At 70.6% G+C, this 42251-nt stretch carries 34 protein-coding genes and 4 pseudogenes; 14 read left to right on the top strand and 24 right to left on the bottom strand.

The window, feature by feature from the left end; translation table 11 throughout:
* Positions 1–173 precede the first annotated feature (173 nt).
* The gene (locus HCN56_RS04720; protein WP_167932214.1) at positions 174–320 is read right to left on the bottom strand and encodes a hypothetical protein; all 147 of its coding nucleotides are present in this window, start codon (positions 318–320) and stop codon (positions 174–176) included.
* Between the two features lie 319 nt (positions 321–639).
* Between HCN56_RS04720 and HCN56_RS04715 the strand changes: the two genes are divergently transcribed.
* The 4 genes from HCN56_RS04715 to HCN56_RS04700 all read left to right on the top strand — a co-directional run bounded on the left by HCN56_RS04715 (position 640) and on the right by HCN56_RS04700 (position 3216).
* Positions 640–1458: a helix-turn-helix domain-containing protein gene (locus tag HCN56_RS04715; RefSeq protein WP_167968194.1), complete on the top strand. Its 819-nt coding sequence runs from the start codon at positions 640–642 to the stop codon at positions 1456–1458.
* The gene (locus HCN56_RS04710) at positions 1455–1664 is read left to right on the top strand and encodes a DUF397 domain-containing protein (protein ID WP_167968193.1); all 210 of its coding nucleotides are present in this window, start codon (positions 1455–1457) and stop codon (positions 1662–1664) included. The genes HCN56_RS04715 and HCN56_RS04710 overlap by 4 nt, the downstream gene beginning before the upstream one ends.
* 145 nt (positions 1665–1809) lie before the next feature.
* Positions 1810–2094 (top strand): DUF397 domain-containing protein, encoded by a 285-nt coding sequence (locus HCN56_RS04705; protein ID WP_167968192.1) that lies wholly within the window; start codon positions 1810–1812, stop codon positions 2092–2094.
* A 69-nt stretch (positions 2095–2163) separates the two neighbouring features.
* Positions 2164–3216 (top strand): MerR family transcriptional regulator, encoded by a 1053-nt coding sequence (locus HCN56_RS04700; RefSeq protein ID WP_167968191.1) that lies wholly within the window; start codon positions 2164–2166, stop codon positions 3214–3216.
* Between the two features lie 916 nt (positions 3217–4132).
* Here the strand turns inward: HCN56_RS04700 and HCN56_RS04695 are convergent.
* Both HCN56_RS04695 and HCN56_RS04690 read right to left on the bottom strand, forming a co-directional pair.
* On the bottom strand, positions 4133–4414 hold the full coding sequence (locus HCN56_RS04695) for a S1 domain-containing protein (protein WP_167968190.1): 282 nt from the start codon (positions 4412–4414) through the stop codon (positions 4133–4135).
* A gap of 163 nt (positions 4415–4577) precedes the next feature.
* A complete protein-coding gene (locus tag HCN56_RS04690) occupies positions 4578–4913 on the bottom strand; it encodes a hypothetical protein (RefSeq protein WP_167968189.1) in 336 nt (111 codons plus the stop codon).
* A 278-nt stretch (positions 4914–5191) separates the two neighbouring features.
* Here HCN56_RS04690 and HCN56_RS04685 point away from each other — a divergent pair.
* Positions 5192–5962 (top strand): annotated as a pseudogene (locus HCN56_RS04685) (IS5 family transposase).
* Here HCN56_RS04685 and HCN56_RS04680 read toward each other — a convergent pair.
* The 5 genes and pseudogenes from HCN56_RS04680 to HCN56_RS04660 form a co-directional block, all read right to left on the bottom strand.
* Positions 5941–6249: a hypothetical protein gene (locus tag HCN56_RS04680; protein ID WP_167968188.1), complete on the bottom strand. Its 309-nt coding sequence runs from the start codon at positions 6247–6249 to the stop codon at positions 5941–5943. The pseudogene HCN56_RS04685 and the gene HCN56_RS04680 sit on opposite strands and share 22 nt — an antisense overlap.
* Positions 6246–7014, bottom strand: a pseudogene (locus HCN56_RS04675) (IS5 family transposase). The gene HCN56_RS04680 and the pseudogene HCN56_RS04675 overlap by 4 nt, the downstream one beginning before the upstream one ends.
* A 386-nt stretch (positions 7015–7400) precedes the next feature.
* Positions 7401–7808, bottom strand: a complete 408-nt coding sequence (locus HCN56_RS04670) for a hypothetical protein (protein ID WP_167968187.1) — start codon at positions 7806–7808, stop codon at positions 7401–7403.
* A 10-nt stretch (positions 7809–7818) separates the two neighbouring features.
* Positions 7819–11028, bottom strand: a complete 3210-nt coding sequence (locus tag HCN56_RS04665; RefSeq protein WP_167968186.1) for a polymorphic toxin-type HINT domain-containing protein — start codon at positions 11026–11028, stop codon at positions 7819–7821.
* 376 nt (positions 11029–11404) lie between these two features.
* Complete coding sequence (locus tag HCN56_RS04660) at positions 11405–11839, bottom strand: hypothetical protein (protein WP_209312348.1); 435 nt, start codon at positions 11837–11839, stop codon at positions 11405–11407.
* Between the two features lie 6 nt (positions 11840–11845).
* On the opposite strand from HCN56_RS04660, the pseudogene HCN56_RS04655 reads away from it, so the two are divergent.
* Positions 11846–12196, top strand: a pseudogene (locus tag HCN56_RS04655) (tyrosine-type recombinase/integrase); the annotation flags it as partial.
* Between the two features lie 207 nt (positions 12197–12403).
* Here the strand turns inward: HCN56_RS04655 and HCN56_RS04650 are convergent.
* The 5 genes from HCN56_RS04650 to HCN56_RS04630 form a co-directional block, all read right to left on the bottom strand.
* Positions 12404–12655, bottom strand: coding sequence for a hypothetical protein (locus HCN56_RS04650; RefSeq protein WP_312871050.1), 252 nt, complete (start codon positions 12653–12655; stop codon positions 12404–12406).
* A 32-nt stretch (positions 12656–12687) separates the two neighbouring features.
* On the bottom strand, positions 12688–12966 hold the full coding sequence (locus tag HCN56_RS04645; protein WP_167968183.1) for a hypothetical protein: 279 nt from the start codon (positions 12964–12966) through the stop codon (positions 12688–12690).
* Positions 12947–13234: a hypothetical protein gene (locus HCN56_RS04640; RefSeq protein WP_167932225.1), complete on the bottom strand. Its 288-nt coding sequence runs from the start codon at positions 13232–13234 to the stop codon at positions 12947–12949. The genes HCN56_RS04645 and HCN56_RS04640 overlap by 20 nt, the downstream gene beginning before the upstream one ends.
* Positions 13235–14396: 1162 nt before the next feature.
* Positions 14397–14696 carry a hypothetical protein gene (locus HCN56_RS04635; protein ID WP_167968182.1) on the bottom strand — a complete coding sequence of 100 codons (300 nt, stop codon included), beginning with the start codon at positions 14694–14696 and terminating at the stop codon, positions 14397–14399.
* 352 nt (positions 14697–15048) lie between these two features.
* Positions 15049–15309 carry an Imm32 family immunity protein gene (locus tag HCN56_RS04630; protein ID WP_167968181.1) on the bottom strand — a complete coding sequence of 87 codons (261 nt, stop codon included), beginning with the start codon at positions 15307–15309 and terminating at the stop codon, positions 15049–15051.
* 637 nt (positions 15310–15946) lie between these two features.
* Here HCN56_RS04630 and HCN56_RS04625 point away from each other — a divergent pair.
* Entirely contained in the window at positions 15947–16414 is a 468-nt protein-coding gene (locus tag HCN56_RS04625) for a hypothetical protein (RefSeq protein ID WP_167968180.1), read from the top strand.
* A gap of 219 nt (positions 16415–16633) precedes the next feature.
* Here HCN56_RS04625 and HCN56_RS04620 read toward each other — a convergent pair whose 3' ends face one another.
* A complete protein-coding gene (locus tag HCN56_RS04620) occupies positions 16634–17044 on the bottom strand; it encodes an Imm10 family immunity protein (protein ID WP_312871049.1) in 411 nt (136 codons plus the stop codon).
* 281 nt (positions 17045–17325) lie between these two features.
* Here HCN56_RS04620 and HCN56_RS04615 point away from each other — a divergent pair, with 281 nt between their 5' ends.
* Positions 17326–17616, top strand: a complete 291-nt coding sequence (locus tag HCN56_RS04615) for a hypothetical protein (RefSeq protein ID WP_167968179.1) — start codon at positions 17326–17328, stop codon at positions 17614–17616.
* Between the two features lie 83 nt (positions 17617–17699).
* Here HCN56_RS04615 and HCN56_RS04610 read toward each other — a convergent pair whose 3' ends face one another.
* From HCN56_RS04610 to HCN56_RS04600, 3 genes and pseudogenes are all read right to left on the bottom strand, one after another.
* On the bottom strand, positions 17700–18863 hold the full coding sequence (locus tag HCN56_RS04610; protein WP_167968178.1) for a hypothetical protein: 1164 nt from the start codon (positions 18861–18863) through the stop codon (positions 17700–17702).
* Positions 18864–19103: 240 nt separating this feature from the next.
* Complete coding sequence (locus HCN56_RS04605) at positions 19104–20324, bottom strand: acetyl-CoA C-acetyltransferase (protein WP_167968177.1); 1221 nt, start codon at positions 20322–20324, stop codon at positions 19104–19106.
* Positions 20325–20596: 272 nt separating this feature from the next.
* Positions 20597–21607, bottom strand: a pseudogene (locus HCN56_RS04600) (SGNH/GDSL hydrolase family protein); the annotation flags it as partial.
* A 665-nt stretch (positions 21608–22272) separates the two neighbouring features.
* On the opposite strand from HCN56_RS04600, the gene HCN56_RS04595 reads away from it, so the two are divergent.
* On the top strand, positions 22273–23649 hold the full coding sequence (locus HCN56_RS04595; RefSeq protein ID WP_167968175.1) for a cystathionine beta-synthase: 1377 nt from the start codon (positions 22273–22275) through the stop codon (positions 23647–23649).
* Between the two features lie 363 nt (positions 23650–24012).
* On the opposite strand, the gene HCN56_RS04590 is transcribed toward HCN56_RS04595, so the two are convergent.
* Together HCN56_RS04590 and HCN56_RS04585 are read right to left on the bottom strand one after the other, a co-directional pair.
* A complete protein-coding gene (locus HCN56_RS04590) occupies positions 24013–27378 on the bottom strand; it encodes a glycosyltransferase family 2 protein (protein WP_167968174.1) in 3366 nt (1121 codons plus the stop codon).
* 273 nt (positions 27379–27651) lie between these two features.
* Entirely contained in the window at positions 27652–27915 is a 264-nt protein-coding gene (locus HCN56_RS04585) for a WhiB family transcriptional regulator (protein ID WP_167934566.1), read from the bottom strand.
* A 548-nt stretch (positions 27916–28463) separates the two neighbouring features.
* Between HCN56_RS04585 and HCN56_RS04580 the strand changes: the two genes are divergently transcribed.
* The 3 genes from HCN56_RS04580 to HCN56_RS04570 all read left to right on the top strand — a co-directional run bounded on the left by HCN56_RS04580 (position 28464) and on the right by HCN56_RS04570 (position 31514).
* On the top strand, positions 28464–29087 hold the full coding sequence (locus HCN56_RS04580) for a cysteine dioxygenase (protein ID WP_167968173.1): 624 nt from the start codon (positions 28464–28466) through the stop codon (positions 29085–29087).
* Positions 29088–29100: 13 nt separating this feature from the next.
* Positions 29101–30072, top strand: a complete 972-nt coding sequence (cofD, locus tag HCN56_RS04575; RefSeq protein ID WP_167968172.1) for a 2-phospho-L-lactate transferase — start codon at positions 29101–29103, stop codon at positions 30070–30072.
* Between the two features lie 98 nt (positions 30073–30170).
* Entirely contained in the window at positions 30171–31514 is a 1344-nt protein-coding gene (locus HCN56_RS04570; protein ID WP_376770843.1) for a coenzyme F420-0:L-glutamate ligase, read from the top strand.
* 62 nt (positions 31515–31576) lie between these two features.
* Here the strand turns inward: HCN56_RS04570 and HCN56_RS04565 are convergent, their stop codons facing one another.
* Positions 31577–33139, bottom strand: coding sequence for an LCP family protein (locus HCN56_RS04565; protein ID WP_245245906.1), 1563 nt, complete (start codon positions 33137–33139; stop codon positions 31577–31579).
* 145 nt (positions 33140–33284) lie between these two features.
* Here HCN56_RS04565 and HCN56_RS04560 point away from each other — a divergent pair, with 145 nt between their 5' ends.
* Positions 33285–34349 carry a glycosyltransferase family 2 protein gene (locus HCN56_RS04560; RefSeq protein ID WP_312871048.1) on the top strand — a complete coding sequence of 355 codons (1065 nt, stop codon included), beginning with the start codon at positions 33285–33287 and terminating at the stop codon, positions 34347–34349.
* A gap of 121 nt (positions 34350–34470) precedes the next feature.
* Here the strand turns inward: HCN56_RS04560 and HCN56_RS04555 are convergent, their stop codons facing one another.
* The 4 genes from HCN56_RS04555 to HCN56_RS04540 form a co-directional block, all read right to left on the bottom strand.
* Entirely contained in the window at positions 34471–36378 is a 1908-nt protein-coding gene (locus HCN56_RS04555; protein WP_312871047.1) for an LCP family protein, read from the bottom strand.
* A 74-nt stretch (positions 36379–36452) separates the two neighbouring features.
* The gene (locus tag HCN56_RS04550; RefSeq protein WP_209312347.1) at positions 36453–38210 is read right to left on the bottom strand and encodes an LCP family protein; all 1758 of its coding nucleotides are present in this window, start codon (positions 38208–38210) and stop codon (positions 36453–36455) included.
* 425 nt (positions 38211–38635) lie between these two features.
* Complete coding sequence (locus HCN56_RS04545; protein ID WP_167968168.1) at positions 38636–39820, bottom strand: LCP family protein; 1185 nt, start codon at positions 39818–39820, stop codon at positions 38636–38638.
* A gap of 38 nt (positions 39821–39858) precedes the next feature.
* Entirely contained in the window at positions 39859–40611 is a 753-nt protein-coding gene (locus HCN56_RS04540) for a TIGR03089 family protein (protein ID WP_167968167.1), read from the bottom strand.
* A gap of 138 nt (positions 40612–40749) precedes the next feature.
* On the opposite strand from HCN56_RS04540, the gene HCN56_RS04535 reads away from it, so the two are divergent.
* Positions 40750–42096, top strand: coding sequence for a peptidoglycan recognition protein family protein (locus HCN56_RS04535; RefSeq protein ID WP_167968166.1), 1347 nt, complete (start codon positions 40750–40752; stop codon positions 42094–42096).
* Positions 42097–42251: the final 155 nt, after the last annotated feature.

The following is a 42251-nucleotide window of genomic DNA, read 5'->3' as shown; positions in this document are numbered from 1 at the left end:
GCGGCACACGCGGCCTCGGCGAACGCGCCGCCGCCGAACTCAAGCAACGCTGGCGCGCACTCCAGCACGTCACCCTCAGCCCCAACAGAATCGGAGCCATCACCAAAGCCGCCCTCGTCCTACACGGCTCATGGAAGTAAGGACCGTTGAGAAAACCTCATTGAAGGGGATCTTCATCGTTCGCCCAACTTCCTGAGATGTTCCTCAATGCGCGCCGCGAGTTCCGCACTCCGGGCCAGAAGCTGGGCGAGCGTCGGCAGGTCGGATTCCTCCGCCGGCGGTTCCGGCGGTGGCGGGGATTCCGCTTCGTCGTTGTTCACGCGAGGGCCGCCCGGGGGAGTGCGGTCGCCTCGCGCGAGAGAAACCGCAGGCCAGCGGTGCGCGGCGGCGAGTGGTGCGAAGGATGGGAACTGCGGAAACACGGATGGGGCGACACCGCAGGAGGCCCGGAGGCGCGCATTGTCGCACGCGATTTCCGTGCTTCTCGCCGTTTGTGGCGTGTCATGGATTCGAATCCTCGAATCTGTGCATGTGGGGCGCAGGTGACTGTTTGTGGCTCTAGGGTTGCGCTCGGTTCGGTGGACACGCCAGTGGTTCACCGATGAGCCGCATTCCGTCATGTGAAGGGAGAGGAGGACCATGACCGCCGAACGCATCACCCCGTCTCCGAAGGTTTCCTTGCTGGAGTTCTTCGGGACGGAGCTGCGGCGCCTGCGCACGAAGGCGTCGTGGGCGCAGGGGGAGCTTGCCTCGGCCGCCCACACCACCCAGTCGATGATCTGCAAGATCGAACGGGCCCGGCAGGTGCCGTCGATCGAGATGTCCGAGAGCCTGGACGCCGCGCTGGCCACCGACGGCCACTTCGCCCGCCTGCACCCCCTGGTGCTGGCCTACGCCTACCCCGCCTGGTTCCTGCCGTACGTCGAGATGGAGCGGGAGGCCATCGCGATCCGGAGCTTTGAAAGCCAAGTGATCCCGGGGTTGTTGCAGACGGAGGAGTATGCGCGAGCAATGCTGTCCGCCCTGCGATCAGACATGCTCGACGACCTCGTGACGTCGAGGATCAGCCGTCAGCAGGTCCTTGCCGGGAAGGGAAGGCCGCGAGCGTGGTTCGTCCTCGACGAGCAAGTGTTGCGTCGCCGGTTGGGCGGAGACAACGTCATGCGGGGGCAGCTCGAGCGACTGCTTCAAGAAGGTGAGCAACCGAGGACCGTTATCCAGGTTGTCCCGGAAGTGGTGACGGCGCACACTGGCTTGGCCGGTCCCTTCACGATCCTGAGCTTCACGGAGACGCCCGACGTGCTCTACGCGGACGGTTTCGCTCAAGGACGAATGAGTGCAGACGAGTCTGAGACTCGGGATGCCCTGCATGCATATGATCTCTTGAGGGCTGAAGCTCTGTCGCCCGGCAAGTCGGTCGAACTGATCCGCGAACACATGAGAGGTCTTCAGAGATGAGTGGTGGAACCGGACGTGCCGTGCAGTGGCACAAGTCCACCTACAGCAGCACCAACGGTGGGAACTGCCTGGAGGCCGGGCGTGGCCTGCCGGGTGCGGTCCCGGTGCGTGACTCGAAGCTGTCCGACAGTCCGGTGCTGAGCTTCCCGAGCGCCGGTTGGGGCAAGTTCCTGGCCACGGTCAAGGACGGCCGCTTCTCCGCCTGAGTGCAACGCGTGCGACGTCAGGACCCCGCCGGGTCGGATGAGTGAACCGGCGGGGTTCGCGCTGTTACGGCGGTCTTGCGCACCGTCCGGCCGCCGGTCACCGTGGTGGGTCCAGGGACCCGGCTCGCCCACCCGGAGGTGGCGCATGCACCGCGACCGATTCATCTGGCGGAAGTCCAGCTACAGCGGCACCAATGGTGGCGAGTGTCTGGAGGTCGGCTACGACCCACGCTGCTGCGGCCCGGTCGACTGGCACCGGTCGAGCTACAGCAGCAGCAACGGCGGCGCTTGCCTCGAAGCCGGGCTCGGCCCGGCGACCGTCGTCCCGGTGCGCGACTCCAAGCTGCACGACAGCCCCATCCTGGCCTTTCCGCCCTCCGGCTGGCTGGCCTTCGTGGCCACGGTGAAGGACGCCCACGCCGCGCGCTGAGGCGCCGCGCGTCGTCCCGTTCGCACGAGGGGTTGAGTCTCAAGCGGGTTGAGACCGCAGAGTGGCAGCGTGAACGACGACGCGACGATGTACCCGATCGGAGACGTGGCGCGCCGCACCGGCCTCAGCGTCAGCGCCATCCGCTTCTACGCCGACGCCGGTGTCGTGGAGCCCTCCGGGCTCACGCCCGCCGGCTACCGCCTGTACTCCATCGAGGCCGTGGCCCGCCTGGAGATGGTCCGCACCCTGCGCGACCTCGACACCGGCCTGGACGACATCCGACAGCTCATAGCCGGCCGGACGACCGTCCACGAACTGGCCACCGCGCACCTGGAGGTCCTGGAACGTGAGGCGTCCCGACTGCGCGCCCGCCGCGCGGTGCTCCGGGCCATCGTCCGCCAGCGAGGCAGCGCCGAGCAGATCGCCCTGCTGCACCGCCTCGTCACCATGTCGGACGAGGAGCGAGTGCGGCTGATCGAGGAGTTCTGGGCCGACGTGAGCGACGGCCTCAACGAGAACCCGCGGTTCGTGGCCGAGCTGAACTCGGCGCCGCCCCGACTCCCGGACGAGCCGACCCCGGAGCAGCTGGACGCCTGGATCGAGTTGGCGTCGATGGTCAGCGACCCGGAGGTGCGGCGCGCGATCCGCGACGACCTGAACGACCGCTTCACCGACGGCCCCGGCCAGATGCTGGTCTCCCCGACGGCGCTCGCCTCCTACGAGAGCGCCACCCCGCTCATCGAGGAGGCCGTCGAGGCACACAAGGCCGGCGTGGCCCCGGACTCGCCCCTCGGCCAGGAGCTGGCCGCCCGCTACCTCACCTGGCTCGGCGAGATGTTCGACGCCTCCTTCGAGGACCCGGAGACGCGCGACGAGATCGGCCGCGGGCTGCTGGAGATCGAGCCGACCATCCTCGCCGACCTGGAACAGGCAGCCCAGGGCCCACCCGCCACCGACCCCCAGGAGCGCTACCAGCACCTCGTCCAGGTCATCAGCGGCACCCTGGAATCCAACAATGCCCAACTAGCCGACTACGCCCGAGCCTTCACCTGGCTCTCCACCGCCCTCACCCCCACCACCACCCCACCCGACTATCAACCCCGCCCACCGCGCACCGGTTGACTCCTGGCCTCTCGCCGATCAGGCCCTGGACCTCCACCTGTCGGAGTGCGGGGTGCGGTAGACGCGGAGGTGCGCCCGGCAGCCTCCGTCGGCCTGGAGCAGGAAAGCGGCGCCCCCATCCTTCAGCCGCAGCCCGACGGTCTCGGCGACGAGGAGTCACCTCTGGCCCCGGACTCCCATGCAAAGTTCCGGCGAAACGGGCGATCTTGGTCGTGAACGCGTCAACCCGGGGGCTTCGCCCCATTCTCGGCCTAATCGCACAGCCTGCTCCGAACAGATTGAGAGGCTATTCCTTCGGGATCATCAGAATCCCGCCTGTTGCTAGCGTGAAAATCTGTGCGAAGGCTCTCCGAGTAGTAGGGTCTCGATCGATTCGCTCCAGTAATTTCAGTCTTGCCGGGTCGATATCCATGGTGGCGACGCCGCCAGCGTTCTGGTCATCATTTCGTCGCGAAAAGCAGCAGGCATCGATACGATCGCACGACTCCTCCGCGCTCCTCCCGCGTCAATGGTCGAAGCAAGACGTCGCCTTCCCTGGCTTGGCTCCGAAGCGCATCCGCAGAGGACCATCGGGTTGCCCATCCTTTCTCCTCCGCCTCTTCCTGGATGGTCAACAACAAGTCGAAACCGATCTCGCACACGCGAAAGTCGGGGTCAGTCAATTGAATGAGCGTCATTAGAGCTTGTAGCACGATCCTGTCGAAGTGTGCTGGTCGGCCGTGGCCGGTGTGACGACTCGGCCGTTCGTGATGGTGTCATACCCGGCCGGAGATCGTGGACGACGACGTGTGGGCGCTGATCGAATCGCTCCTGCCGCCTTGGCGAAACGGTCGCCGGGGCCCCAGAAGCCCCGCCGACACTCACCTGACGGGGCTTCTGGTCAGGGGTCTGCGCGGACTTGGTTGAGGACCTTCAACTATTGGCCCGTTGCCCGCCTCAGTCGCTCAGCAAGCGGGATTTGGTTAGGCGGCCTCAAGATGAACTTGTCCTTCTGCTCGTCAAAGTAGTCCAGGTAGCCGCTGACTTGATCGCCAACCTGGTAATTATCCCCAGCGTCGATGTACAGGGCGTCAATGAGCCCAGCGCGAGATAGTCCCAGGTCCACGATTATTCCCCAGCGAAAGACCGCCTCAATTTCACCATCGACCATCTCGCCGACGAGGGCTTGCTCGTATTCGCTGAGCTGTCCGTTTGTCACTGTCCTGCCAAACTTCGTGGGTACTGATCAAGTCGACCGAACGCCGTGTTCGGAATGGCAACCTCCACGCCAGGAACGCCATTATGCGAATGTACGTACTGACTGAAGTGCTAGTCAAAATCAGCTTTAGGGGTTCTGGCTGTGACGACACCGCCGTCATAACTCAGGACGAGAAGGTAACAATTGAGCCATCCTCGGGGTCGATGACCCGAACACCGAAGCTTCGTTCAGGAAATCCAGCGGACAATGCGGCGCGCCAAGTCTTGGCAACGCGTGCAGCAAAGAAATCCTGCGCCCGCCAGTCTTCTTCAGTCTCATTCGAATCGACACTTTGCCAGACTCGTAGTTGGTTCAACGTCGCCTCAATCTTCCGAACGTCGCCGGAGAGGCTATCACGCCAAGCTTTGAAATTCGACTCTTCGTAAGCGCGATCCCATGGCACGCAGCTCTCCACTTCGACGAGGCGCGGCCAGAAAACCCGAGAGAGTGCCACCATCATCCCTAGATCTCCATGAAATTTGACGTAGTCCAGGTAATCAACTCTTTCTCCCCATTCCTCTGTCTAGGACTTGATTCCGGAGTAGTCCATTGGGTCATTCACGGTCAACTCCTCGCGTCGCTCTTGTTGGTAGCCAGGCGCAGTCACGCAGGGAGACTTTGGCAAATGCGGCGGTTAAGGACCTCAGGCGCCCGCCATGTTGCTGCGGGCGCCTGAAACGGTAGACCTAGAGGTTGTCTCACGTGGTGGTGTTGGGAGCTGCGGCATGATGTCTCTTCGTGAGTGTCGATCTGTCGCAGCGGCTGGTTCCTGACGGTCTGTGGGAACTGGTTGCCCCGTTGCTGCCGTCGTTCAACTCTCGTCCGCAGGGCGGTGGGACGGCGCCGCTGGACGAGCGCGCCGTGTTCGCGGCTGTGGTGTACGTGCTGACCAGTGGGTGTGCCTGGCGGTATCTGCCGGAGACGTTCGGGGTGTCGCCCGCTACGGCGCACCGGCGGTTCACCGCGTGGACCGAGGCGGGACTGTGGCGCCGGTTGCACCGGGCGGTCCTGGACGAACTTGGCGCCCGGGGTGAGATCGACTGGACCTCGGCGATCGTGGACGCCGCGTCGGTGCGGGCGGAAAGGGGGGCTCGCTGACCGGGCCGAACCCGGTCGATCGCGGCAAGAAGGGCAACAAGCTGCACGTGTTGTCCGAGGCCCAGGGCCTTCCGCTCGCCGTGGCCGTGTCCGGCGCGAACATGCACGACAGCCTCGCCCTCAAGCCGCTGATCCGCGCGATACCCGCCATCCGCTCCAGGCGCGGACCTCGTCGGCGCCGCCCGGTCAAGCTCCGGGCCGACAAGGCGTACTTCTCTGCTGACCACCTCTCCTGGCTGCGTGAACGGGGACCTGTCCCGCGCATCGCCAGGCCGGGAATCGAGTCCGGTGAACGTCTCGGCCGGCGGCTACCGACGGCTCACCGTTCGATACGAGCGAAAGGACTCCCACCTTCTCGCCTTCCTCGGCCTGGTCGCCACGCTGACCTGCTACACGAAACTCACCACGTGAGACAACCTCTGACTCAATACTCGATCCAGTGCATCGAGGGCCTCCTCGATGTCCAATTTGTCCTCGCGGGACAGTTCTTCAAGATCGCCTCGGTCAAGGGCAACGGCATAGATTTCCTCTAGGGTCCACCAATGTGAGCGAAGCTCCTCGCCAAGTGAGGATGCCTCAAAATGCGAGGAAGTCGAGTCGAGGTCGTTGATCAGGGTTCGAAGCGAAATCTTTCCGGTGCGGTATTTCTGAATCGACTGACGTGCGCCTTCGCGCAGCCACTGAGCCTTTTCCATCATGCTGCTGAGCTGGCCAGATGCAGGGTGAGGACGGCTTGGACGAGGGCGGTGATGCGGGTGGTTGAGCAGCGGAGCTTGCGGAGGAGTCGCCAGGACTTGAGGGTGGCGACGGCCTGTTCGACGAGTGCGCGGATCTTCGCGTGGGACCGGTTCACCGCCTGCTGGCCTGCGGAGAGTGTTTCCCACCGTCCCCAGTACGGGGTGCGGACCGTGCCGCCGGCACCGCGGTATCCCTTGTCGGCCCAGCACGCGACGCCGATCTCGGTGAGGGCGTCGACGATGCCGTGCTCGCGAGCCGCGCGGACGTCGTGGACAGCACCGGGTAGAGCTGGTGAGGCCCACAGCAGCCGGCCGAAGGGATCGGCGAGGACCTGCACGTTCATCCCGTGTCTCTTGTGCTTTCCGGAGTAGAAGGGCCGGTCGGCGGCGATGCGGTCGGTCGGCAGGAGCGTCCCGTCCAGTAGCACGAACGCCTTCGCCGAGGCAGTCCGTGCCGCCTCGGCGAGCCTCGGAGCGAGAGCGGCCAGGACCTCTACGGCCTCGGCGATGTACCGGTAGGCGGTCGTGGTTCCGATGCCGAACCCGGCCGCGAGCTGGGCGTAGGGGCGGGGCGTTGCGGAGGTGGGCGAGGGTGAGCAGGGCCTGGCGCCCCGTGTTCAGGCGTCGCCAGCGGGTTCCGATCACCACCCGGCGTCGGCGGAGCTCGGTCGACAGCAGGCGCAGGGCAGAGCTGGACACGTCCAGCCCGGACGGGTAGACAAGCATGTGAAGCCTCTGGTGGGCGAGGGAATCTTGGTCGTGAACCCGTCTACCAGGGGCTTCACCACGTTGTCAGCCCAACCGCACTACCCGCCAGCCAGGTTGGAATCAGCTCAAGGAGTACTTCTCTGCTGACCACCTCTCCTGGCTGCGTGAACGGGGACTTGTCCCGCGCATCGCCAGGCCGGGAATCGAGTCCGGCGAACGTCTCGGCCGGCACCGCTGGAAGATCGAGAGATCGATCGCCTGGCTCTTCGGCTACCGACGGCTCACCGTCCGATACGAGCGAAAGGGCTCCCACTTTCTCGCCTTCCTCGGCCCGGCCGCCACGCTGACCTGCTACAAGAAACTCACGAAACGCACCACGTGAGACAGTCACGTGAGACAGCCTCTTAATGTGAGCTCTTGTGTTTAATCTCAAGGGTAAGAGATTCACCCGAGCTGACGGTTACCCATGCCTTGGAGAACTCCAGTAGAATTCCGAAATTCTCACCCGTCGAATCAAAGAGGCTTGATGTTGAGGTGATGACGTCGATCCCGGGGCTTCCGATTTCTTCGATTTCGCGGAAAGCCCACGACTCGGCGGGCCAGCACCAGGCAGGCATTTCTGGCCAGTTGCCTTCGTTTACCTTGAGTGTCCAGTCCGTGCCGCAAGACAATACGATAGACTGTTCCGCTTCGCGCAAAAGCTCCAGGCCTTCAAGTGAGGAATCCTCGGTTTCGTCTGCGACGTATGTAATACCGAGCGCGGCTCGGATGCGATGCCCCGTCAGTAGATTCCCGGAGGTGTGCTCGGTCATTTTCAGGGCCTTACGAATTGGGAGTGGCTTGCTGAAGCCATTTGTTCGGGCCCTCCATGGGGAACATGGTGACGAACTGGCCGTCGCTCTTGGTGATGAGGAGGTCGTCTCCTTGGCGATAGAAGAAGTAGTCTTCTCCGCCACCTCTCGTGGGATTATACGGGCCCTGTCGGACCTCGTCGGGTGACGTTCGAACCTCGGCGATCCTGTCGCGGAACCACTTTCGAGAAGATGCGTCGCCGGGGTTCAGGTCATAGTCTTGGGCGTGCTTACCCCATTTTTTGCCAAATTGACCCTCGTTGATAGAAAGGTTGGGGCCGCAATTGCTGTTGTGTGCGAGGACGGGGATTTCGCCGGCCAGCACATAGTACGTGTGGATGCCCTCGATGGTGAGGTTGTGGACGGTCGTGGCCGTGGTGCTGGTGGCGACGGCGGTGACGTCGACGAGGGTGCCGTCGTTGGCGTAGAGCTGGACGCCTGGTTCGAGATCGACGGCGTCTATCCACTGCTGGGTGGTCGCCAGCCAGAGTGGGTGGTTGTCGGTGGCTATGAGCTGCTGCGGGTTGCCGTTGCCGTCCAGGACGCTCACGGTGACGAGTAGCTTGTCGCCGGTGCTGGTCAACTCGGCGGTGACTGTGCGTGCACCGGTTTCGCCGGTTGCGGGGTCGGTGGCGAGTACCTCGTCGCCGACCGCGACATCCTCGATGGCCTTCGTGGTCCCGTCGGCCATGAGAACGCGGGTGCCTGGGACGAAGCTGCTGCATGCCCCTACCAGGCGTCTCGCGCCTGGGAGTGAAGTTCCTATGAATCGGGCAATTCGGGAAGCTGGTATCGCGGCAGCCAGCGTCCAGCCGCACTCCGCCGTGAAGCCGGGGTCCTGCGCACACCCGACCATGTCATCTACGCCTACTACTGATGCGCCGAACTCTAGCGAGTCCTTGCCGAATTCGACGCTCCGATCGAGCCAATCTAGTGCTTTCCTGCCCAAGAAGCCGGGGAGCCAGTCCGGGCAGAACCGTTGCGTCGTGCAAGAATTGGACGTTTGGGATACGCCGGTCCCGGGGCTGTAGGAGGCCTGCGTTGCGGTGGGAGATTGCGCTCGGGTGTTGTTCGCATGGGAACTGCGGGACTTTGAAGATGAGAAACGGCTGATGACAGGGCGGCGGGGAGGAGAGACCTTGCGTTTCGCGGTCCGCATGGCCGATGAGGCGTGTTTGACGACCGTCTTGATGATGGTCTGAACGATGCGGTGTACCCAGCCCACCGGCCCGAAGAAGAACAGCCCCGTGGGGTCGCTGTAGGCGAGCGGGTTGTTGTTCGCGTACGCGTAGCCGTGGACCTGCTGGGGGTCGGTCAGGTCCATGATGGGGTCGGCCGAGATGAAGCGGCCGATGGCGGCGTCGTATTCACGGGCGCCGATGTTGTAGAGCCCCGTGGATACGTCGTCGGTCCCGCCGACGAAGGTGCGAGTCCCCGGCCACAGCTCCTCCGGCACGTCGTCGCGGTACGCCCCGAAGGGGAGGGTGCGCCGATGTGTCGTCTCCAGGCTCTCCGCGTCGATCGCGAGATTGCCCGTGCCGTGGTGGTCGGCCATGACGAAGCTGGTGGTGCCTTCGGAATCGACGACCGCGGTGTGGCCGCCGCCCATCGGAAGGTAGCGCTCGGCGGTGGGCGTGCTGCCGCCGTTGGCGACGGTGACCTCGGTGTGGCCCAGGTAGAGCGTCGTCTCCGTGCCGGTGCGGCCGATCAGCCGCGAGCCGTCCGCGTCGTAGACGTACTCGACTGTCGTGCCGTCCGCGTCCTCCACGGAAGCGACGCGGCCCTCGGGGTTCCACTCCAGTGTCTGGGTCTTGCCCCCGACCTGCCGGGAGACGGTGTTGCCGGACTCGTCGTAGCCGTACTCCTCCAGCGACCGGACGCCCGGCGCCTCCTGGACGACCTCGGTGAGCGTGTGCGGCTGGTCCTCGTCGTAGCTGTAGGTGCGGGTGATGTCCTGCTCGTGCAGGGTCTCCGTCGTGCGGTTCCCGGCCTCGTCGTAGGTGTAGGCGTGATGGTAGGGGGACGGCCCACCGATGTTCGGCGCTCCGCCGTCAGTCGTGCAGTCGGTGCGCGACTGCGCCCATGCCTCGGTCAGTCGGCGCAGGTGGTCGTAGGAGAAGCACTGCACGTCGGCACCGCTGCTGGAGGTGTCCGCGATCGAGAGGACGTTGCCGGCGTCGTCGTACGAGTAGGTCTCGCGCCGGTCGAAACCGGGCTGGTCAGAGCGGTCGACCCGTGTGGTCTGAAGCCGTTGGGTACCTCGCTCGTAGGTGTTGGTGGCCCAGACGGTATCCGCCGCGTCGCGGTGCATCGCGAACTGCACCGGCTTACCGGTGTGGCTGTAGACCGTGGTAGCGGTCAGCCCTCCCTGCTCGAAGGCCCGGATCGGCCGCAGCGTGCCGTTCTCGTAGGTGTAGGAGATGCCGTGGGTCGGAAGACCGCCGGCAGCGGGGTACGTCACACCGCGGACCAGGCCGGCGGGCGTGTGGTCCTGCCTTGTCTCGTAGGTACCGGCGAGTGCCCCTTCCGCTCCCGGGATGATGGTCCTGCTGCGCACAGGCCGGTACCGGGGGTCGTAGGCGACGACTTCGTTGACGTACGCCTCGCCGTCCTCCCAGCGAGTCGCTCTGCTGAGCTGGCCCTTCCCTCTCGGGACGGTGTCGTACTCCCACTGTGCGCGCAGCCGCCCTTCGGCGTTCTCCTCGCGCAGTTCGGTCTGCCGGCCCAGCCCGTCGTAGGTGCGGTGGAGGGTGACGCCGCGGGCGTTGGTGGTGGTCACCAGCTCGCCGCGGTCGGAGTACGTGCTGGTGGTCGTTCCGGTGTCCGGGTCGATCGAGGCGGTCCGCTGCCCCTGCTGGTCGTACCGGTACTCCCACGTCGCGCCCGACGGGGTGGTGACCCCGGCGACCTGGTCGGCGGGTGTGTAGGTGTAGCGCGTCGTGTCGTACTCGCCGGCGGCGCTGCGACCGTGGTGCTGGCGCAGCTCGGTCAGACGGCCCCGTGCATCACTGAGCGACGTCGTGACCGTCGCGCCGTCAGGGGGGACCACCGTGACCCGGTCGCCGAAGTGCGTCGTCTCCGTGGTGGCGAGGACCTTCGCGCCGTCGCTGTTCCCACCCAGGACCTGGGTCCGGATGTCGCGCCCCACTCCGTCGTAGGTGTGGCGCGTCTGGGTCTCCACACTGTCGGCGTCGTCCGGGAGGAACAGCGTGCCGCTCGGGGCCCCGGGCGTGTAGTAGGCGCCGAACGTCCGCGAGACGAGACCGCGTTCGTCGTGGAAGGTGTCGGTGAGCAGGCGGCCCCCGTTCGGCCCGGGTTCCTGCGTCTGCCGCGGGCGCAGCAGTCCGTCGTAGATCGTGTAGCCGGTGTCCCGGGGCTGCGCGGGTAATGACTGAGGCTTTCACGCTCGTACTGGAGATGGTGATCCAGGTTCAGCAACTGCACACCCGGCCGCCCAACCCAAGTCAGCCGTCGGTCACCCTGCGGGTCTGCACGAACCACTCGAACCATAGACCTAGGCAGGAGGTCGGGCCTGGTTCCGTATACACCGTGGACCGTCACGAATTACCGCCAAGCATTCTCGCGAAATCGTCTTCTGTTCCATTCCATGGCACTGCCCACTTGCGTGCGAAGTCACCCTTGCCGACTTCCAGGTTAATATGGGGACCCTTCACCGGATTGTAGTCCATCCTGAACCTCTTGAATTCGCCGTCCACTCGAGTGGTGAATCCCACTACCTTGCCGTAGGTAGTCGGCGCAGATTCGAGACGCCCGATGTACGGCTGCCGAGTAGCTGGATCAACCTCACCCAGGAGATCGGGCGCCTTGTTGCGAGCTTGTTCGAAGATGTCGAATCTCGGCAGGGTTACTTCCTTGCACGCCCCTCCGGAATCGTGCACCAGCACCGGAGTGTCGTCCGCCAGCACATAGTACGTGTGGATGCCCTCGATGGTGAGGTTGTGATCCCTTGCGATGCCGGTGTCGGTGTCCACGACGACGACCGGGAGGCCCCGGACGCCACGTGGCGGCACGACGGACACGTGTTCACCACGGTGCAGGGCAGGCCGATCGACCCGACCGACCTCACCCTTACCCCCACCGCGTTCCTCCGCAAGGCCGGCCTCCGCCGCATCCGCTCCCACGACCTCCACCAATCGACCGCGACCCTGCTCCTGGAGCAGGGCGTCGAACTCGTCATCATCAAGGAACCGTTCGGCCACGCCCACATCGGCGTCACCGCCACCGTCTACGCCCACGTCAGGCTCCGCCTCCAGCGCGACGCCATCGACACCCTCAGTACCGCCCTTCGCCACGCCGCCAACAGCACTGCCGGGCCCGATGAACGGTGACGATCCCTCGCTTGCGCAGTACCCACCCGCTGACGATGCCGTTGCCAATGCCGTTGCCGTCAGACCACGCTGAAGCCCCGCCAGGTGTCACCCGGCGGGGCTTCAGGTTCGCATCTCGTGGCTTCACTCCCGCCGCCGCTTACTGGGGCCCCATCGTCGAGGCGTCGCAACGCATCCGGAGCGGCTCACCTCTCTTACGGGAGAGAATTAGAGTGTATCGATTTCGTTCCCCTGTGAGTCAACGATCGCATAGTCGCCGGGGTAGGGGACCCAAACCCCAACCCCATTAGGCCACGAGACAATCTCAAACGAGGCCACGTTCGATATTGCGGTCCGGAGAAAGACCGCTTCACCGTCACTCAGGGAGAAGGTGGTTCCTACGGGCTCGAAGCACACCTCGATGCTTTCCCCCTGCGCCGCCGAAAACTTCAGGTCTGCGACCTGATCTTCCTTGCTCACCTGACTATCTCCAAGCACGATGATCTCCTGAGTCAGCAACGCGCGCGCCGGTGCAGTCTTTCTACCCTTACCTGCAAGCCCTGCATAGTCCGTGTGGACGCACTCGACGGTGAGATCGTGGCGATGGCGCTGGCGGTCACGGCGGTGACGTCGACGAGGGTGCCGTCGTCCGGGTAGAGCTGGGTGCCTGGCTCCAGATCGACGGCGTCGATCCACTGCTGGGCGGCCGGCAGCCAGAGCGGGTGGTTGTCGGTGGCTATGAGCTGCGGCGAGCCACCGTTGCTTCCCTGATCAGGAGGATGCTTCGTCACCGATGGCGCGAAGCACGTCGGAGAGCCACACGAAGCCGTGTCCCACGACACGGTCGGGATCGGAGAGCATATCTTCCAGGTGGCCCCACGACTCAGAGAGCATACCGATCGTGAGATTCTGCGGTTCGCTGTAGACGTTGTACGCCTGATCCCGCGGAACCGACCAGAAGGCGTCCGCTTCGATGTCCAAAACCTGCTCATCGGTCTGGATCCGCTCCATGAGCAAGTCGATCACATTCTTGAGCTTGTCGACTGGAATCTCGACCATCAGAAAACACTCCCCCTGATTTTGTAAGTTCTCGTGAAGGTCGGCGTCGGCGCAGTGACTTGAATTACCATGGCGATACTAGGGCCGGGGTCCAGCGTCAGACTGCTCCGGGTGCCAGGCGTTCCGCAGCTGAATATCGGCACACCAGCCGCTGGGGCGCGCTGAGTCTTCCGCCCACCGGTACCCCGATTCCTTCCGAGCGTCTCGAGCTCGTGCGATGCCCGAAGGGCGTATACCTTCGTACCCGAATTCGATCCCGCAGCAGTCACAGATCTCGAAGCTCGGAGTATATCCGTCTTCCCCCCCCCCAGGGGGGTTGGTGCTGCAGCAGGCCACAGACTCGACGGTGCAATGTGACCTCTCTGGACATGTAGATCTCTCGCTGTCTTTCGGTTCTGTCAGGCTGCCGAGCCTCAACCTTGTCTGTTGTTGCAGATCGGAAGGTCAAGGCCCTCGCGGCAGCTCGCGTTCGGCTCGCGAGACCAGCTTGCCGTAGGTGAGCCGTCGGCCCGCTATCTCCGATATCAGGAGTTCACGCTGCGTGTCTCTCATGCGCGTACCCAGCGTCCGCTCTGCTTTCCTGAAAGCGGCGACTTGGCTTTCGTCAAGCCGTCGCTCCCATCGGGTGTCGCTGAGGAAGGAGCCTTCCGGGTCGCGCAGCAAGAGCCCACGAGCTGTCTCGATCGTAGCCCGTTCCGGAAAACTGTGATGCAGCTCTGCTGAAGAGATGCGAACCGCGTGAACGCAGTGCCTGAACGAATTCAGCCTCGTTGGTGAGTAGTCTTCGAATCTGTTCCGCAACGGTAACGAATGCCAGCAATCTTCCTTTGGGCTCACCATTAAGGTTGACCTGAACAGGCTGGTCCGGGAAACAGAAGGAGCTCGATCCCGTCGCACGGAGCGAGCAGACCGCATCAACCAGGTATGCGCAGGGGGGTGGACGTAGTCCCACAGGTGACGTCGAGAAAGGGGCGGCCATCGATGGAGACGGAGGCCGATCCCTCGATGCAGCCAGAATCCTTGGCCTTGCTCTGTGTCGACTCGAATGAAATGAAGTTGTTGGAATGCGCTCTGAGGAATGTTTCGACGATGATCATCGGTGGATCAGTGGGGTCCGTTTCGGTCGTCTTTGCCGCTACTGGTTTCGATTGGGTAATGATCTCTACTGGCTCTTTTGTGTGACGTCCAGCGAAAGGGCGTCGCCGGAGCTGACGGTGACCCAGGCAGTGCGGAACTCCAGCAGAGTGCCGATCTCCTCGCCCACGGCATCGAGGAGGCGTGAGGTCGAGGCGATGACATCGAGTCCGGGTTTTCCAATCTCTTCTACTTCCTCGAAAGCCCACGACTCGATCGGGAAACACCATGCGGGCAGGTTGGGCCAGTGGCCCTCGGTTGTTCTGAGGGTCCAGTCCGTTCCGCAAGGGAAGACGATGGAAGGGGGCGTGTCGCACACGAGCTCCAAGGCCTCGAATGTGGCAGATCGGCCGGAGTCGTCCGGGGTGTACCTCACGCCGTACGCGGCGCGCACACGCCTACCCGCCACCGGAGCAGCGGAGCTGTCGCGGCTCGTTGATTCGCCTCTCGCGAGTTTGGGTGTGTTTGCAGAGCCCTGTCGGGATGGAGTAGCGTCTCCAAGTGGTTTCGTGGGTCCATCCGTTTTCGTTCCAGCTTTGCTTTGGGGTGTTTGGTAACGACGGCTGCAGCGGCGAGTCCATGCCCGCAGGTCATCGCCATCGGCTTCTGTGGCGGTTTGGTGCGCATGGATTTCGATGTGTTGTTGCACAGCTCGCCCCGGCCTTGCGTGTGAAGACTTTTCAGCCTGCCATCCTTTCCAGGATCAGATCAACTTCTGATTCGATTTCTTGGTCGGCGGTGAGGTGGACGTGCGTGCCGTTTGTCACTTCTTTTTGTGCGAGCGTCATGAGGTGCCGCGCCAGTGAAGTGAGTCCTGCTCGATTGGCCCTAATGAGCACTTCCGATTGAGTCGCAGAGACGAAGATATCGAATCCCTCATCCCACGAGAAACGCAGGCCTTCGTCGGGTCGGTAGTCGGGTGTGGAAATGACGTGCTCCATCGGGCGAGCCTAGCGTGATTTTCGGTGACTTTGCTGCCCCGAGGCAGGCGCCAACTGCCTTGGGTGCTGGGAGGGGGCGGTAATTGACCTGCGTGCGGTCGAGCTGTCGATGACCTTGAAGCAGGCATACACGACCGACGAACGGAGCCGCCACTGAAATCTTTCCGGCCGGCCTGTCCCCTCGCGGCGTGTGGTGGGTCTGGCAGCGATGTGAGGGCCCGGGTGGACGGGTTCACGATCAGACATCTCTCGCCGCACCAGAGGCTTCGTCCTCGGCCTCGTCCCGAGCGTCCTCAGCCCGTGGCAGAGCCGGGGCTGGACCTCCCTGCGGTGTGCCAGATCATGGCCGGTGCCGACCCCGCCGTGGCGGTTGCCCGACCTGGTCCGTGCAAGCTGGTGCACTGTGATCAGTCCCGCACGCGACCGACGTGTCCCCGCGTGCTGAAAGGGCGTGCAGTGCGGTGCAGAGCGTGAAGGCGGCAGCAGTGGCGTGCCGGTGGCGCTGTATGTTCGAGTCGGTTGGGGCCGTCCTCGAGGTGCGGGGACCCGTCAGCGGCGGGCGCCCGTCGAGGACATCGGGGCTCATCGCGCGAGGTGTGGCGGCTCGGCGGGAAGCATCGACCGGAACGGGGCAGCGGTGAAGTACGTCAGTCTCGATGCGCAGGTCGGCGACCTCACGGGGGTGCTGGACCCACGACGGTACCTTCGTGACCTTCCCTCGTTCGCCAGGGAACTGCCCCCTGGTGCGCGTACCTTCGCCACGGATGCGGCGCACTACGACTTCCACAGCAGTCGATGTGTGAAGGACCTGACGGTCAGCCTTCTCCAGCGGTCCGGCGAGGGGGAGTTGGTGGTCGAGTTCCGGCACAACTGCTGGAAGCACGACCGGGACCTGGTGATTCGCTACACGGGCGTTTCCAGCTTCGCTGTCGATCTGCCCGCCGATGAACGAGGCCGGCACCGTGGGACGGTGATCCTCGACGAGATCCTGCCGCACCAGGAAGGCTGCAGCCATGAGATTGCCTGCTGGGAGGGCTCGCTCACCCTGGTGTGCCGCGACCTCCGGGCGTCGTGGACCCAGGCAACCTGTTCGAACGAATGCTAGGCGGGCCCGCGCTGGGGTCTCTTCTGCTGTCAGCCGCTGACGATCGGGGCGGCGAGGTTCCGCGTATGAGCGGGCCCGAGTCGGCCGCTGTCGTCCGAGTTGGCCCGCGTGACGGTCGACGTAGCACCGCTTGCGGTCGGCGGGGGCCGGAGTGCCGCGCGCAGGGCGTTGTCGTGGGTGATGGACGGGGTCGCGCGGGTCGAGTCGGCAGCGCCGACCTCACTGCTCCCGCAGGCCGGCCAGCTCCGGGCGGAGCGAGGCGCGTCCCCAGTGCAGGACCTCGCGGAGCCTGTCGGCAAGATGGGCCGTGTCGACCGCCGCGGTGCCGAGTTCCAGCGCGACCTCGGAGGGAACGCCCAGCGCTTGCGCGTCCTCCTGGTGGAAGACCAGTGTCAGTGTCGTTCCGCTGAGCACGACGGTTCGCAGGCACCCGTAGACGGTGAAGCCCTGCTCGGTGGAGACACAGTAGGAGTCCATGCCGCCCTGGACGTCCTGCTCGTCGGGTTCGTGTGTGCTGCGTTGGAGCAACAGGGACCTGGCGGCACCCTCCTCGTCGGTCCACTCGATGCCCACGACCAGGACGTGCTCCTCTTCGTCGTCCTCGAAGAAGCCGATCGCGGTGACGCTCACCTGCTGTCTCCCGGGACGGTTGGGGGCGTGACGCGATGGAGTATCGCAGCCGCCGACCGGCGCGCGGTTCGGTGGGTTGCAGCCGGGGTGCAGGGGCGGGCCGTGGAGTTCGGCGAACGCCGCCCTGGCGCGGAGCGCGGTGCGTAGCCTCGGCGGCAGCAGCGCGGCCGTCCGGCAGGGGCGCGGCCCGGAGGCCCGGCGGAGTCGGAGGGGGCGACGTGGTGGCGGAGACGAGTGGCGGGGGCGGAGCCGGGGCCGGAGCCGAGGCCGAGGCGGCACGCGTGAGGTTGCTGGGTGGCGGACACGCCGAGCTGACGCTCGCGATGGTCGCCGTCGCCGCGTTGCGGACGCCGGCCAACACCGATCACGAAGTGGTCGTCGAGGTCGGCGGGCGGAACCTGCCGGTACTGCCGCTGGTGGAGACCGCGCTCGGCCGGCGGCCGGCCAACACGCATTCCGCGGAGGAGGCGCTGCACGCGCTCGGCTTCACCATGTACGTGCGTCGCCGCTACGACAAGGTCAGTGGGCGGCCGGTCGTGCTGGACCGGGCAGCGCGGAAGTCCTCTTCCTGAGACACCCCGGCATGGAGTCGGGCCCCGGTGCGCCGTGGGCGGCGCAGCGGGGGCCGAGGTCGTGGGGACCGGCGGTCGGTCGGTCAGGCGGCGACGATGCGGTCGGCCAGCAGGTAGATGCTCTCCTCGCCGCAGGCGAAGGTCAGCGCGTAGGCGCCGGAGACGCCGGATCCGCCGAGCAGCACGGGCGACTCACCGGCGCGCACCGCCGAGGCGAGGCGCTGCGAGGTCTCGCGGTGGCCGGGGGAGAGGCAGAGGGTGGTGCCGTCCTCGAAGAGGAAGACGTCCAGGGTGCCGAGCGGTCCGGGGCGCACGTCGGCGAGCGGGGTTCCGGCGCGGGCGAGGCGGCCCAGCCGCTCCGTGGTGCGCTCGTACTCCTCGACGGCGGCGTCGTGGCCGGGCTCGCGGGCCTGGCCGGGCAGCTCGACGGGTTCGCCGGAGAGGGAGTAGCCGGGGTGCGAGGGGTGGCGGCGGCGGGCGGCGGCCATCTCCGCGGAGAGCTGGTCGTCCTCGTCGCGGGGTTCCGGCGCCGGCGCGGGCGTCACGTCACCGGTGGCCTGGCGGGGGAGGAAGGGGCGACGGGGCGCGGACTCGCCGTGCTCGCCCTGCCCGCGCTCCTCGCCGGCGCGCCGCTCGCCGGCGGCGGACGACTCGTCCACGCGGCCGGTCGGGGCGTCCCCGGGGCGCTCGGCGGAGTGCTCGGTGTCGAGGAAGTCGGCGTCCTCGCGGCCCGTGCCCTGGCGCGGCACGACCGGGCCGGTGGGGCGGATGCCGAAGGTCGCGTCGTGGGCGTCGTAGCCGTGCTGGTCGTACCCGGCCAGGTCCACGTCCGGGCCCAGTGCGCCGAACTCGGCACCGCCCAGCAGCGACCCGTCGGCACCGGCGTGGTCGCCCTCGGCGAGGTAGCGCTCCAGGAGTGCGTCCAGCAGCATCTCGTCGGCGGACGAGGCGGCGGAGGTGTGGTGGCCCATCGAGGCGTTCTCGGCGTCCCGGGCCTCCTGCTCCGCCCAGAAGGCGCGCGCCTCGGCGAGTTCGCGGTCGCGCTCGTCGGCCAGCGCGTCGGCGACCGCGGCGCGGATCAGCTCCTCGTCCGGTGCGACGCGGGCCGGCGGCAGCAGCGCGGGCGCGAGAAGTGCCCGCAGTGCGGTCACCTCGGCGCGCAGGCCGCGTGCGACCCACAGTGCGGCCGTACATACGGCCAGAGCGAGGCCGGCGGCGAGCATCAGGATGAGGGATATGGCGCTCACAAAGCATCTCCTGGTCGCGGTGTCCCCCTAGTTCCTATCCCACGTTTCCGCACCGGTGCCACGTGGTGCAGAGCGGAACGTCACGAACCGGGAGGGTATTTGGTCCCTCGGCCTCCTTCGCCCGACGCCCCGCACCGCGCTGACCTGCGCGGATGCGGGGCGTCCTGTGCTGGGTCACATCACGGGGCCGCTTCGGTATCGCTGGTGTATACCGAGGGGCGCCAGTGACGCGCGTCACCTCTAGCTCAGGCGTTCCAGGACCATGGCCATGCCCTGGCCGCCACCCACACACATAGTTTCCAGCCCGAACTGCTTGTCGTGCCACCGGAGCGAGTTGATGAGCGTGGTGGTGATCCGCGCACCCGTCATGCCGAAGGGGTGGCCGACGGCAATGGCGCCGCCGTTGACGTTGAGCCGGTCCAGGTCGACCCCGAGGTCGCGGTAGGACGGGATGACCTGGGCGGCGAACGCCTCGTTGATCTCGACCAGGTCGATGTCCCCGATGGTCATCCCGGCGCGGGCCAGCGCCTGGCGGGAGGCATCCACCGGGCCCAGGCCCATGATCTCGGGGGAGAGGGCGGAGACGCCGGTGGAGACGACGCGGGCGAGCGGCGTGATGCCCAGCTCCCTGGCCTTGGTGTCGGACATGATCACCAGGGCGGCGGCACCGTCGTTGAGCGCGCAGCAGTTGCCGGCGGTCACCAGGCCGTCGGGGCGGAAGACGGGCTTCAGCCCCTGCACCGCCTCCAGCGTCACGCCCGCACGGGGGCCGTCGTCCTTGCTGACGACCGTGCCGTCGGGGGTGGTGACCGGGGTGATCTCCCGCTCCCAGAACCCGGCGGCGATCGCCTGCTCGGCGAGGTTCTGCGAGCGGACACCGAACTCGTCCATCTCCTGGCGGGTGACGCCCTTGGCGCGGGCCAGGTTCTCCGCGGTCTGCCCCATGGCCATGTAGACGTCGGGCAGGTCGCCGTCCTCCCGCGGGTCGGTCCACCCCTCGCCGCCCTCCTCGGCGCGGCGGGCGGTGCGCGCCTCGGCGTCGGCGAAGAGCGGGTTGTGGGTGCCGGGCATGCCGTCCGACGAGCCGTGGGCGAACCGCGACACCGTCTCGACACCGGCGGAGACGAAGACGTCGCCCTCCCCGGCGCGGATGGCGTGCAGCGCCATCCGCGTCGTCTGGAGCGAGGAGGAGCAGTAGCGGGTGATCGTGCAGGCCGGCAGGTGGTCCATGCCCAGCTGCACGGCGACGACCCGGCCCAGGTTGTGGCCCTGCTCGCCGCCCGGCAGGCCGCAGCCCAGCATCAGGTCGTCGATGTCGCGCGGGTCGAGCTGCGGGACCTGGTCCAGGGCGGCGCGGACGATCGACGCGGTGAGGTCGTCCGGGCGCAGGTCCTTCAGGGACCCCTTGCGGGCCCGGCCGATCGGGGAGCGGGTGGCGGCGACGATGACGGCTTCGGGCATGACGGGCTCCCAGGGCCGGGGCCGGCGACCTCGCCGGCCGGGCGGTTGGCGGACGAACGGTGGTGCGTGAGGCGGTGGTGCGTGAGGGCGTGCTGCGCGCCACCGCTGCCACCGGAGTCGCTGCCACCGGCGTCGCCGTCACCGAACTCCCCGCCGTCCCCGAACTCGCCACCGTCGGCCCCGCCGCTGGTCGGCCCGCCGTTGCCGCCGGGGTCCGGGCGAGCGCCTTCCTCCGGGCGAGCCGGGGCGTCCGCCTCCGGCCCGTCCGCGCCGGGTTCGCCGGCCCGCTCGGGTTCCGAACCCGCGATGCGCCGCCGCCGGCGGTGCTTGAGCAGCGCCCACGGCGCCCGCGAGGGGGCCGCGTCGTCCGAGGCGACCTCCGTGCCGCCCTCCTTGGCCGCCCGTACCGCGGCGCGCTCCACCGAGAGCACCGACTCGCGACGGGCCGGCTCCACCCGCTCGGGCTCCGGCCACACCCCCATCGCCGCGCACACCGTCGGCAGCAGCGCCATGGCCGCGGTCGCGTACCCCTCCGCCGACGGGTGGTAGCGGTCCGGGCCGAACATCTCGCGGGGGTTGGCGGCGAACTCCGGGCCGAGCAGGTCGCCGAGAGAGACCGTCCGGCCGCCGAGCTCCACCACGGCGATGGTCTGCGCCGCCGCCAGCTGCCGACTGAGCCGCCGCGCCACCCAGCGCAGCGGCTGGGCGACCGGCTCGATGGTCCCGAGATCCGGGCAGGTCGCCACCACCACACGCGCCCCGGCCGACCGCAGGCGGGCGACGGCCTCCGAGAGGCACCGCACCGAGGTGGCGGGGGAGAGGCGGCCGGTGACGTCGTTGGCGCCGATCATGATCACGCAGAGGTCGGGGGCCGGCGACACCAGCGGGTCGGCCAGCAGCAGCGAGACCTGGCGATCGAGGTCGGTGGACTCGGCGCCGCTCAGCGCCACGTTGCGGAGCTCCACCGGCTGCTCCGCCACCGCGGCCAGACCGGAGGCGACCAGCGCCGCCGGGGTCTGCGCCGCCCGCTGCACCCCCAGCCCCGCTGCCGTCGAGTCGCCGAGGAACCCCAGGCGCAGCGCCGGACGGCGCCCGCTGCCCAGCGCCGCACCGTACCTGCCGTCGGCGACCGGCGGCGTCTCCTCGCTCACGCCGATCTGCCGCCGGGCCAGCTGGGCCTCGGTGAGCAGCACACCCAGTGCCACCCCACCCACGACGCTGATACCGCCGCCGCCCAACGCCGCGGCCGTCGCGATCCGCCGCGCCACTCGCGCTCCCGCCATGGACGTTCCACCTCCCCGCGGGGCGGGCCACCGTGCCCGCCGCTTCGACCGGGGTGCCGGGCCGCGGTAGCGGCGCGACACCGCCCGGTGTGACTGCTCCCGGTCCGCTGTCCTCGTTCGTCCCGCCGCCACCCCGGTCCGGGTGACGGCGCCCTTGCCGTCCTCGTCCTGCGTCGTCCTGGTGCTGCCTACTGCGTCCTGCCTACTGCCTACTGCCTAGTGCGTCGTGCGTCGTGCCGTGCCCGGCCGCCCTGCCGCCATCGGCACCCGCACCGCCCGGTGGGGCGGGTGAAGGCTCCGGTGTTCGTGCCGATCCTGCCGTGTGCCGTGCCGGTAGCGTGCGCACCACCGCCGTCCGCGCGCGCCGCGCACGGCGGCGCGCCCCGCCCCGCCGTCCGGCAGCAGTGCACGGCACGTCGCCGCCGGTGACCGGGCGTATCTGCGACGTACCCGCACCGGCGTGCTCCACGCTTCCCGCGCCGGGGCGGTCGAGCGGGTGTGCGCAACGCGCGTCCACATGCGGGGCCGCGCCGATAGAGTGCCGGTGGCGACACACAGCCGACAGCCGGTCCGCAGCCGTCGTACCGCGCGGCCCGCGTGACCGACGCACCACCGGAGCCGGCCCCACCGCCGCGACCGACGCCGATCAGGAGTGTGGAGACACAGTGCAGTACTACGAGTCGATGATCGACCTTGTCGGCAACACGCCGCTGGTGAAGCTCAACAGCGTCACCGAGGGCATTGAGGCGACGGTGCTTGCCAAGGTCGAGTACTTCAACCCCGGCGGTTCCGTGAAGGACCGCATCGCGCTGCGGATGATCGAGGCGGCGGAGGCGTCCGGCGCGCTCAAGCCCGGCGGGGTCATCGTGGAACCCACCTCCGGCAACACCGGCGTCGGCCTCGCCATCGTGGCCCAGCGCAAGGGCTACCACTGCGTCTTCGTCTGCCCCGACAAGGTCTCCGCCGACAAGATCAATGTGATGCGCGCCTACGGCGCCGAGGTCGTGGTCTGCCCCACCGCGGTCGACCCCGACCACCCGGACTCCTACTACAACGTCTCGGACCGCCTCGTCCGCGAGACGCCCGGCGCCTGGAAGCCCGACCAGTACAGCAACCCGGACAACCCGCGCTCGCACTACGAGACGACCGGGCCGGAGATCTGGACCCAGACCGAGGGCCGCGTCACCCACTTCGTGGCGGGCGTCGGTACCGGCGGCACCATCTCGGGCACCGGCCGCTACCTCCGCGAGGCCAGCGGCGGGAGGGTCCGGGTCATCGGTGCCGACCCGGAGGGCTCCGTCTACTCGGGCGGCAGCGGCCGCCCGTACCTCGTCGAGGGCGTCGGCGAGGACTTCTGGCCGGACGCCTACGACCGGGGGGTCGCCGACCGCATCGTCGCCGTCTCCGACAAGGACTCCTTCCAGATGACCCGGCGCCTCGCCAAGGAGGAGGGGCTGCTGGTCGGCGGCTCCTGCGGCATGGCGGTCGCCGGCGCCCTGGAGGTCGCCCGCGAGCTGGGCCCGGACGACGTGGTCGTGGTGCTGCTCCCCGACGGCGGGCGCGGTTACCTCAGCAAGATCTTCAACGACGAGTGGATGGCCGACTACGGCTTCCTGGAGGGCGGCGAGCCCGAGACCCGCGTCAGCGACGTGCTGCGCCGCAAGACCGGGGGCATCCCCGAGCTGGTCCACATGCACCCCGACGAGACAGTCGGTGAGGCCATCGAGGTGCTGCGCGAGTACGGCGTCTCGCAGATGCCGATCGTGAAGCCCGGCGCCGGCCACCCGGACGTCATGGCGGCCGAGGTCGTCGGCTCGGTCGTCGAACGCGAGCTGCTGGACGCGCTGTTCGCGCAGCGCGCCACGCTGGACGACGCGCTGGAGAAGCACATGAGCCCGCCGCTGCCGCAGGTCGGCTCCGGTGAGCCCGTCGCCGACCTGATGGTCGCGCTGGAGCAGGCCGACGCGGCGATCGTGCTGGTCGAGGGCAAGCCGACCGGCGTCATCAGCCGACAGGACCTGCTCTCCTTCCTCGCCCAGTAGCCGCGCCGCGGCGCGCCCTGCCCCGGCGCGCCCTGCGCCGGCCCGGGAACCCGGCCGGCGGCACCGCGAACCCGTCGGACCGTCAGGCCCCGCACCGTGCGCCCGCGCAGTGCGGGGCCCGCGCCGTTCCCGGGCCTGCGCCGTTCCCGGCGGGCTGAGGTGCCGGGCGGGCGCCGGCACCGGGCGGACGGACGGGCTGTCGGGGCGCGGCGGTCGGCGCGCGCCGGAGGTCCGGGGTCGGCGCGCGCGACCCCGGCGCGTGGTGCGCGTCACACCGGCTGAGCTGCGGTGACGCAGGTCTCACCCGGCGGGGCGGCCCGCCACGGGAATGATCCAGGCACGACACGGAGAGGCAATCTTCGCTTAACACCCGTCCGGCAGAGTTCTGGGTGTCGGCGTCACGGACTTCCGGAGCGGCTCCCGGACCTCCCATGGACGCCAGAACGGCGGCAGCGACCCGATCGCCGTTCCCGCGGGGACCGTCGTCGTCCCGCCTCCGGCCTCGGCCGGGGTGGTGCTCCCGGCAGCGGCGTCGGCGTCGTCGGGCAGGTCGTCGTCGACTTCGCGGCGGCGGCCGGGCAGCGCGAGGATCACCAGGACCAGCAGGCCGAAGCCCTGCGCCCAGCCCCACAGGGTGTGGAGCGTGCCGTCACTGTGAGAGACGAGCAACCGACCTCCGCCGGCCGGAAGTTCGAACCCCTGGGCCCAGCCGTCGACGGTCACGGGGGTGAGGGGGGCGCCGTCGAGGGTCGCCTGCCAGCCCTCGGAGGCCGTGTCGGCCAGGCGCAGCACGCGGCCCTCGGGGCCGTCGGGAAGGTCGGTGTCGACCTCCACGGGCCCGGCCGGCAGCCGCGCGGGGGCGGTGGAATCGCCCTCGGCGGGCAGCACCATGACACGGGAGAGCTCGCGCTCCACCCGCCACAGGGCGCTGCCGTCCTCCTGGCTGAGCCGCTTCAGGCCGGGGGTGGTGTCGAGAATCCGGTGGAGTTCGTCGGGCGAACCGTCGCGGACCAGCACATACCGGATGGCGTAGCCGCTGAGGCGTTCCGCCTGGTCGGCACCGGAGCCGGCGGCGAGATCGGCGACCATCCCGGAGAGGCCGGTGTCCTCGGCCATGAGCCGCGCGATGTCGGCGTCCCCGAGCCGGGTACCGGCGCCGCGGACCACCGCGTAGTCCAGGGCGGCGGGCGCGCCGTCGGCGGTCTGCTCCTCGCCGGCGAGGACGAGGGTCCGGGCGCGGTCGCCGGTGGAGCTCTCCTCGGCGACGAAGGCCGGAACCTGTACGGGGTTGGCGCGTTCCAGCGGCCCCTCGGCGCCCCGGACCATCCAGCCGGCGGCGGCGAGCGCCGGGCCGACGGCGGCGGCGACGGCGAGCAGCACCGCGACCGGCTGGCGCCATCCGAAGCTCTCCGCGGCGACGCGGTGCCGGGCGCCGTCGGCGCCGAGCGCCGCGGCGGCGATCACCGCGAGGCCGACGACGACCAGCCCGGGGCCGGCCCAGTGGGAGCCGTTGGCCCAGGCCGAGACGGCCAGCGCGGCGAGGGCGGCTCCCCACGCCGCGGTGACCGCGGTGCGGCGCTCCCGGCGCAGCAGGGCGGCGAGACCGGCCAGCAGCAGTCCGAGCATCAGCCAGTCGGCGGGGGTGCCGGGGCCGCCGGGGTTGAGCCCGAGGAGGGCGAGCGGCGAGGCGGGGTCGGCCGCCAGCCGCTGCCCGGCTTCGGTCAGCAGCTCGTCGACACTGGTCAGCGCGGTCAGGGACCACGGGGCCAGCATCACCAGGGGGGTGAGGAGCAGCGCGGCGAACCGGCGCAGCCGGTGCCCGCGCCCGGAACCGGGCCGGACCAGCGCGGCGGCGGCGAGCAGCACGGCGAGCGGCCAGATCACCGGCGTGAAGGCGGTGACGACGGTGAGCAGCAGCGCGCCGGCCCAGGCGGCCCGCCAGGGGCCGCGACTGCCGGGCACCAGCCCGGCGGAGTACACGGCGCACCGGGCGAGCGGCGGCAGCAGGATCGCGAGGACCACGGTGCCGACGCGGCCCGAGGCGATCGCCCCGGTGACGGCCGGCAGGAAGGCGTAGGCGGTCGCGCCCCAGGCGCGCAGCACGCGAGAGGTGACGAGCCGTTTGGAGGCGAGGTAGGCGCTGAGCCCGGCCAGCGGGACGGCGCCGACCATCAGCAGCGTCATCACGAGACCGGTGGAGCCGAGGAACGGCACCGAGAGCAGCGCGAGCAGCGCCAGGTAGGGCGGCGCGGTCCCGGTGTCGCCGATCCCGAGCGGCTGCCAGCTCTCCCGGAAGCGGGCGAGGAGTTCACCGGCCTCCGCGGGGGCCGCCAACAGGGCGCCCCCGAAGAGCGCGCCGCCGCCGACGAGTTCACGCGAGGCGGCGAGCGCGACCAGGCAGAGCAGCAGGAAGAGGACGGGGGCCGGGCGGCGGGCGACCGCGCGGACCCGGGTGAACTGCTCGACCTCCAGGACGTCGGCGTCGTCGCTTCCCGGGCCGGACTCGACCGCGCCGTGCCGGCTGCCGGCGGCCGCGGCCTCGTCGCGCCGGGAGATGGCGCTGACCGCCTGCTCCACCGTCGCCTTGACCGTGGCGCCGGGGGGCGGGAAGAGCGGCCGGAGCGCGGCGTGGTCGAGGTCGGCGGAGGTGGTGGTGCGGCGCTGCGAGCGCGCCTTGAGGATGCGTCCGGGGCGCAGCAGCGCGGAGAGCAGCCCGGCGAACTCGTCGAGGGCGCGGCCGGGAGCCTTGCCGACGAGGTACGCGAGGATGCGGATGGCGGTGCCGACGACGAGGCGCAGCATCACCCAGGGCAGCACCTTGGAGCGGCTGTTGCTGAGGAGCGCGTAGACGGCGGCGGCCTTGTCCACCCGGTGGGGGCTGGCGCCGAGCCGTCCGGCGCTGTCGATGGTGCGCCGCTCCCGGGCGGCGGCCTCGGCGTGCCGCATGACGGCGCTGGGTGCGACGCGGACGTCCATGCCGGCGGAGTGTGCGCGCCAGCAGAGGTCCAGGTCGTCGCGCATGAGGGGCAGGTTGCGGTCGAAGCCGCCGAGCCGCTCGTAGGCGTCGCGGCGGATGAGCATGCCCGCGGTGGAGACGGAGAGGACGCTGCGGTGCTGGTCGTGCTGGCCCTGGTCCTGCTCGCGGCGGTCGAGCCCGGTCCAGCGCCGGCCGCTGCGGGCGATGGTGACGCCGGTCTCCAGGAGTTGCCTGCGGTCGTACCAGCCGCGGAGCTTGGGGCCGATGACGGCCGCCTCCGGGTGGGCCTCGGCGTGCCGGAGCAGCTTGGCGAGGGCGTCGGTGTCCGGCGCGGAGTCGTCGTGGAGCAGCCAGAGCCAGTGGATGGGTTCACCGTGCGGCAGTTCGGGCATGCCGTAGGTGTCGTCGCGCCAGGTGCGCGTCTCGGGGTCCCAGCCGCTGGGGCGCTTGAGGTAGCTGAGGTCGTCCGGGGTGAGGACGGGCGCGGTGCGGACCGCCTCGGCGACGGCGGCACCGAAGCCGGTGCGGCGGGCGAGGTGGAGGACGCGCTCGGGACCGAGTGCGTCGGTGACCAGGTCGGCGGAGCGGTCGGCCGAACCGGTGTCGGCGGCTATGACGTCCTGGACGGGTCGCTGCTGGTTGACCAGCCCGGCGAGCACGTCGGGGAGCCAGCGCTCGCCGTCGTGCGAGACCAGCACGGCGGTGACGACATGCTGCGGTAGCTCTGGATGTGAGGCGGCTGCGGCAGGCATCGAGGTACGGGCCCCGGTTCGGTGGAGGTCGGCGGACAGCCACACACTACCGGGGCTGCGGGGGCCGCCGGTCCGGTCCGCGCACGGTGCGGGGCGTGTGCGCGGGGGTTGGGCCGGCGGGTCCGGCCGCTGCTTCGATGAGGTCCTGCTGAAGCGGGTGCTGCTGGTGACGGGGCCCCGGGCGGGGGCCGGGTATACGGGGTTCGCGGCCGTCGGCCGTGGGGGACGGGTGGATCACGCGGGCACGACGACGCCGGCGCCGCGGTGACCGGTTCAGACGACGGCCTTCTTCAGCCGCCTGCGCTCGCGTTCCGACAGGCCGCCCCAGATCCCGAAGCGTTCGTCGTTGGCAAGCGCGTACTCCAGGCACTCGGAGCGGACTTCACAGGCGAGGCAGACCTTCTTGGCCTCGCGGGTGGAGCCACCCTTCTCGGGAAAGAACGACTCCGGGTCGGTCTGGGCGCACAGTGCGCGCTCCTGCCAGCCCGGCTCTTCGTCGGTGTCCTCGACCAGCAGTTGCTGGAACAGCTCGGTCATCTGCGCCTCGCCTTCCTTGCGTCCCCGTGATGTTGCCGTTACCGATACAGACCGAACGACACGGGTGAAATTACAAGTGCGTCATCCGGGCCCGTCAAGCCGTGTTCTGCCTGCTGCCCGGTGATTCACCCAGCGGCACCACACCCGCGCCGATCGTGATCAATCACCACGAACCTCCGGACACTTCGGGTGTTTCGACCGCCCGCTCCAAGGGGTCCTGGAGTGAGGACGATTCGCACACCCGGCGTGTTCCGGTGGCCCCGGTCGAGCGACCCGGATCACAGTGGAATCACAGGAAGACAACGGCGCCTGTCAGGTCCGATGTTGCGCCACCTGTCCAGTCCCCGGACGCATAAACCTTTCGGCACCGGTGGCAACCGGATGTGGTGAAACAATGCGTCCGAACGCACGGGTCACTTGACAGACCTCCCCCGGAAGCGCTCATCTGAGGCGTCAGCCACGCTGCGTGTCCGACCGGTCACAGGCTTCCGGGCGGGGCTGTCGACGCCCCCACCGACCGTCCGCCCACTCGACACCACGGGTTCCCCATGTACAGCGACAACGAGATCGCCGGTGACACCACCGCGCTGCCGCACCGAATGACGCCGCCCGCCGAACACCCCTGCACCGTCGCGGGGTTCGCCGGACTGCTGCGTTCCGTGGCGGACTGTCCTGAGCAGTGGCGCCCGCTGGTGGGATACGACCCGACCAGCCGCTGGTACCACCGGCTGCGCACCGGTCCCGGCTACGAGCTGTGGCTGCTGAGCTGGCTCCCGGGCCAGGGCAGCGGGCGCCACGACCACGGCGACGCCCACGGCGTGTTCACCGTGCTGGCCGGCGAGCTCACCGAGTTCACCGCCGGCGCGGCGCGGGGGCGCGCGCTGCGGCCGGGGCCGCGGCGGGTGTTCGCGCCGGGGTACGTCCACGAGATGGTCAACACCTCGCTGGAGCCGGCGGTCTCCCTGCACCTTTACCACCCGGGGCTGACCGCGATGCCGATGCACTCCGGGGGCGCGGTGACCGCCGCCGGACGGGCGGCCCACCCCGGGCTCCCGGCGGCGGGGCAGCCGCTCCGGGAGGCCGCGCCGCAGCCCCCGGCGGCCGTCGGCGCCGCCGCGGTCCCGGCTGCCGGCGGCACGCGGACCGCCGGGCGTCCGGGCCGCAGCTGCTGACACACTGGGGCGTATGCAGCGCATCGTGGTTCTGGCCGGCGGCACGGGCGGTGCCCGTTTCCTGCGCGGTCTCAAACTGGCCGCGCCGGAGGCGGAGATCACCGTCATCGGCAACACCGGCGACGACATCCACCTCTTCGGGCTGAAGGTCTGCCCCGACCTCGACACCGTGATGTACACCCTCGGCGGTGGCATCCACGAGGAACAGGGCTGGGGCAGGGCCGAGGAGACCTTCACGGTCAAGGAGGAACTCGCGGCGTACGGCGTGGGACCCGACTGGTTCGGGCTGGGCGACCGGGACATGGCCACCCATGTCGTCCGCACGCAGATGCTCGCCGCCGGCTACCCGCTCAGCGCGGTGACGGAGGCGCTGTGCCGCCGCTGGGAGCCGGGCGTCCGGCTGCTGCCGATGACGGACGACCGCGTGGAGACGCACGTCCTGATCGACGACGGGGACAGCCGTCGCGCCGTCCACTTCCAGGAGTACTGGGTCCGGCTGCGGGCCGAGCCCGAGGCGCACGCCGTGGTGCCGGTCGGCGCGGACACCGCCACGCCGGCGCCCGGCGTGCTGGAAGCCGTCGCCGAGGCCGACGTGGTGCTGTTCCCGCCGTCCAACCCGGTCGTCAGCGTCGGCACCGTCCTGGCCGTCCCCGGCATCCGGGAGGCCATCGCCGCCGCCGGCGTCCCGGTCGTCGGCCTCTCCCCCATCGTCGGCGGCGCCCCCGTGCGCGGCATGGCCGACAAGGTGCTGGCGGCCGTCGGGGTCGAGGCGACCGCGGCGGCGGTCGCCGAGCACTACGGCTCGGGGCTGCTCGACGGCTGGCTGGTGGACACCCGCGACGCCGACGCCGTGGCGGCGGTGGAGAGCCACGGCATCCGCTGCCGGGCCGTGCCGCTGATGATGACCGACCCCGAGGCCACCGCCGCCATGGCGCGGGAGGCACTCGACCTCGCGGCGGCCCTCACCGCGGACGTCGCGCCGTGACGGCCGCCACGCGCCCGGGCGGGGAACCCGCCCAGGCCGCCCCCGTCGCCGCGCCCGCGGGTACGTCGGCAGGCGCCGCACGCTCCGACTCCTTCCGGGTGTGGTCGCTCGCCGGCCTGCCCGAGGTGTCCCCCGGCGACGACCTGGCGAAGCTGATCGCCGAGGCGTGCGCCGCCCCCGGCGGGCAGCCGCTGGCCGACGGCGACATCCTCGTCGTCACCTCCAAGATCGTCAGCAAGGCCGAGGGGCGCGTCCTGCGGGCGGCCGACCGCGAGGCGGCGGTCGACGCCGAGACGGTCCGCGTCGTGGCCCGGCGCGGACCGGCCCGGATCGTGGAGTCACGCCACGGCTTCGTGATGGCGGCGGCCGGCGTGGACGCCTCCAACACCCCGCGCGGCACGGTCCTGCTGCTGCCCGCGGACCCGGACGCGTCGGCGCGGACGATCCGCGACGGGCTGCGCGAGCGGACCGGCGCCGAGGTCGCCGTCGTCGTCAGCGACACCTTCGGACGGCCCTGGCGCGAGGGGCAGACCGACGTGGCCATCGGCGCCGCCGGCCTGCGGGCCCTGGACGACCTGCGGGGCGGCACCGACACCCACGGCAACCCGCTGGGGGTCAGCGTCACCGCCGTCGCGGACGAGCTGGCGGGCGCCGGCGAACTCGTGAAGGGCAAGACCGAGGGGCGGCCCGTCGCCGTCGTCCGCGGGCTCGCCGAGCACCTGCTGACCTCCCCCGGCCCCGCCGACGACCCGGCGGCCGGCCCGACCGACGCCCCGGGGGAGGACCCGGGGGCGCGCCCGCTGGTCCGCGACGCGGCCGCGGACATGTTCCGGCTGGGCACCTCCGAGGCGATCCGCGCCGCCGTCACCCAGCGGCGGACCGTCCGGGAGTTCACCGATGCCCCCGTCGACAGCGCGGCGGTCCGCCGGGCGGTCGCCGCCGCCGTGACCGCGCCCGCCCCGCACCACACGACGCCCTGGCGGTTCGTGCTCCTGGAGTCGGCCGCCGCCCGCACCGGGCTGCTCGACGCCATGCTCGACGCCTGGGTCGCCGACCTGCGTGCCGACGGCCGGGAGGAGGAATGGATCGCGCGTCGGGTCCGCCGGGGCGACGTGCTGCGCCGCGCCCCCTACCTGGTGGTCCCCTGCCTGGTCGCCGACGGCGCCCACCACTACCCGGACGCGCGGCGGTCGGCCGCGGAGCGGGAGATGTTCGTCGTCGCCGCCGGTGCGGCGGTGCAGAACCTGCTGGTGGCGCTCGCCGGCGAGGGGCTGGGGTCGGCGTGGGTGTCGTCCACCCTGTTCTGCCGCGAGACCGTGCGCGGCGCGCTGGACCTGCCGGCGAGCTGGGACCCGATGGGGGCGGTGGCGGTCGGCCACCCGGCGGCCGCGCCGGCGCCGCGTCCGGCCCGGGACGCGGACGCGTTCCTCACCGTGCGCTGAGCGCGCCCGGCGGCACCACCGGTCGCCGGTGGCGCCGCCGGGCCCGGTGGGGGGGGACCCGCTCAGTCGCAGATGATCTGGTCGCCGGTGGCGGCGCCGAAGCCGCCGTCCTTCCACTCCTGGGAGCTCATCGGCCGGCGGCCGTCGCGGACGGGCTGGACCCGGTCGAAGTCCTCGCCGATCGCGACGAGCAACTGGTCCCCGTGGTCGGCGACCTCCCGCAGCTGGGCGTCGGGCAGCGCGGCGCGCAGCGCGGCGGCCTCGGCGCGCTGCTCCGGGCCGTGGGTGATGGTGGTGCGGGACTGGGAGGTGGCGGCGGAGCCGGGGTCGTCCTCCGGGGTGAGGCCGCCGGTGCTGAAGCCGGTGGCGGCCAGCTGCTCGTCGGCGCGGGCCGCGAGCCCCGCCGTGGTGCTGGCGTTCTCCACCCGCACCCGGACCTCCTCCGGCGCCAGCTCGACCGGCACCGCACCGCGCGGGGCACCGGCCCCCTCGCCGCCCTCCTCGTCCTTCCCCCCGTCGCCGGCGGAGCCGTCGGACGCCTCCTCCCCCTCCGGGGGCGGGGCGTCGGCGCCCGCGAGCGGGCGGTCCTCCCGGATCGCGGCGAACAGCCGCTCGGCGCCGTCCTCGTCCCAGGCGACGGTGGAGCCGCCGCCCGGCAGCTTCTTACCGGCGCCGTCCACGGGGACGGAGGTCAGTTCCGCCGAGGAGGCGTCGAAGCCGCCGAGCGCGCGGCTCAGTTCCAGCATCTGGTCGACGCCGAACTCCGGGTCGACCCGGACCGATTCCAGCATCACGTCCGCTGTGCGCCGCAGCTTGGCCGGGTTGAGCAGCACGTCGGTGCTGACCGCCTTGTCCAGGAAGGCGGCGAGGAACTTCTGCTGCCGCTGCATCCGCCCGAAGTCGGCGGAGGGGTCGACCGACCTCGCCCGGACGTACTGGAGCGCCTCGCCCCCGCTGAGCGTGGAGGTGCCGGGCGGGATGTCCAGCCCGGACTTCTCGTCCTTGAGGGGGCGGACGGTGCAGACGTCGACCCCGCCGATCTCGTCCACGCCCCGCATGAAGCTGAGGAAGTTGACCTCCAGGTAGTGGTCGATCCGCACCCCGGTCATCTTCTCGACGGTGCGGACCATCAGGGAGGGGCCGCCGTGGGAGAGGGCGGCGTTCATCTTGTCGGGGTGCGCCGGGTGGCGCTCGCCGCCGCCGGCCTCGAAGGCGTGGGCAGGGAGTTCGGCGTAGGAGTCGCGCGGCAGCGAGACGACGCTCGCCCGCTCCCGGTCCTCCGAGAGGTGGACCAGGATGATGGTGTCCGCGCAGTGGCAGGCCTCGCCGCCGATGCCGAACTTCTTCTTCTCCTCCGCGGTGATGCCCTCCCGGCTGTCGTTGCCGATCAGCAGGAAGTTCAGCCCCTTGGAGGTGTCCGGCCGGTTGCTGAGGTCGTGGAAAGGGTCGACCCGCTCCACCCCGGTGTCGATGGTGGAGACCATGGCGTGGCCGACGCCGCCCGTCAGCAGCACGCCCGCCGCGGCCACGGCGGAGAGCCGCAGCCCCCAGCGCGGCCGTCGGCGCCGGCCCGTCGCTGGGCGGGGGCGCTGGCTGCTCGGGTGCTGCGGGCGGCTGGCGGGCAAGGTCGGAACCTCCGCTTGTCGTACGAACGGGGGCCGGGTCACCCCGCTGGGAGCGTAGGAACGGCCGGGGCGCGGCGCGCGCAGACCCGCCGCACACCACCCGGGTGGGCGAACCACGGTGATCCGTTCGCGGTACCGTGAGCCGGTGACGACACGAGGAGACCGGGGCGGCAGCGACCCCGGTGAGCACGGCCTTCCGGCGGTGTCGGTGATCATGCCGGTGCTGAACGAGGAACGACACCTGCGCCACGCGGTGGAAGCCATCCTGCGGCAGGAGTACGCGGGCGAGATGGAGGTGGTCATCGCGCTCGGGCCGTCCACGGACCGGACCGACGAGATCGCCGCCGACCTGGTCGCCGAGAACGCGGAACGGCCGTGGGGCAGGGTGCAGACGGTGCCCAACCCGACCGGCCGGACCCCGGCCGGGCTGAACGCGGCGATCGGGGCGTCCCGCCACCCGGTGGTGGTGCGCGTCGACGGCCACGGCATGCTCTCCCCCGGCTACATCGCCACGGCGGTGCGGCTGCTGGCGGAGACCGGCGCCGCCAACGTGGGCGGCATCATGCACGCCGAGGGCGAGAACGACTGGGAGCACGCGGTGGCCGCGGCCATGACCTCCCGGATCGGCGTCGGCAACGCCGCCTTCCACACCGGGGGTGCCGCGGGCGAGGCGGAGACCGTCTACCTGGGCGTCTTCCGGCGCGAGGTGCTGGAGCGGCTGGGCGGCTACAACACGGAGTTCATCCGCGCGCAGGACTGGGAGCTCAACTTCCGCATCCGGCAGGACGGCGGGCTGATCTGGTTCTCGCCCGAGCTGCTGGTGTCCTACCGCCCGCGGCCGACGGTCCGGAAGCTGGCCAGGCAGTACCACGACTACGGTCGTTGGCGGCATGTCGTGGCCCGCTACCACCAGGGGTCGATCAACCCGCGGTACCTCGCGCCGCCGGCGGCGGTGCTGGCGATCGCCGCGGGGCTGGCCGGAGCGGTGGTGACGCCGTGGACGCTGGTCGTCCCGGTCGGGTACCTGGCGGCGATCACGGCGGGCTCGCTCCCGGCGGGCCGGGGCCGTTCGCTCGGCGCGCGGGTGCGCATCCCGGTGGCGCTGGCGACCATGCACATGTCGTGGGGCTGGGGCTTCCTGACGAGCCCGCGGTCGCTGGCCCGCCGGGTGCGCGCCTCGCGTCGCGCACCGGCCGGCACGGCCGTCTGAGGCCGGCCCCCGCGGGCAGGACGTACGGCGGCGCCCCCGTCGCACCCCTCACAAGGGGGTGCGGCGGGGGCGCTGTCGTACCCGGGTGCCCGACGCAGCCGCCGGCGGGGCGGGGCGCGGCTCAGTCGGTGGCGTGCAGCGGGTTCACGACCATGCAGGCGCTGTCGTCGTCCGCGGTGATCGCCTCGGCGCTGTCGAGGCGCTCCTCGGGCTCGGAGGGGCCGGCGTCGGGTGCGGCGGGGAACTGGTTCCCCTCGCGCCAGTCGACGCCGATGACCAGCGTGAACGCCTCCGCGGAGGCGGAGGAGCGCAGCGCGCGGTCCGGGAGGCCGAGGGCGGCCGCCACGGCGCGGGCGTCGGCCTCGGCCTGGTCCCCGGTGGGGTGGGTGAGCGAGGTCTCCGCCTGCGAGATGGGCCGCTCGTCGACGTGGGACTGCACGTAGCCGAGGGCGGCCAGCTCGGCCACCACGACGCTCGCCCTGCCGGTGATCGCGGGCAGGGAGACCGAGCCGGTGCCGTTGCGGACGGTGACGGCGACCTCGGCGGGTTCGCGGGCCTGGGCCGCGTCCTCGTCGGCGTCCGTGTCCTCGCCCGCCTCGGCGATGTCGTCCGGGTACTCCTCGTCGAGCGCGATGTCGTTGCGGACCAGCGCGAAGAGCTCCTCGGCGGCGCCGGGCTTGGGCGCGACGTGGGCGGCGGGGTTCTGCGGCGCGGGGACCCACGGCATGGTGATCATGTTGATCCGCTCGCTGGGGACGTCGCGCAGGTCCTCCCCGAGGTCGTACAGCCGGTTGACGCTGCCGAGGTCGGGGTCGACGGTGAGGGCGTTGGTGGCGGCGTTGGCCAGCGCGTTGAGCTTGCCGGGGTCGGTGAGCCGCGCCCCTTCCTTGAGCTCGCGGACCATCGAGGAGAGGTACATGTGCTGGGCCTTGGTGCGGCCCACATCGCTGCCGTCGCCGAAGCCGTGGCGGGTCCGCAGCCACTGGAGGGCCTGTTCGCCCTTGATGACGGTCTCGCCCGCCTCCAGCTTCAGGTGGGACTTGGGGTCGTCGACACCCCGGTCGACGCAGACCGGGACGCCGCCGACGGCGTCGGCCATGCTGACCACCCCGGCGAAGTCCAGCATCATGAAGTGGTCGATCGGGATGCCGGTGAGCTCCTCCCAAGTGGCGACCGAGCAGCCCGGCCCGCCCCGCTGGAGGCTGTGGTTGATGGTGTCGGATTCCACCATGTCGAACTCGCGGCCGGTCGCCGGGTCGGTGCACTTGGGGATGGTGACCCGGGTGTCGCGCGGTATCGATACCACCGTCATGTTGCTGCGGTCGGCGGAGACGTGCAGCAGCATCTGGACGTCCGCGATGGGCGGGCCGCCGACGGTGTCGGCGGCGCCGCCGAGCCGGAGGTTCTCCTCGGAGTCCCGGGCGTCGCTGCCGAGCAGCAGGATGTTGAGGGGGGTCTGGCCGCGGTCGTTGGGCGCGGCCTTGTCGAGCTTGTTGTCGCCGAGGTGCAGGTCGCTCTTGGTGAGGTTGCCGTTGAGGTGCTGCACGTAGTACCAGCCCGCGCCGCCGGCGCCGACCACGGCCAGGGCGAGCGCCGCGGAGCCGGCTATGAGGACACGCGCCCAGCGGGGGCGCCGCTGCCGGCCGGAGGGCGTGGGTCCGTCGCCCCCGTCACCGTCGGCGGCGTCGGTTCCCCCGGTCCCGGTGCCGTCCCCGCCGGCGGAGCCGCCGGTCGCGGGGCGGTCGCCTGCGCTGTCCCCGTCAGCACCGGAGGTGTCGCTCTCCCCGCTTGTCTCGCTCGCACTGCCGTTCCCGGCGGGGAGCGCCGCGGGGCCGGCCGCTCCCTCGGCCTGCTCCGGCCGGTCGGCCCGCTGCGGGGCGTCGTCGCGGTCGCGTCCGGCGCCGCCCGCGGCGGGGGTGTCGTCGTACAGGCTGTCGTCCCACCCGAGGTCCTCGGGTCGGACGACCGCGACGGGCTGCTGCTCGTCGTCCTCGGGTATGGCGTTGCCGTTGCCGTCGGTGCCGCGCACGGCTGCTCCCCGGTCGTCTCTGCGGTTGTCGTCAGGTGGCTGCGGCGGGGCGGCCCGGACCGGATGGCCCGGGGTCACCCGGCGCAGTTGTCGGCGGCGTCGTTGGCCGTCGAGGAATCGAGGTTCTCCGGCTTCTTCGCCGGGGCCTCGATCGGGACGCCCGGGCCGGAGAAGTCGTTGCCGAGGATGAGCGTCATGGCCCGTCCCGGTTCGGCGTTCTCGCGCAGCTTCACCGCGCTGTCGGCCATCCCCATCATGTCGGCAAGCGTAGCTGCCTGCGCGGCCTGGTCGGGGGTGTGCAGCAGCACAGTGGTCTCCTGCGCGTCCGCGTTGCCGCCGAGCGTGGCGAGCACGGCTCCCTTGCCGAGCAGCCAGTCCAGCGTCTGCTGCGCGGCGCCGGGGGTGTCGCCGCCGTTGAACACCTCGGTGCGGATCTCCCCGATGGCGGCGGGCTCCGGCTTGTCGTCGCCGTTCTTCGCGCCCTCGTCCTCCTCGGGCTCCTCCTCCGCGGTGAGGGAGATGTCCTCCTGGATCATCCGGAACAGCGGCTCGGCCTTGGTGCGGTCGAGGACGACGGTGGCCGCGATCTCCTCGGCGGGGTTGTCCTTGACCGGGAGGGTGACGAAGGAGATGTCCTCGACGGGGACCTGGCCGAGGTCGCGGGCGAGCTCGTACAGCTTCTGGACGTCACCGATGGCGCTGTCGACGGTGAGCGCCTTGGTGGCGGCGTCGGCGAGGTCGAGCAGCTTGCCGGGGTCGGTGAGCGTGCCGTTGGAGGTCAGCGAGCGGGCCATCGAGCCGAGGAACTGCTGCTGCAGCTGGATGCGGCTGAGGTCGCTGCTGTGCCCGACGGAGTCACGGGTGCGGACGAAGGCCAGCGCCTCCTCGCCCTCGATGACGTGCGTGCCGGCGGAGAGCTTGAGGTGCGACTTGGGGTCGTCGATGTCCTTGGCGAGGCAGACCTCGACGCCGCCCACGGCGGTGGAGAGGGTCTTGACCGCGTTGAAGTCGAGCAGCATGAAGTGGTTGATCTCCACGCCGGTCAGCTCCTGCACCGTCTTCCAGGTGCAGCCCGGGTCGCGGCCCTGCTGACCGTAGCTCTCGTTGAAGCGGACGCCCTGGCTGCCGGGGATGGTCTCGGTGACGCCGTCGCGGGTCACCTCGCACTCGGGGATGTCCACTATCAGGTCGCGCGGGATGGACAGCGCGGTCGCGTGCTCGCGGTCCTGCGAGAAATGCAGCAGGACGGTGGTCTCGGCGTGGCCGAGGCTGTCGCGGTCGCCGTAGCCGTCGTTGCCGTCGCCGGTCCGCTGGTCGGAGCCGACCAGCAGGATGTTCACCGGGGCGTCGCTCGTCGCGGGGTTGTCGTAGGGGACGTCGACCTTGGTGATGTTGTCGTTGAGCCGCTTGTAGGTCAGGTAGGCGGCGGTGCAGCCGACGACCAGGAGCAGGGCGAGGACGCCGGCGACCCACATGAGGATCTTCTTGCCGCGCTTCTTCTTCTCCTTGGCCTTGCGGCGGCCGTGCCCGGCACGGCGGTCGCGCTGCGCGGGGAGCTCGCGGTCGCGGGTGGCGGCGCGGCCGGCGGGCGCCGGGTCGTCGTCCTCCGGCTCGACCTCGTCGGCCGGTGCGGGCGGGCGGCCGCTCTCCTCACTCGGGGCGCGGCGCTGCCGGGGAGGAGCTCCCCGGTGGCCGGCGTCGCCCGGTTCGGGGTCGCGCCGCGGCGCACGGGTGCCCGCGGGCGCACCACTGCCGCCGCGTGCCCCGCTCTGCGGGCGCAACTCGTAGTTGCCCGTCTCCGGATTCAAAACCCACTGATCAGCGGGGTCCATGCCCCCCGCTCCCCCACGTCCCTGCGCGTCCACTGGTGCGTGCGCCCTCCGTGCCGACTTGCGGATCGGACGGCAAACACTAACCCCCGGGTTCCGTCACCGACGACGCCGGTGACCCACTGCGCAGGCTTCACATCAGGTGATAGCGCCAGCTGTTCGACTGTCGTCACATATCGACCCTGTCTGTTTTATGGCGCTTTAAGCGTCTTCGCCGATCCGGAATCCTCATCTGTTCGACTACGCAGCGGAATCATCGAGCGGAAACGTTCCTGTCCTGTTCCGAACGGTCGCAAACTGGTCGCGGCGGGGTCTCGTTCGTGTCACGGCAGCGGCGAACCAGCCCCGTCGGCGGGCGTGACCGCCCCCGGCGCACGCCCCGTCCCATGGCCGGCGGCGGGACCGCGCTCCCCCTCACCCCGCTCCCCTCACCCCGCTGCCGGGCCTGAGCCCGCCTCCGCGTCCTCGGCGGCTCCCGCGGCGGGGAGCAGTCCGCCGGCCGGGGCGCCGTCCCGGGGGCGGGAGGTCACCGGCAGGTCGTCGCGGAGCTGCGCGAACAGGGTGTCGGCGTCCGGCTGGACCAGGACGTCCCGGTCCGGGTCGACCGGGTCCGCGGTCCGCGGCACCGTGACGAACCCCAGGCCGCCCTCGGGCAGGTCGCGCAGGTCGCCGACGAGGCCGTGCAGCCGGGAGAGCGAGGCGAGTGCCGGGTCGACCGTGAGCGACGCGGTCGCGGTGCGGAGCACGGGGTAGAGCCTCGCCGGGTTGAGCAGCACCCCGGAGGAGCGCAGCTCGTCCAGGAGCAGCCCCAGGAACTGGTGCTGCCGCTCGATGCGGGCGGTGTCGCTGCCGTCCCCGATGCCCTGCCGGCCGCGGACGTAGGCGAGGGCGGCGTCGCCGTCCAGTACCTGGCGGCCGGCGGTCAGGTCCAACTCGGTGTGCTCGTCCCGGACATCTTCGGTCAGGTGCACCTCGACCCCGCCGACGGCGTCCACCAGGTCGCGGAAACCCGCGAAGTCGATGTCGACGTGGTGGTCGACCCGCACCCCGGTGAGCGCCTCGACGGTGCGGATGGTGCACGCCGGACCGCCGTGGGAGTACGCCCAGTTGAACTGTGCGCGCGCGGCGGGCACGGTGCCGCCGTCGGGCCCCGTGCAGTCGGGGACGTCGACCAGCAGGTCGCGGGGGAACGAGACGGCGGTGGCACGCTGCCGGTCGCCGGAGAGGTGGAGCAGGAAGACGGTGTCCGACCGGGCGCCGATCCCGCCGACCGCGCCCGGCAGCGAACTGGGGTCGTCCGATCCGATCACCAGCACGGTGCGCGCGTCGCCGGGCGGCTCCGGCGGGCGGTCCCCGCCCCGCATCTCCAGCTCCCGGGCGGTCCCGTCGTCGCGGGTGATGCCGGCGTCCAGTGAGCGGTAGGCGAGGTAGCCGGTGCCGGCCGCCAGCAGGGCGAGGCCCAGCGCTCCGAGGGCCGCGGCGCGCAGCAGCAGCCGCCCGCGCCGGGGGCGCGGGCGGTCGGGCTCGGTGGTGGTGAGCAGGTCGGCGAGGGGCGTGGGCCGGTCGGCGCCCCGCGCACGTGCCGGCTCCGGGTGGTGGTCGTCCGCTGTCATGGGAGCGATGGTGGCCCCGCGACCCCGCCGGGAGCGGTTCAGTCGGCGAAGTGCGTGACGTGTTCACTCTCCGCGCGGCGTGTCCGGGCCGGCTGGTCCAGCCCGTCGGCGGGGCGGCAGAGCACCACCGAGCCGCCGACGGCGAGCGGTGCGTACAGTCCGGCGGCGAGACCGGGCCAGCTGTCGTAGCCACGGGTGGACATCAGGCGCGCGCCGGGGGCGAGGCCGAGCCCGGTGGCGGCGGCGCGCGCCTCGGCGACCAGCTCGGCGCCGCTGAACCGGCGCCCGTCGACGGTGAGGGCGAGCGCGTCGGGCTCGGGGTCGGTGTGGGGATGGAAGATGTCGGGCTGTCCGGGGGCGGCCACCGCGTAGTCCGTGAACCCCTCGGGTGTCTCGGGGAAGCGCAGGCCGAGGGGGCGGAGCGAGAGCGCGACGCGCTCCCCGGTGCAGGCACGAGCCTCCGCGAGCCGGTCGGGTCCGGTGACGACGAGGTCGGCGGCGGCGGGGTCGCCGCCGATGTCCACCGCGACGCCGGCGGCGGAGCACGCCAGCAGCCAGGCGGCGGTCTGCCAGTGGGCGGGGAGGAGCAGCGCGAGCCGGTCGCCCGGTTCGGCGCCCAGTTCGTCCTGCAGGAGTCCGGCCGTCTTCGCCACCCAATTGGCGAGGGTGACGGCGGAGAGCTCGACGCGTTCCCCGGTGGCGTCGTCGTAGTAGGTGACGAGGGGTCGGGTGCCGTCCGCCGCGAGTGCTGATCGCAGCAGGTCGTAGGGGGTCTGATCGCTGGTGTTCATCGTCGGAAGGGTACGCGGGGCGCCGGGGGGCGGGCAGGGTGCCGCCGCCGGGGCCGGGGCCGACACGCCGCGGCATTGCTTACATACCGTCATATTTCCATTCGACAGATGTATACGGATATGCACAGCATGGTTGCTATGCGTGCATTCATCGCTTCCACTGTCGGGGCCGCGTCGATCGCGGCACTTGTCCTTCCGTCGGCCGTCTCCCCGGCCGGCGCGCTCTCGCCCCCGGACTCCGGCCGTGCCGTGGTCGAGGCGCCGGTGGCCGCGCCGGAGACCGGGGGCACCCAGTCGCTTGCCCTGGGGCCGCTGGGGGGTGGTGGTCGCACCGCGGGTGCGGACGCCCCGGCGGCCGGAGCGGTCGGCCTGGAGGAGACCGACGTCGACTCCTTCTCCCTGCTCGGCGTGGTGTGGTCGGACGCTGCCGCCGAACTGGCGGGCGAGGCCGAGGTGCGGACCCGCTCGTCGGAGACCGGGGAGTGGTCGCAGTGGGAGCACCTGCACGCCACGGCGGAGCACGGCCCGGACCCCGGGACCGCCGAGGAGGAGGACCGCGCCCTCGCCGGCGGCACCGAGCCGCTCTGGGTGGGCGACTCGGACGGCGTGCAGGTGCGGGTGGTCCCGGACGGCACGGGCCGCTCCGGCGCCGAACTGCCGGCGGGGCTGCGGTTGGAGCTGATCGACCCGGGCGAGGACCCGGCGGCCGGGGCACCCGACGCCGGGGCCGAGGAGGTGCGGGAGGAGCGGTCCGGCGCGCCCACCTCAGCTCCCGACGGCGGGGAGGGGCTGGACGGCGAGGGGGGCACCGCCCCCGGGCCGGCGGTCACCGAGGATTCGCCGGAGCCCGCGGAGGAGGCCGACCCGCGCGCGGAGGCGGACGTCCAGCTGCTGGCCGCGCCGCGCCCCGGCGTGGTGACACGCTCCCGGTGGGGGGCGGACGAGTCCTGGCGCGAGGGCGGCTTCGCCTACACCGACGCCGTCAAGACGGTCTTCGTGCACCACACCGCGGGCGGCAACGGGTACGCCTGCTCCGAGGCGCCGTCGGTGATCCGCGGCATCTACCGCTACCACACGCAGAGCCAGGGCTGGCGCGACATCGGCTACAACTTCCTGGTGGACAAGTGCGGCACGATCTACGAGGGCCGCGCGGGCGGCGTGGAGCGGGCCGTGCTCGGCGCGCACACCTACGGCTTCAACCACAACAGCATGGGGGTCGCCGTGCTCGGCACCCACTCCTCCACCGACGCACCGGCCAAGGTGACCAACGCGCTGGCCCAGCTGAGTGGTTGGAAGCTGCGGGCGGAGGGCCGGAACCCGGCCGGGACCTGGAAGCGGGTCTCCGCCGGCGGCAAGTACGCCAAGGGGACCGTGGTGACCATGCACAACATCTCGGGGCACCGCGACGGTTTCAGCACGGACTGCCCCGGGAGCCGGCTGTACAACCAGCTGCCGGCCATCCGGAAGACCGCCGCCGCGATGTGACACCGCGCCCGGCACCCACCGGGCGTGGTGGGCCCGCGGGGTGAGACCCGTCACGGTCCGCGCGCCGCGTTCCGGTGCCGGAGGCCCGCCCGGCCGCCGGGCGTCCGGGGCCCGACTGCCGCCGCCCGCCGCTCCGTCGCGGCGCTGCTGCGCCG

The organism is Streptomyces lonarensis, assembly GCF_012033735.1.
Taxonomy (GTDB): domain Bacteria; phylum Actinomycetota; class Actinomycetes; order Streptomycetales; family Streptomycetaceae; genus Streptomyces; species Streptomyces lonarensis.
Note: the sequence above shows the minus strand (reverse complement) of the source record. Positions and strands in the feature narration are given on the sequence as shown.

What these genes read in the sequence shown, in the direction of transcription:
- HCN56_RS04715 (WP_167968194.1), top strand. Translation starts at nt 640, where the DNA reads ATGACCGCCGAACGCATCACCCCGTCTCCGAAGGTTTCCTTGCTGGAG.
- HCN56_RS04710 (WP_167968193.1), top strand. Translation starts at nt 1,455, where the DNA reads ATGAGTGGTGGAACCGGACGTGCCGTGCAGTGGCACAAGTCCACCTAC.
- HCN56_RS04705 (WP_167968192.1), top strand. Translation starts at nt 1,810, where the DNA reads ATGCACCGCGACCGATTCATCTGGCGGAAGTCCAGCTACAGCGGCACC.
- HCN56_RS04690 (WP_167968189.1), bottom strand. Translation starts at nt 4,913, where the DNA reads ATGATGGTGGCACTCTCTCGGGTTTTCTGGCCGCGCCTCGTCGAAGTG.
- HCN56_RS04680 (WP_167968188.1), bottom strand. Translation starts at nt 6,249, where the DNA reads ATGATGGAAAAGGCTCAGTGGCTGCGCGAAGGCGCACGTCAGTCGATT.
- HCN56_RS04670 (WP_167968187.1), bottom strand. Translation starts at nt 7,808, where the DNA reads ATGACCGAGCACACCTCCGGGAATCTACTGACGGGGCATCGCATCCGA.
- HCN56_RS04640 (WP_167932225.1), bottom strand. Translation starts at nt 13,234, where the DNA reads ATGGTCGAGATTCCAGTCGACAAGCTCAAGAATGTGATCGACTTGCTC.
- HCN56_RS04630 (WP_167968181.1), bottom strand. Translation starts at nt 15,309, where the DNA reads ATGGAGCACGTCATTTCCACACCCGACTACCGACCCGACGAAGGCCTG.
- HCN56_RS04605 (WP_167968177.1), bottom strand. Translation starts at nt 20,324, where the DNA reads ATGCCCGAAGCCGTCATCGTCGCCGCCACCCGCTCCCCGATCGGCCGG.
- HCN56_RS04590 (WP_167968174.1), bottom strand. Translation starts at nt 27,378, where the DNA reads ATGCCTGCCGCAGCCGCCTCACATCCAGAGCTACCGCAGCATGTCGTC.
- HCN56_RS04585 (WP_167934566.1), bottom strand. Translation starts at nt 27,915, where the DNA reads ATGACCGAGCTGTTCCAGCAACTGCTGGTCGAGGACACCGACGAAGAG.
- HCN56_RS04580 (WP_167968173.1), top strand. Translation starts at nt 28,464, where the DNA reads ATGTACAGCGACAACGAGATCGCCGGTGACACCACCGCGCTGCCGCAC.
- cofD (WP_167968172.1), top strand. Translation starts at nt 29,101, where the DNA reads ATGCAGCGCATCGTGGTTCTGGCCGGCGGCACGGGCGGTGCCCGTTTC.
- HCN56_RS04550 (WP_209312347.1), bottom strand. Translation starts at nt 38,210, where the DNA reads ATGGACCCCGCTGATCAGTGGGTTTTGAATCCGGAGACGGGCAACTAC.
- HCN56_RS04545 (WP_167968168.1), bottom strand. Translation starts at nt 39,820, where the DNA reads ATGACAGCGGACGACCACCACCCGGAGCCGGCACGTGCGCGGGGCGCC.
- HCN56_RS04540 (WP_167968167.1), bottom strand. Translation starts at nt 40,611, where the DNA reads ATGAACACCAGCGATCAGACCCCCTACGACCTGCTGCGATCAGCACTC.
- HCN56_RS04535 (WP_167968166.1), top strand. Translation starts at nt 40,750, where the DNA reads ATGCGTGCATTCATCGCTTCCACTGTCGGGGCCGCGTCGATCGCGGCA.